Source organism: Methylobacterium sp. GXF4, from assembly GCF_000272495.1.
GTDB lineage: Bacteria > Pseudomonadota > Alphaproteobacteria > Rhizobiales > Beijerinckiaceae > Methylobacterium > Methylobacterium brachiatum.
Genome location: NZ_AKFK01000103.1, coordinates 1 through 52,008, shown reverse-complemented (window position 1 = coordinate 52,008; position 52,008 = coordinate 1). Strand labels below are relative to the sequence as shown.

Sequence of the window (52,008 nt, the reverse complement as noted above, 5' to 3'; positions counted from 1 at the left end):
CTTTCCCTACACGACGCTCTTCCGATCTGGTTATGATGCGCCAAGCCGGCTTTTCACAAGCGAAGTTCGAAGCGACACTGAAAGATCAGAGCCTTTACGAGGCAATCAACACCGCGAAAGACCGAGCTTACAAAACTTTCAAAGTCGACTCGACGCCATTTTTTTTCATCAACGGCGCCCCACTGCCGGGTGCTCTTTCGTTTGCTGATTTGGAAAAGATCATCAAACCAATTATCGGCTCCTGAGACGAGCGCATGCCGAGTGATAAATGATCGAATGCTTGATTGAGATATTCACTGTCAGCCCTCGTAAAAGGGACTAGCAGGAATTTGGGTGAATGGTCCCGCCCTCCGTTCGGCCGGGCTGATCCCGCAGGCGGCGCTCCATCCGATCGCCGCGACCGCCGACGTGCTCACCATCGTCTCGATGGCGGCGCTCGGGTTGGGCGTCGATGTGCGCAGCGTCGCGGGTGCCGGCGCCCGGGTGACGCTGGCGGTGGTCGCCTCGCTCGTCGCGCTGACCGCGGTCAGCCTCGGCCTGATCCGCATCCTCGGCATCGCCTGACCCGAGTTATCGAAAATACAGAACGAAACGTGCTGAACAAACCGTTTTTCAGAACGGCAAGGGAAGTCCATCTTGAACCCAAGGCGGTCGATCGAAGGAGCCGGGACCGCCGATCCGGAGGAGGGGGCCATGACCGAGCCGGCCATCATCGAGACCGCCGAGCAGGCCCGCGAGGGCGAGACCAGCGGGCACATGCGCTGGGTCTTCCTGTGGAGCCTCGCCCTGTCCATCGCGGCCATCGCCATCGCCGGCCTCGCCATCGTCGGCTGACCGCCGACGCCCCGATCCCGATCCAGCAGGAGGATACAACATGACGTTCAAGACCGGACGGCGCGGAGCGCTGCAGATTCTCGGCCTCGGCCTCGCCGCGGGAGCGGCGGGCGGCACGGCCCTCACGCCGGCGGCGGCCCGGGCCGCGAGCCCCGACAAGCCCCCCCTGGTCGAGGCCGGGGCGGGCGACCTGCGCGCCTTGATGGAGCGCCTCGCCAAGGCGCCGCGGCGGCGCGACTTCAAGACCGTGCCGATGATTCTCACCAAGACCGAGGAGTGGGACCACGAGGCGCTCACGGAGGTGATGGCCTACAGACCCAAACCGAAGCAGGTCTGGGACAACACCGACATCGCCAGCCCCTGGCTCAACCTGATGCGCAACGCGCTGAACGCGCAGGTCTGGTCGTTCCGCCACCCGGACTTCCTCGCGGTCTCGGCGACCCACGGCACGGCCCACCTCGCGCTCTACGACCAGGAGACCTGGGACAAATACAAGCTCGCCGACCTCGCCGGGCCGAAGTTCAAGTCGAACACCCTGATCGTCGAGGGCAAGGCGGCCTCGGCCGACCCGAAGAACTTCGAGGATCCGGCCGGCGTGTTCTCGCCCGAGGACAACGCGATCCCGGTTCTGATGCGGCGCGGCGTGGTGTTCACCTCCTGTCACAACGCGATCTGGGAGGAGGCCGGCGGCCTGATCGCCAAGGGCGTCAACCCGGACAAGCTCAGCCACGAGGCGCTCGCGGCCGAGCTGACCAACCATCTCATCCCCGGCGTGATCCTCACGCCCGGCGCCGTCGGCACGCTGCCCGAGCTGCAGCAGGCCGGTTTTCACTACGCGAAGTGAGGAGGGCTCGATGCACCATTTCCACAAAGCGATGCTCGCCGGCTGCGCCGTCGCCCTCGCGCTGTCCTCCGCCGCGCGGGCCGAGGACGCGAAGGGCCCACCCGGCCCGTTCCCACCTTGGCAGCACGGCGACAACAACGACGCCACGCCCCGCGGTCTGCCGTTCACCGTGCCCGAGGTCGACGTGCTCGCCGACTTCCACGGCAGCCTGGACGATCCGAAGCTCGTGCTGTTCGTGGGCGGCAACTACTTCTTCGCGATGGCGCCGCTGGTGAAGGCGTTCGAGGCGAGCCACCCGGAGTACAAGGGTCGGATCTTCTGGGAGACGATCCCGCCGGGCCTGCTCGTCAAGCAGATCGAGGCGGGCGGTACCGTCACGGTCGGCAACATGACCTTCACGGTCAAGCCCGACGCCTATTTCGCCGGGCTCAAGAAGGTCGAGGCGCTGATCCACGAGGGTAAGCTCGTCGGGCCGGCGGTGCCCTACGTGACCAACACGCTGACCATCATGGTGCCCAAGGACAACCCGGCGGGCGTGAAGGGTCTGTCTGATCTCGGCAAACCGGGCATCCGGCTCGCGATGCCCAACCCCGAGTTCGAGGGCATCGCGCGGCAGATCAAGATGTCGCTGGCCAAGGCGGGCGGGAAGGATCTGGAGACAGCGGTCTACGACACCAAGGTCAAGGACGGCTCGACGATCCTCACGCATATCCACCATCGCCAGACGCCGCTGTTCCTGATGCAGGGCCGGGCACAGGCCGGCGTGACGTGGCAGTCCGAGGCGCTGTTCCAGCAGCAGGTCGGCAATCCCATCGGCCACGTCGACATCCCGGACGCGGACAACGCCACGGCCGTCTACGCCGGCGCCGAGGTGAAGGGAGCGGCCCATCCCGAAGCGGCCAAGGCGTGGCTCGCCTTCATCCGGTCTCCCGACGCCCTGCAGATTTTCGAGCGGTACGGCTTCAAGCCGTACCTCGGCGGTTGAGGAGGCGGCGATGGGAGGCAGGATCATGACCCTGCACCAGCTTCGCGTCTTCGTGGCGGTGGCCGAGCGGGAGCACCTGACGCAGGCCGCGGCGGCGCTGCACGCGGCACCCTCCGCCGTCAGCGCCTCGATCGCCGCGTTGGAGACCGAGTACGGGCTGTCGCTGTTCGACCGAGCCGGGCGCGGCCTGCGCCTGACGCCGCACGGCACGGTGATGCTGGAGGAAGCCCGCGGGGTTCTGACGCGGGCCGACGCCGCTCGGGCGCGACTCGCGACGCTGCGGGCCGGGTCGGGCACAGGGGAGGCGTCGCCGTGAGCGGCACGCCGCGCCCGAGCCGACCCGGCGGATCGGCGGCCGTGCGGTCAACCACAGGTGTACGGCCAGCCCAGACACTACCGGTGTCACGCGGCGATCACGTTCAGACAGGACCGACAGCTTATGATCGGCACACCGTGCTCGTTCCACCGTGTGCGACGGACCTTATGGTTGTCGCTCGCGACCTCGGCGCTCGCTGTCCCGGCACCGACGATGGCGGCACCGGCCTGCTCCCCGGGTTATCGGACGGTGGGGGCGGCCTGCCGGTCGATCCACGCCAGAGCCGACCTGGATCGCCGGACGGAAACCCACGGTCCTACGGGCCCTCAGGGGGAGTGCCCGCCGGGCCTGAAGCAGGTGGCCGGGACATGCCTTCAAGCGTGTCCGGGGGGCTACGAGGACCGCGGGGCGACTTGTCTTTATCGCAACCAGTCGAACTGACGCGCGATGGGTCGTCGCCACCGCTGGCGGCGGGTTGCAGCGTTCGGATCAAACGAATGGACCGCAACACGGCGAAAGCTCACACACACGTGATGACAGGCTGCTCGAATACGTCTGCGTGGTGGGGCTTCGTGGGCATTCGCGGCTGGATGTCTCGCGCAGGCCTCGCCCTGACGCTCGCGCTCCTCGCCCCTGCGCCAGTCTTCGCGGGGGACGATCCGGCTACCGGCGCGACCGTCGCGATGCAGCCCGGTTCTTCCGGACGGCCGGCCTGCGCCGCCTGCCACGGCGCCGACGGCGCCGGACAGGCGGACGTGGGCATCCCACGGCTGGCCGGACTCCACGCCTCCTACATCGCCGACCAACTCGGCCACTTCGCCACGGGGGTACGCGCCAACGCGATCATGGCCCCCTACGCCGCCTCGCTCTCGGCCGATGAGCGCCGGGCCGTCGCTGAGTATTTTGCGGCCCTGCCCATCCCCGCACCGGTCGATCCGATCCCGGAGCCGGTCGCCAAGCTCGATCGCGGCATGGCCCTGTTCCAGCGCGGGGACGCGCGCACAGGCCTGATCGCTTGTACCCAGTGCCACGGCCCGAACGGCGTCGGCGTCGGCAGCTTCACGCCGCGGCTGGCCGGCCAGTCCGGCCCCTACATCGCCGAGCAACTCCATCGCTGGCGCGCTGGCGACATCCGCGATCCGCGCGGCGCATACATGCGGGCGATCGCCGCGCGCCTGTCCCCGGCCGACATCGAGGCGGTGGCCGCCTACGCAGCCGGCCTGAAAACGGGCGAGACGATCGAAAACACGGCGGGAGGGAAGCCATGAGGTTCATGCAAGCGGCCGCGACCGCCTGCGCCGTCTCGGCCCTGGCCGTGGCGGGGCTGGCCGCGGAGACGGCGTGGTTCCCGCGTGCGGCCGGGGCAACGGAGACGCCGGCGCCCTTCACGCCGCCGGCCGAGGACGCGATTCCCGCCGGCAAGTTCGGCGACGAAGTCCGGCTGGGCGAGCAGATCTTCCGCGAGCCGGGGGAACACGCGGCCGCCTATGTCGGCAACGACCTGCGCTGCTCGAACTGCCACCTCGACGCCGGGCGGCTGGCCGGCTCGGCGCCGATGTGGGCGGCCTACGTCTCCTATCCCGCCTACCGGTCCAAGAACGGTCATGTGAACTCGTTCCAGGAGCGCCTGCAGGGTTGCTTCCGTTACAGCATGAACGGGAAAGTGCCCCCGCTCGGCGACCCGGTGCTCGTCGCCCTGGAAAGCTACTCCTTCTTCCTCGCCAAAGGCCTGCCGACCGGCGAGAAGCCCGAAGGCCGCGGTTTCCCCGCGCTCCCTAAGCCCGCGCTGGCGCCGGACTACGCCCGCGGCGCGCAGGTCTATGCCGAGAACTGCGCCGCCTGCCACGGAGCCGACGGGCTCGGCCAGTCGGCCGACGGCAAGGTTGTGTTCCCGCCGCTCTGGGGTCCGCGCTCGTTCAACTGGGGCGCCGGCATGGGCTCGATCAAGAACGCCGCCGAGTTCATCCACGCCAACATGCCGCTGGGCATGGGCGGGACGTTGACGCCGCAGCAATCCTGGGACGTGGCGACCTACATCGACAGCCAGGTCCGCCCGCAGGATCCGCGCTTCACCGGCGACGTGGCCGAGACGCGTGCCAAGTTCCACGACAACCCGAACTCCATGTACGGCCGCACGGTCGACGGCGCCGTGCTCGGCGATCCGAAGGTGACGCCCCCGGCTGGCACCGTCCCGGCCTCCAAGGCGGAGCACAAGTGATGAGCGGAGAGGGTATTCCTCCGTCGCCCGCGGAGGAGTCCGCCCCGACCGAACCCGTGCGGCCGGTCGGCACCTGGGTTGTGGCGGCCTTCCTGGTCGCCTCGATCGTCGTCGTCTGGTGCCTGGCGGCGCTGGTCTTCCATACCCGGAGCTGAGAACCCGCGATGAGCGAGACCGGCGCGTCGTCCGCCTTCGAGGACGCTTTTCACAAAGCCGCGGAGCGCCACGAGCGCGCTTGGGTTTTCCTGGCCGTCACGATGCTGACCCTGCTGCTCGCCGGCACGATGTTCCTCGTCGTCTACGCCTACGGAATCGTCGTGCGTACCGACGGCTTCCGCCGCGATCCGGCCGCGCTCGATACCCCCGAGGGCAGCATCGTGAAGACCGGTCCGAACGCCTACACCGTCACCGTGGTCGCCCACCTCTGGCGCTGGAGCCCGAGCCCGCTGCGCATCCCCAAGGGCGCGACCGTCACCTTCCGCGTGACCAGCGCCGACGTGCTGCACGGGTTCGCCATCCAGGGTACCACCGTCAACGTCACGGCGGTGCCGGGCATCACCGGCAGCGTCACCTACACCTTCAACCGGCCCGGCACCTTCAACATCGTCTGCAACGAGTATTGCGGGCTGGAGCATCAGGGCATGCTCGGGCGCATCGTCGTCACGGGAGATCCGGCATGACCGCCACCGCGATCCCCGGCACGCTGCCGGCTTCCGTCGCCGCACCCGCTGACGTCTTGGCGCCGCAGCGGCGCACGATGCTGGCCTTCCTGGTCTGGGGCTTCTCGGCCCTGATGATCGGGGCGATGATCGGCCCGCTCCAGGCGCTCAACTACGGCGGCATCAACGCCTACCCGGCCCTCACGCCGATCCTGAAGTCCTACTACCAGGGCCTGACCATCCACGGCGTGCTCAACGCCTACATCTTCACGTTCTTCGTGACCTGCGGCCTGCTGGTCTATCTGCCGGCGCGCGAACTCGGGCTCGCGCCGAGCATGGCGCTGTGGCGCGGCTGCTTCGCGACGATGGCGCTCGGCACGCTGATGCTGCTGCTCGCCATGTTCGACAACTCGTCGAGCGTGCTGTGGACGTTCTATCCGCCGCTCAAGGGCAGCGCGTGGTTCTACCTCGGCATGACGCTGGTCGTCCTCGGCAGCCTGATGCCGCTGCCGATCCTCCTAGACCTACGTGCCCGCTGGAAGGCGCGCCGGCCCGGCGAGGTCACGCCGCTCGTCACCTACATGAGCCTGACGACCATGCTGATGTGGGCGCTGGCCGGGGGCGGCGCGCTGATCGAGCTCGTCGTCCAGCTCAACCCGTGGGCGCTGGGGCTGACCGATACGGTCGACCCGATCGTGGCCCGCACCCTGTTCTGGTGGACCGGACACCCGATCGTCTACTTTTGGCTGATGCCCGCCTACGTGAGCTGGTACGGGCTGCTCTCGAAGCAGATCGGCGGCAAGCTCGTGTCCGACCCGATGGCGCGGCTGACCTTCGCGCTGCTGCTCGTGTTCTCCCTGCCAGTCGGCAGCCACCATCAGTTCACCGATCCCGGCTTCTCGCCGGTCTGGCGCGGCATCCTCACCGCGCTCACCCTGTCGGTGGCGCTGCCGAGCTTGGTCACCGCCTTCACCATCGGGCTCAGCCTCGAATACGCCGGGCGACTGCGCGGCGGCCGGGGCTGGCTCGGCTGGTTCACCGCTCTGCCCTGGCGCGACCCCAGTGTCGCCGCGCAGGTGCTGGCGATGCTCACCTTCATCTTCGGCGGGGCCGGCGGCATCGTGAACGGCAGCTGGGAGCTCAACAACATCGTCCACAACACCACGTGGGTGCCGGGCCACTTCCACATCACGGTCGGGACCGCCTCGGCGCTGACCTTCATGGGCGTGGCATTCTGGATGCTGCCGCATCTCACCGGCCGCGCGCTCCTCAGCCGGCGGCTGGCGCTCGCGGCCGCGTGGCTGTGGTTTACCGGGATGTCGGTGTTCGCCCTCGGCATGCACTGGGCGGGCCTCTTCGGCGTGCCGCGCCGGGCCTGGGTGTCGATGCTGCCGCGCTCGGTCTACGACCGGGTCTACGGCGACGCCCATCTCGCCCTGATCCTCGTGGCGGTGGGCGGCTGCATCCTGTGGCTCGCGACGATCGCCTTCTACACGGTCTTCCTCGGCAGCCTCGGCACGCGCCGCCTCGACCGGCGCCCGGCGATCCCCTTCGCCCAGGCCTTCGGCGGCCGCGAGAGCTACGCCCTCGACGGCGGCGAGCCGGTCGGCATCGTCGCCCATCAGGAAGCCTCGAAGCTCGCCCGCGCCCTGGAGCATCTCGGGCTCATCACCGCCTTCACCGCGCTCGCCACCGCCGCGGCCTATGTGCCGATCTTCTGGCCATTCCTCCGGAACGTCACCGCCGCCCGCGGGTGGGTCGTCTGGTGAGAGGTGCCGGCATCACGCGACGGGCCGTCCTGAGCGCGCTGCCGCCTGTCGCGCTCATCACGCTGTCGCCCGTCGCGCTGCGGTGGGGACGCTCCGGCGGTGCGCTCATCGGTACGCCGGTCCCCGCCGGTCCGACGCCGCCGCTCGCCTTATCGAAGACCGATGGCCGGCCGTTCGACCTCGCCGCCGAGCACGGTCGCCTGGTCCTGGTCTATTTCGGCTACACGCGCTGCCCGGACGTGTGCCCGACGACGCTGGCCGACGTGGCGGCCGCGCTCGCCCACCTGAGCGCCGGAGAGGCCGCAAGGGTGCGTGTAGCCTTCGTGAGCCTCGACCCCGCGGCGGATCCAGCCCCGGCGTTGCAAGGCTACCTCGGAAGCTTCGGTCCCAGCCCGCCCTTCGTCGGCTTGACCGGCTCGCCCACGGCGGTCGCGCGGGCCGCCGCTGCATGGGGCGTCACGTGGCGGAAGGCGGAAGGTGGCTTCTTCGACCATAGCTCATTCGTGACGGTGGTCGATCCGGGCGGAATTCGCCGCCTCCGCTACGGATACGCGCAAACCCAGGATCCGATCGCGCTCGCTCACGATCTCAGCGTCCTTCTACACGATGCCTGAGCGAGCGCTTCCTTCCCTCCGCCGCGCGGCCGGTGCCACGGGCATCGTCGTGACGGTGGTGGCCAGCCTCGGTCTACGCGACCCGCTGGCCTCGATGGCGAGCTACACCGCCGCTCTGATGGCGCTCAACCAGATCGCTCCCCCACTCCTTCTCCTCGCCCTCGACCGCCCGGGACCGCGCGCGGCGAGATTCCTCGCCGCGACGCTGGATCCAATCCTGGCGTTTACGGCCTTCTGCACCCTGAGCGTCGCGGTCAGCCTGCCCGGCATCTTCGAACCGACGCTGGCCAACGCGCTGTACGCGGCCCCGCTCGGGCTGCTCGAACTCGGGACCGGCCTCATGATGTGGGCGCAGGCGATGCCGGCGACGCGTCAGGTCCACTCGGCCTGGCGGGTGGCTCTGCTCCTCTGGATCGCGAGCGTCCCGATGACCGCGGTCGCCGTCGTGTGGATGCTCAGCCCCGACGTCCTCTACACGCCCTATCTCGACGTCATCTGTCGATGGAACGTGCCGCCGCTCGTCGACCAGAAATGGGCGGGGTTCGTGATGTTCGCAGCCGGCATGCCGATGCAACTCGCGGCCGTCTGGCTTTTGCTGGGCCTGTCAGGGGCGCAACGCGATGCCGCCTGAGCCCGCATCCGAGTCACTCCCCACCTTGCGTGGCATCGACTGGCTCGCCGCCCTGCTGGCCGGCATCGCCGGCGCGACGGATGCCACCGGCATCCTCGCCTTCGGCCGCTACACGGCGCACATGTCGGGCACGACCTCGCAGACCGTCGCGCACGCCCTCTCGAACATGGGCCCGGTGGCACTCGGCATCCTCGCGATCCTGTGCTTCGTCGCCGGCGCCGCGCTGTGCGGCTTCGTGGCCGAGGCGTTCGCCGCGCGGGCGGCCCGGCGGACTCTGGCGGGCCTGCTCGCGGTCGAAGGGCTGCTGCTCGCCCTGGCCGCGACGCTGCTGACCGCCGCACCGGAACCGATCCTCGCTCTGGCGCCGATGGCCTTCGCGATGGGCCTCCAGAACGCGACGAGCTCACGCCTGCTCGGACCGACGATCCGCACCACCCACGTCACCGGGACGCTGACCGACCTCGGCGACGCGCTCGGCGCCTTGGCACGGCGCGGCCTCGGGCGGCGCGCGGCGCTCACGGACGTGGCGGTGCGCAAGGGCCTGCTGTTCTGCGCCTTCGCGGGCGGCGGGGCGTTGGGCGGAGGCGGATACGTCTGGGTCGGCTTGTACAGCCTCTTCGCCTCTGCGGCCCTTCTCGGCCTCGCTGCTGTCGCCCTCGCGCGGTCCGGCCGCGCAGGGATGGCGACGCGGCCCTGACCGATCCTGCTTCGTCAGGCCGATCCCGCCGAAGCGGGATTACTGGCGCTCTCGATCGCCTCGCGGATCATCCGGCGGGCGGCCGCCGGGCCGTCCCAGCCCAGGATCCGCGCCCACTTGCCGGGCTCCAGGTCCTTGTAGTGCTCGAAGAAGTGCTGGATCTGCTGGCGCGTGATCTCCGGCAGGTCGGTGTGGTCGCGCACGGCATCGTAGCGGCGGGTCAGGCGCGCGGCCGGCACGGCGACGATCTTCTCGTCCGTCCCGTGCTCGTCCTGCATCAGCAGGACGCCGACCGGCCGCGCGCGCAGCACTGCGCCCGGCACGATGGCGCGCGTATTGGCCACGAGCACCTCGCAGGGGTCGCCGTCTGGTACCTCACCAGCTGCCAGGGTGGGAGCTGCCATCATGGCGAACAGCGACAGGGCCACGGTGAACGTCCGGTGTCTCATGGGCATCTTCCTTCCGATGTTCGTGGTGCGGTGGCGGATCAGGCGGCGGCTTTCGGCTTGGCCATCCATTCCCGGCCCTTGAGCATCCCGCTCCAGTAGATGGGCGGAAGCATGCGTTCCTTGAGGAACCAAGCCATAGCACTCGGTTTCGTGCCGTCGATGAACCAAGACGGAAAGCTTGGGAGGAGCTTGCCGCCGTAGCCGAACTCGGCGAGCAGGATCTTGCCCCGCTCGACCGTCAACGGACATGAGCCGTAGCCGTCATAGACGGCCTCGGGCTCCTTCACGAAGCCCATCTCATGCAGGAGGTTGTGCGCCACGATGGGTGCCTGCTTGCGCGCGGCCGCGGCGGTCTTGGCGTTGGGGGCGCTGCAAGCGTCCCCCAGGGCGTAGACATCAGGGAAGCGCGCGTGACGGAGGGTGGCGTGATCGACCTCGATCCACCCGGCGGCGTCGGCCAAGGGCGAAGCCCGCACGAAGTCCGGGGCCTGCTGCGGCGGCACGACATGCAGCATATCGAAGTCCGTCTCGACCTCGGAGGTCGCGCCGTCCACGCCGGTCCGGGTGAACCAGGCCCGACGGCCGGGCCCATCAATTCGCGTGAGGTTGTGCCTCAGGTGCAGGCCGGCCCGGTAGCGTTCGATGTATTCCATCAGGGGCGGCACGTACTCCTTGACCCCGAACAGAGTGGGCGTGGCTGTGAAGAAATCGATCGTTACGTCGCCCAGCAGGCTGGCCCGCTGCCAATGGTCGGCCGAGAGGTACATCGCCTTCTGGGGGGCACCGGCGCACTTGATCGGCATCGGCGGCTGCGTGAACACGGCACGCCCCTTCCGCAGGCCCTGCACGAGTTCCCAAGTGTAGGGCGCGAGGTCGTAGCGGTAGTTCGACGTGACGCCATTCCGCCCAAGCGTACCCGCGAGCCCGTTGATCCCATCCCAATTCAACTTCAGGCCCGGGGCCGCGACGAGCCGGTCGTAGCGGACGACGCGGCCGTCCTCCAGGACGACCGCCTTACGGTCAGGCTCGAAGGCCGCCACGCCGGCCTTGATCCAATGCACTCCCTCGGGAATCAGCGACCCCATCGTGCGGGCGGTCTCGTCGGCCGTGAACACGCCGCATCCGACCAGGGTCCAACCAGGCTGGTAGTAGTGCACGTCCGCCGGGTCGATGATCGCGACCGTGAGGTCGGGCTTGCGCACCTTCAGGCTCGCGGCGACAGCGATGCCGGCCGCCCCGGCCCCTACGATGACCACGGTATAGCTCGTCCCGCCATCGTCGCTCGGCGAGCGCCTCCCGGCCGCGATGCGCCGGGCGGAGCCGGCCATGTCATACCCAGCGGCCTTCGTCGCCGCGAGGATGTCCGGAAGCGGACGACCACGCCGGCCTTCGGCGAGCGACCACAACGTCGCCGAACGGGTGCCGGTCCGGCAGTAGGCCAACACGGGCTTCGGCGAGGTGCGCATCGCCTCGGTGAAGGCGGCGACATCGTTCTCGGTGATGCCGCCTGACACGGCAGGCAGGTAGGTCATTTCCAGCCCAGCCTTGCGAGCCTGAGTGGCGACCTCCTCATAGGCCGGCTGGTCGGCGGCCTCGCCGTCAGGACGGTTGCAGATGATCGAGCGGAAGCCGGCCTCGACGATGGCACCGACCTCGCTCGGCGCAAGCTGCCCCGAGACGGAGAGGTCCTGCGTGATCCGTTTCGCGTCCATGGATACCTCCGGGCGGGCAGTGATCGATCCGATCAATATATATTAATATATATCGACTTCTAAGTCACAAGACGAACATATATTGACAGGGCGCGCAAGGGCCTGCACTGTCATGTCATCGATGGATCTGTGCCGTGGATACGTCATTTCATGAATTTAGAAAGCGACATCGTCCGACCTGACGTGGTCAATGCCGCGGGCCCGCCCGTCCTGTGTGACGTGGCGCCTCCCTTCCGCGCGAGGACGACGATGGGCGAGCGCTCGCTCGACATGTACCGAGGGCGCTGGCTGGTGTTCTTTTCGCATCCGGCCGACTTCACGCCGGTCTGCACCAGCGAGTTCGTGGCCTTCGCGAAGGCATCGGACCGCTTCCGGGAGCTCGGGTGCGACCTGCTCGCCCTGTCGGTCGACAGCCTGTCCTCCCACCTCGCTTGGAAGCACAGCATCGAGCATCGCTTCGGCGTGCGCGTGCCGTTCCCCATCGTGGAGGACCCGGCGATGGGCATCGCCAGGGCCTACGGCATGCTCCCGGCGAACGCGACGTCGAGCGCCACGGTGCGGACGACCTTCGTGATCGATACGCAGGGCGTCGTCCGGGCGACGGTGTCCTACCCGATGACCGTGGGCCGCAGCGTCGACGAGGTCCTGCGCCTGGTGGCGGCCCTCCAGGCGACCGACGCGGCCGACGTCTCGACCCCCGAGGGCTGGATGCCGGGCGACCCCGTCATCGTCGCACCGCCCCTCACCTTCGACGAGATCACGGCCCAGCCCGAGACCGGGGCGTCGGACTGGTACTACCGACTGGGGAGCGCATGACCATGGCCGGCCCCGATCCCAGACCCGTCGTGCAGGGCTTCCACGAGGCCACCAGCGGCAGCGTCCAGTACGTCGTGTCGTGCCCGGTGACGCGCCGCTGCGCCATCATCGATCCTGTGCTGGACTTCGACGAGAAGGCGGGGACCACCTCGACGCGATCGGCCGATGCGATCCTCGCCTATGTCCATGGCGAGGGATTGCGGGTCGAGTGGATCGTCGACACCCACCCCCATGCCGACCACCTCTCGGCGGCACGGTACCTGAAGGAGGCCACCGACGCCCCGACGGCGACGGGCGAGCACGTCGTCGACGTCCAGGCGCTGTGGAAGGGCATCTACAATCTGCCCGCCGATTTCCCCACGGACGGCTCGCAGTGGGACAGGATTTTCGCCGACGGAGAGACCTTCCAGATCGGCGAACTCGACGCCCGCGTGATGCATTCGCCGGGACATACGCTCGCCTCCATCACGGTCGTGGTCGGAGACGCCGCCTTCGTCCACGACACGCTGTTCATGCCGGACTCCGGGACGGCGCGCTGCGACTTCCCCGGCGGCGACGCCGCGAGGCTCTGGCGCTCGATCCAACGCATCCTCGCGCTTCCGGACGGGACCCGTGTCTTCACCGGCCACGACTACGGCCAAGGTGGCCGGGAGCCACGTTGGGAGAGTACGGTCGCGGAGCAGCGGGCGACCAACACGCACATGGTCGCCGCGGGCACGGAGGACGAGTTCGTGGCCGTCCGGAAGGCCCGCGACGCGACCCTCCCGATGCCGAAGCTGATCCTGCACGCCCTGCAGGTGAACATTCGCGGCGGTCGGCTCCCCGAGCCGGAGGCGAACGGCAAGCGCTACCTCAAGATCCCCCTCGACGCCTTCGGGAGGACCGCCCCTTGACGGAGGAGCTCACGCTTCGGATCGGCGACGCGCTCAAGGTCCTGGCGAACCCCAACCGGCTGCGCATCGCCTTCCTCCTGCTGGAGGGCGAACGCTCGGTCACCGACATCGAGCGCGAACTCGGCATTCGGCAGCCGACCCTGTCGCAACAACTCGGCGAGTTCCGAGAGGCCGGGTTCGTCTCGACCAGGCGGGAGCACAAGTCCGTCTTCTATCGCGTCACGGAACCGAGGGTCGTGGCGGTGCTGAACGAGCTTCGCCGGATCTACTCGGCCGCGCCGGACAGCCTGCCCGCGATGCGGGCGGCACCTGCCGGACGCCCCCGCCCTCAGCAGGCCGCGATGTTCGGGCTGGTCGGAAGTCGGGCGTGAGCGCCTTCCTGTCGCCGCTCGTGGGTGGCCTCCTCATCGGCGCGTCCGCCGTCGTCCTGCTCCTGGGCAATGGGAGGATCGCAGGCATCAGCGGCATCGCTGGCGGTCTGCTTGGACCATCCAGACGCGACACCCTTTGGCGCGGTGCCTTCCTCGTCGGCCTGCTTCTCGGCCCGATCCTTTATCGGATGCAGGCCGGGCATTGGCCCGAAGTCCGGATGGAGGCGTCCTGGCCGATGTTGATCGCGGCCGGCCTCCTCGTCGGCTACGGCACCCGCCTCGGGTCGGGCTGCACAAGCGGGCACGGGGTGTGCGGAATAGCCCGGCTATCGCCGCGCTCGATTACGGCGGTGGCCGTCTTCATGGTCGTGGCCGCAGTGACGGTGTTCATTGTCCGTCATGGGATCGGCACATGACCGGCGCCCTTCGTCTGGCGGTCGCCCTCTTAGCCGGCCTCCTCTTCGGCCTCGGTCTCGCCATCTCAGGCATGATGGACCCGGCCAAGGTTCTCGGGTTCCTCGACGTGGCGGGGCCATGGGACCCGAGCCTCGCCTTCGTCCTCGGCGGTGCGGTCGGCGTCTCCGCCCTCGGCTACGTGATGGCGGCCTGGATGGGGAAACCGGCGACGGCCCCGCGGTTCGACATCCCGACGACACGCACCGTCGACGCCCGGCTGGTCGGCGGCGCAACGCTGTTCGGGATCGGATGGGGCCTAGTGGGCCTGTGTCCCGGTCCGGCACTGGCGGCGCTTACCCTCGGCCTGCCTTCGATCGGCGTGTTCGTCGTCGCGATGCTCGCGGGCATGGTTCTGTTTCGTCTCACGCCGGGCATGACGCCACGAACCGGCGAGGTCCGACGGTGAGCGCGCTTCCCGCCCTGCTGTCTGGGGGTGGCGTCGGCTTTACGCTCGGGCTGATCGGCGGCGGCGGGTCGATCCTGGCGACGCCCCTTCTGCTCTACGTCGTCGGGATGTCCCAACCTCACCTGGCCATCGGGACCGGGGCGCTGGCGGTGTCGGCGAACGCCTTCATGACCCTCGGTGGCCATGCCAAGGCCGGCAACGTCCGATGGGGCTGCGCGGCGGGTTTTGCGCTTGTCGGGGTGCTCGGGGCCCTCGTCGGATCGACCCTTGGCAAGGCGTTCGACGGAGAGAGGTTGCTGTTCCTGTTCGCCGTGCTGATGGTCGTGGTCGGCGGCCTGATGCTGCGTCCGGCAAGTGACGGTGGCCCTGCCGACGAGCATGCGCCGGTGTCGGTGCCGAAGGTCGTGGCCTCGGCCCTGGCCGTCGGGATGCTGTCGGGGTTTTTCGGCATCGGCGGCGGCTTCCTGATCGTGCCGGGGCTCCTGTTCGCCACCGGCATGCCGATGATCAACGCGGTCGGCTCGTCGCTCCTCGCCGTGGGGGCCTTCGGATTGGCCACGGCGGCGTCCTACGCGCTGTCGGGCCTGGTGGACTGGGTCGTGGCCGCGGAGTTCATCGCGGGGGGCCTCATCGGAGGCTTCATCGGCATGCGGCTGGCCTGCCGGCTGGCCAACCAAAAGAGGCTCCTGAATCGGATCTTTGCCGGGGTCATCTTCGCGGTAGCGGGGTACATGCTCTACCGGAACGCCAGCGCGTGGGGACTCTAGCCCAGCTAAGCATGAGCGGCTTTGCCTTGCCTAGCTGACGCCCACCCGAACGCGGTGCCGAGCGGCACGCAGCCTCCGTGGTTTCAACCATAGACCTCCGCGAAGATCTGGCCGGTATCTCGAAGGTAAGACTTCCGATCTCCTAGCTTTTACTGACTCTACGTTTATATGATGCGGATTTTTAAGTCAGATATCGATAGATGTTCGCCATAACTGCGAATAATAGCAGATTAACTATGCTGGCAATCCTAGTTACAGAGTTGGCAGCGAGTGCCAAAGCACCTCTTAAGAGGTTACCGATACTGGCTGCGTCGTGGCATGTAGCGACCAGCGGAGCGTTGAAGGGAAGCACACTGTGCCCAGTACCAGCCCGTAGATGCTCCTCGATCGACGAGAATAATGATCTATAAAATCGATTAAAAATATAAGAATATTCTATTGGAAGACACGCTGTAGAGAAGATATCCCTTGCACATCGTGGTGCGGGTGCTCAGTGCGCCGCGCCCGCAAGGCGGAGAACACCCTTGAACCACCACGCCCTGTCACGTCGTGTAGTCCTCGCCGGTCTCGGCTTCGGCAGCCTCGGTGCCGCCGCGCCTGCCTGGGCCACTGGCTCAGTCAGGCTACCGCTGCCCGGCGGCCCCGACGCGCGCGACCTCACCACGGGGTTTCCCGGTAAGGGGTCGATGATCCTGCAGCGCACCCGCCCACCCTTGTTGGAGACGCCGTTCGAGGTGTTCGACCAGGGTGTATTCACCCCCAACGACCGCTTCTACGTGCGTTGGCACTGGGCCTCGATCCCCACCGAAGTCGATGCCCCGAGCTTCCGCCTCAAGATCCACGGCCATGTCGAGAAGGAACTCTCCCTCTCGCTCGACGAGATCGCCCGCCTGCCGCAGTTCGAGATCGCCGCGGTCAACCAATGCTCGGGCAACTCGCGCGGTCTGTTCGAGCCGCGTGTCTCCGGCGCGCAATGGGCTAACGGCGCCATGGGTAACGCGCTCTGGACCGGCGTGCGGCTCAAGGACGTGCTCGACCGGGCCGGCGTGAAGGCTGGCGCCGTGCAGGTGCGTTTCAATGGCCTCGACGAGCCTGTGGTCGCCGACGCGCCCGACTTTAAGAAGTCTCTGGATCTCGATCACGCCCGCGATGGCGAGGTGATGATTGCCTACGCGATGAACGGCGAGCAGCTGCCACTGCTCAACGGCTTCCCGCTCCGGCTCGTCGTGCCAGGCTGGTACTCGACCTACTGGGTCAAGATGCTGTCCGACATCGAGGTGCTCGATCATGCTGACGAGCAGTTCTGGACGAAGACCGCCTACCGTATCCCCGCCACTCCTGGCGCGAATGTCCGGCCCGGAGAGACCGGCTACGCCACCGTGCCGATCAACCGGATGGTGCCGCGTTCCCTGCTGACCAACGTCAAGGCTGACGCCTTGGTGAAGGCCGAGGCTCCGCTCAATCTGCGGGGCATCGCTTTTGGGGGCGATTGTGGGGTGAGGACCGTCGAGGTCTCCTCTGATGGCGGGCAGAGCTGGCTTGCCGCTGCTCTCGGCAAAGACGAGGGCAGCTACAGCTTCCGTCGCTTCGAGGCGAGCCTTCCTGCCCTAATCGCTGGCCGGCACGAACTGAAGGTCCGCTGCACCAATACGAAGGGCGTGGCCCAGCCACTGGAGCCGACCTGGAATCCGAATGGCTTCATGCGCAGCGTGGCCGAAACCACGCCCGTCGTGGCATCCTGAGGCGAGGAGCAGAGCATGTCCCCGATGATCCTGCCCCGCCTCGCGCTCGCCGCGCTGTTCGCCGTCTCGCTCGTCGGAGGAGCCGCCCTGGCTGGCGAGGCGATGCGGTTCAAGTCTGTCTCGGTCCAGCTGCCGCAGAGCGACCGGACCTTCCCGGGCGGCCACGAGGCAGAGGCAATCAACAACAACTGTCTGGCCTGCCACTCGGCCGCGATGGTGCTGACTCAACCCAAGCGCTCCAGGACTGAATGGAGTGAGACGGTTAACAAGATGATCCACACCTACAAAGCACCGATCGACGATACGGACGTGCCCGCTATCGTCGATTACCTCGCCAGCATGAAACCACAGCCTTAGCAGTCAGGCCGTTCTCGCAGGAGCGGCCTTGATCAGGTCGAGGAGCGCGTCGGCGGCCCGGCTGCGGTAGCGCTCCTTGTGACGCAGCATCCGGTACGCCCGCTTCGGCAGGTCGAACGGTACATGACAGAGCGTCTCGGCCTTGAGGCTTGCCGCAGCCACACAGGCCGAGAGCACGGTCGCGCCACCGCCCGCCTCGACCGCGGACCGCACCGCCTCGTTCGAGGGCAGTTCAAGCATCACCGTCAGACGTGTCGGGTTGAAACCGCGCTGGGCCAGTGTCTCCTCGAAGGCCGAGCGCGTGCCAGAGCCCGGCTCGCGCAACACCCAGCTGCCCTCCGCAAGCTCGTCCAGCGACAGCTCACTGCGCCTTGCCCAGGGGTGGTCAGGGGCGACGAGGAGCATGAGCTGATCCTCGGCCACCGTCGTGCTGGTCAGCGCCGGATCGTCGAGCGCGCCTTCGACGAAGCCCAGTTCGGCCCCACCCTCGCGCACAGCGGCCGCGGCCTGAGTGGTGTTGCCGACCGTCAGATTGAGGGTAATCTCCGGATAGGCACGGCGAAAGGCGACCAGGTAGCGGGGCAGCCAGTCACTCGCGATCGTCTGGCTGGCCTGGATGCTCAGCGTGCCCCGTCGAAGTCCGCTGAGTTCAGCCAGCACCAGCTCGGCACACTCTGAGCGGGCGAGCACGGCCCGCGCCTCCCCGAGGAAAAGGCGACCTGCTTCGGTGAGCTCGATGCCGCGCCCAACCCGGTGGAAGAGCTTGACGGCGTGCCGCCCCTCGATGGCGCTGACAGCCGAGCTGACGGCGGATTGAACCAGATTGAGCGCTTCAGCGGCACGCGTGACATGCTCGCGTTCGGCGACCGCCACGAAAATCCGGAGTTGGTCGAGGGTCATGTAGCCACCTCGGGTGGGATCCTGGCTCGCGTCCTCGACTTGAGCACTGAGACGTTCGGCTTAGCAGAACCGAAGGTCCACATCGCTGAACCGAGCGGCCTAGAGATAATCGAATTTTCAGATCAGAGTCAGCGTAAAAATGCGTTGGATCGAACCATTTCCGGGTGAGATCCTTGGTCCGAACCACGAGGCTCCTATGACAAACCGCAGTCCCAGTTTGATTGCTCAGGTCAACGGCTATCCGCCTGGACTGACGCTGTGGGTAGCGGTTGCTGCCGCGGCGACCTAGTTCCGGGGGTAGAAGAGCGGATGTTCGACCGGGCTTAACTCGAAGCTCTGGTTCGCACCAACCTGATCAACACCCACGTGCGCATCGTCTGGACGCCCGCGACCGGCGCTTCTTTCCTGGCATTGCGCTCGGGGCGCCCGCAGCATGCCGCTTTTCTTCCGGGGCGGTATGATTGCGAAGCTACACAGGACAGGCCCTGATCATGACTAGGATCCAGGCGAACGATCAAGCTGCCGAATGGACGGCACGATTGACGAAGGGCTGCGCGATCTCGGCGATACCCAAGCCGACATATGCGCAACTGGAGGAGTTGCGTCATGACCTCTACACGGTCACGGACCGTCTTCTGGTGCTGGATGTACCCGCGGAAAGCTGGCCGGATTCACTCAATCTGACGATCGAGGATTGGGAAGCGCGGCAAAGCCTAACCTGTCACCGGGTGGTCGCTGTTCAGGTCAACTCCGGATATTTTAAGATGTCGCCAAAATGTTCTTAGATAGATAATAGTAAGTTCGATTTATAGTTGCATCTGACGCGCGCACTCACGGCCCGGAACGACAAATACTTAGGTCAATCTGCCTTCAATCCATCACCTTCTGAACGGGCAATGTCGCTTGCAAGACGTAGCCGCTGGCGGGGCTCAAGCTGGAGGATTGAACTGGGTGCGTCGGGATAAAGGTTTGGTGGATTGGGTGGGACGAACATCTCGATGCCCGATGGCGGCGCATGAGCGGCCTGGATGCCTCCTGCTCGCTGACGCGGATCCGGTCAGCCGAGAGCAACGAGGGCGGGAGTTGGCCGAACTGGACTACCACGTCTGGGTGGCCTCATCTCTCGGTGAGGCATCCGCGATCATCGCGGCTGAACAGCCACACTTCGCCATCATCGATTACAAGCTGTCGGACGGCAGCGGAGTCAGCCTGATCCCGAGGCTCGTCACAGCAGATCCCGCTGCCCGCATCGTCGTCCTATCGTTCTATGCCACCTTCCAAGGTGCAGTTACCGCCTTACGCATGGGCGCGACCGATTTCCTGGCTCGGCCAGCGGCAACCGCCGAGATCGATGCGATCCTGCGCAAACTACCGGACGGATGTAGGCTCAGCGGTGCGCCGGACAGCTCGCTGGAAGCTGTCACCCGACGCCACGCTCAGGAAATCTTGCGCGTCATGGCCGATGACATCTGCGCCACAGCGCGTGTGCTGGGCATCGACACCCGTACGCTACGAAAACTGCTCGTGCGTGCCTAGCCGTCGATACTTCAAAACGTGACCGGGCCTTTGATCTGTAAGGTTCGCCGGCTCTTCGGCTGGATACCGATAGGGCTGGTACCGATGGCGAAGTCTGGACAAAGGAGCGGCGGCTGCAATATCCCTCCGCCTCGGCAGTTCGGATGTCATCGCCGACGACGTCGCACGATGGCCCACCCTGCTTGTCCTGGCCACGCCAAGCGACGCGAAGGCCTGCTCTTCCAGCCATACGCGTCAGGCCAGTACCACAGGAGAGGATGCTTGCGCGATGTGCACAGCACCGGATCGTTCTACCGTGACCTGGACCGGCAATAGAGCCGCTTCCTCGGCTGTGTCCGTCACGACCAGAAGACTCTCAGGCGCGAGCGGGCCCGACGTGAGCGCCTCGATCACGCCTGCACAGTCCTCAAGGTGCCGCAGCGTGCCGTCCAGAACGAGGAGATCTGGCTGGCGCAGGACGGCACGGGCAAGCTCGATCGACGCTTGCTGCCGCACCGTGAGGAGCCGGCCACGGTTTCCGACGCCGTAGTCGAGCCCGCGGACCCGCACGTCGCCTTCAAGCCCGAAGTGCCGCACGGCGGCTCGGACGTGCTCTTGGATGTCGACTTCGGCGTTCATCTGCGTCGTGTCGATGCGTCCGAACAGGAGATTGTCCAGCATCGAGCTGCGCATATTGATGCGGCCCGGATCGAACGGCGCGATATCGGGCTTGCCTCCCGAATGCAGCCGCGTCTGGAGCGGTCCGCGTGCACCCACGATCCGCCGGCACAACGGTCTGTCCAGCAGCCCGAGCCGGTGGGACGGCTCGATATAGGACAGTGCGAGGGTGAGGAAGACGTCGTCGCCGGGCCTATCGGGAAGCGCGCGATCTCCGAGAACGGCGAGACGTCGCTCGATCTCGGGTAGAGCCTCTTGGTCGATCACTGGGAGGCAACGGAACAGGGCATGTCCCGGCGGAAGGCCCCGGGAGATCTCGACGAGCGTGCGAGCGACCGCTACGCCAAGACGGTCGAGGTCTCTGAGCAGGCCATGTTCCGCCAGCACAGCGCGGAAGCGCGGCTCCGACGCGAGGCGTTGGCCAACGAGGGCTGGATCTGTAGGCACGCCGAACAGGAGGTTCTCCGCAACTGTCGCGCGCTGGTTGTATTCCTCCAGGTCGAACGGCAGGACGAGATCAGTCTTGCCGGTGGCGACGAGCCGGCGGTGCAGGTGCCGGCGCGCCGCAATCATGCGCTCGCCCAAAGGCGTACCCTCGCAGCGCGAGGTCGCGGTCAGGCCGAACCGGTAGAGATCCTCATCCATGCCGAGTCGGGAAAGCAGATCCAGCATCCGCAGGTCGAGCGCGCGGGTGTCAGACGCACCGAGCGCGGCAAGGTCGACCCATTGCGTGTCCACTGGGTCTGGGGAGTTGCCCGCGCGATGCGCCTCGAACAGGGGCCGAGTGTCCTCCAGGTCCGACTGTGGGGCTGTGCGCAGTCCATAGACGAGGTTGTCACGGATGGTGCCGGGGAACAGGACCGGATCGCGGCCGGCGTAACCGATGCGCCGCGCTCGTGCGGCACGCCCGGCCGTTACAAGGTTGAGGGCGCCGATGGAGACCGCCCCGGCCACAGGTGATTGCAGCCCGGCAAGTGCGCGTGCGAACTGGTGCGCGAGGCCGGTCCCGGGCGAGTGAAGCCCGACTTGCGCCGGCAGGGCGATGTGCAGGTCCGCGATCGTCACCGACCGACCCTCCTTCGGGTCACGCAGGACGAGCCCATCCGACGTCACGGCGCGGGTTTGGTCCTGCGGCAGATCCGATCGAGTCGCATCGGCCAGCCGCAGGCGCTGTGCACCAAAATGTGCGGCGATCGCCTCGTACTTCACCTCAACGTCCAGGCGCTGCTGGTCCCAGTCGATCAGTCCCTTCAGGGGAGGAGGCAAATCGCGGTAAGCTGCCAAAACCGCGACCAGCTGGCCGATGCTGAGCTCGCCCTTAAGGGCGAGCAGGCCGCCGACGGCATAGAACAGGAACGGTGTCACCTGTGCGAGCAGGTTGTTGAGGTACTTGATCGCAAACTTGCGCCGATAGATCTGCAGGCGCAGGTCATAGAGCCCATGGAGCCGGCCGCTGATCTCGGCTCTCTCCCAGCGGACGCTGTCATTGACCGTCACGGCATCGAGCCCGTCCAGCACCTCCGCGACACGGCCGGCGAGGTTGCGAGACTCGATCTGACGCTGACGACTGAGGCGTAGGATCGCGTGCCTGAGCCGAGGAATGACGGCTATCTGCACGCCGGCTATCGCGCCGGCGGCCAGTCCGAGCCACACGTTCTGCATCAGAATGAAGGCCAGCGCAGTCGCGGCGTGCGTGCCGAGTTGGGCGGGCACCACGATCGCGTCGCCGATGAAGGAGCCGATCGGCTCGACCTCGTCGCGGATGATGGTCGCGGTCTCAGAGGATTTCACCTCGCGCTGGGTTTCAGGGGTAAAGCGCAACATCAGCGAGAACAGCTGGAAGCGTAGGCGGCGCAGCATCCGCTCACCCAAAACCCCCTTCTGCAGGTTGATCCGGAACTTGAAGGCACCGTTGATCAGGACGAGGATGAGGAACAGCCCGGACAACCAGAGCAACAGTCCCTGGCGGTCGGCGTGGAAGCCATTGAAAATCTCGGTCCAACCGCCACCGAGGAAGGCAGGCCACGCGATCTCGAAATTCAGGAACGGCGCGGTCGCCTCGCCGTGGGCGAACGCCTTGCCGATGATCGCGTCGTTGACGATGCGCTTGGGCAGGTCGAGGGAGGCGAAGTAGAACGGCACCGAGGCCAGGACGACCATGCAGATGGCAAGTTGGTCGCGCTTCGAGTGGCGCCAGATGTACGGGAACAGCCGCGGCTCCAGGCCTGGTGTCGGGGCGTCCCTGTCTCGGTCGGGGGACCACTCACCACCCGGCGGACGAGCATTCGTCTTCTCCTGTGCCACCGTAGCACCGCCGCGGCAATGCGGACGATCCTGTTCGGTGACCGGGGGCAAAAACGCGTCTTGGATCAAGGGGGGCTCCACTCTGGCGTTCTCCACCATCGTCGAGCTTGAAAGTTCGATCCAACGGAACCTCTCGATGTTTCCGTTCTGTAAAAACGATCGGTCTTCTGGGAGGCGCTTCCTCGTCGATGTCGCCCGTGAAAGTCGCCGTGCGGGGCGCTCTGAAGCATGGCACGATTACTGAACTGTCAAGTCTTAGCTGTAAGAACCGCCGTGGCCTTGCTGTCGAGCATAAGGAGGCTTCGCCGGGATGCACTCTGTATAAGACCCTGCGGCTAATGTCTCGCTGTGCTCGGCGGATCGACGAAGAACATTGTATTGACCGCGCGCACGGCGACAGCGGCACGGTTCAACTCGGGTTCCACGGCAGTGCAGAAGCCATCGGCCTTGGCGATCCTGCGTTGGTTCGACGAACGGAGCGCAGCTTCGCGAAGCCGCATCCCCTTGGCTTGGAGGCGTTCAATTTCGGCCGATACCGCGGTACTCCATGCCGCGACCTCCGCAGGCGTGCTGAGTGTCGCGGCAGCATCCGTAAGGCGCGCGAGGTGATGGGCGGGATTGGTGGAGGGCATCGTTAATCGGCCTGAGATCTACAAGTGCGTGCTCCCGGAAATCAAGACGCCAGCCTTTACGCTCCGGGGACACCGCACGCCAGCCAATGCCGGGCAAAGCACGAACAAATTCCACTCGCGAGAGATCCTTGCCGAGCGTACGACAGGGCCGCATCCCGGAATATATGCTCGAGCCAAACCGTGTGCCGGAACCATGTCCGCATCTCGACAAACAAGGAGCGGGTCGGGCGGAATTTGAAACAATGTCATTTCTTTCAGGAAAACTCGTAAGCGTTTCTATTCTTGAACAAACATCATCCTCGCACGGGTCTGACCGACTCACCGATGACATTCGGGGGCCCATATTCGTTTTGTCGATTTAAAAAGGCTCTCAGCGGATCATCTCGACGACAACATCGGCGGCCTCGGCGATCGTCGTCCAACGCCGTTCGGCGGTAAGGGCAGGCCGATCTTCCTGCTTGGCAAGGGCCAGACAATATCGGTCCCCGAGTGACAGACCACCCTCGACAGTGAGAGGGCGCAGCATGCCGGCCTCGTACGACAGCGCGGCATCGACGGTGACCCACCGGATCGGCAAGGGGCGTAACAACGCGTCGATCTCCGCGCGCGCCGCGCCGAGCTTGGCGTAGTGGCTGACGACTTCGGCCAGATTGACGGTCGTCATGACCGAGCCGTCGAGCGCGGCTTTCACCCGATCCGCTCCCGGCTCCCCTAGCAAGAGCGCGAGTAGTGCGGACGCGTCGAGGACGACGCCCGTCATTCGGCTTCAGCCTCACGAGCGCGATCCGCGAGGAAATCCGCCACGGTCGCGCCTGCCGTGTCACCGACCAGTCTACGGCTCAAGGCCTGCGCCCGGGCGACGACCTGATCGAGGGTCCGGAGCACGATGGCGTCGCCCATATCCTCGACGATGACCTCACCGCCACGAACAAGACCATGCCGCTTGCGTAAATCGGCCGGCAAGCTCACGCGCCCGTCAGGCATCACCCTCGCTTTCATGGGACGTCTCCATCGTGTGCCATGGGCATAAGCATACGCCATAAGCCTCGATCCATGCCAGGACGAACTTTGAATGTCAGTTACGCAAGAAGCTGGCTCCCCTGAGCTGCATCGTGGTTCCCCCTTTGTGTCCGCAAGGGGATCGGTCAGCGGACGCTCGGGTGATCCACGCACAAAGGCTCGATATGCCTGCGCGGGCCGCGTCTCAATCGATTGGTACGATAAAAATTGCGGTGAGGGGACCTTATACGTTACAGCCCCACGCATGACGCACGTGCTGATCGGCTACGCTCGCTGCTCGACCGACAAGCAGGACCTCGCCGCCCAGCGCCACGCGCTGGTCCAGCTCGGGGTGGCGGCCGATCGCATCTACACCGACAAGGGCTTCACCGGGACGAACCGGGCCCGCCCGGGTCTCGACCAGGCGCTGGCTGCGGTCCGGAGTGGCGACACCCTGGTAGTGCCCAAGCTCGACCGGCTCGCCCGTTCCGTGCCAGACGCGCGCGCGATCGGCGACGCGCTCGCGGCACGGGGCGTGAAGCTGCAGCTCGGCGCCAGCGTGCACGATCCGCTCGATCCGATGGGCAAGCTGTTCTTCAACATCCTGGCCACCTTCGCCGAGTTCGAGGCCGACCTGATCCGGCTGCGCACGCGCGAGGGCATGGCGATGGCCCGCGCCAAGGGGAAGCTGCGGGGCAAGAAGCCCAAGCTCTCAGATCGCCAGCAGAAGGAGCTGCGCCGGATGTACGACACAGGCGACTACGCGATCAGCGACTTGGCCGAGCTGTTTTCGATCTCACGGCCAACCGTTTACCGTACCCTGGAGCGCCAATCTACCATGCCTGCTGTCGTGGCGACCTAAGTAGACGCGGCACGGCGCCCGGGACTAGGTTCACGTATCACCGGTTTCTCTCAATCCAGACCGATAGAGATCGCCAAGGATTAATGCAAAATAACACCAGATGACTTCCCGATGGGTCCCGATTACATTTATGCGCTCGCAAATATCTTAACCATTGCAGGCATAGAGCTCTCTAAATATTGAATAATATGCAAGGCGAGAGGCGACGCGCATCTAAAGATTATATATTGATTAATATTTGGATCTCTTCAAAGATTATGTGAACTGAGTAAATCATATCAATTTTACCGATTTGCCCGCCGTTTCAGAAACACGATCCTTTTATTGCGACTGTCATCGTTCATGCAGATAGGGTGCAAGGATCGTTATGCCTCCCATGGACAAAGGCGCACTGCTGAGAGCGCTGTTCAAGGACTTACTTATCGTCAACACGGAGATCCACCCCGACGTGCGGCAGGCCGAGGTCCGCTGGGCGTCAGAACTTGGTCTCGTGCGCCAGAACTATAACGTGGTGTCGGCACGTCCCGGCCAGGATCTGAGCGGCTTTGGGGCCATCTGGACAGAGGCCGACGAAATGCTCTTTCGGACGCGGGGCGTGGTTGTGCTCAAGCCGCAGGTGCAGGGTCATGCCTGAACAGACAATGCCAGCAAAGACCGGGCGCGACATCATCCTCATCGACGACGCACGCCATCCTCAGTGGGTCGCTGCGGCGAACGCTTTCGCCCGGCGGATGGGCTCGACGACCTATATCATACTCCAGGTCCACCAGCCCGACACGCGCTGGTTCGAGAGCAACCGGCTCGCGATGCCGCAACCTGAGCAACTGGAGTCTTTCGCAAGAGACGGGATAGTGCTGCTGCCCACATGGCATCAGGTTCAGATGTTGGCCTACAATCCGAATTCTTTCGCCAGCATCGCAGTCACGACATGTATCAACGAGGCGGTGTCACGCTACGCGGGTCGTCAGGTCCGCCTCGCGAAGTTGGGAGGATCCGAGACGGATCTCATCGAGCAGCGCCTGTTGGCCACACGCGTGCTCCACGCATTCGACGCCCTTGATGCTGATGGTCTTGCTGCACTGTGCGAAGCGGCCTTTCTGAACGATCCGGAGGTCGCATCGATGCACCTAAGATTTGATGATCTCAGGACTCATCATCGTCCCTTGTGGCTAGAAAAACTCAATGCTGCTTGGCTGAAAGAAAAAATAAATCTCGAAAAATTAGCATCTCTAAATTATAGATAATCTATTCTAAGCGTTTTGCTTTGCAATGATATGCCGTTATCGATCCCAAAGGGCAAGATGTGCTTGTAACGATGCTGTCTACTTTTCTCGTGACTGACCCGCAATGCGCATAATCTTCTCAGCCTTTCTCGCGACCGTGCTCCTGGCCTACCCAGTCGCGGGTTTGATCCAGAACGGGCTCGACCCAGCGTATTGGCCCGCAGAGGTGACGCGCCCCGGGGCCTGGTTCGAGGCCCTATTCTCCGTGCGTGCCGGTGACGCGCTCGCGATGCCGTACCTCATGCTGATCGGTCGTGCGCCCGAATTCGCCAACAACGGCTGGTCGCTAGCCCCACTCCTCGCCTTCTTCCCCCTCTTGATCCTGTTCGGAGCCGAGCTGCTGCGGCGCGCCAAACCCAAACAGAAGCGGGACACCTCCGACTTGTTCGGCTCGGCCCGCTTCGCCACTGCAACCGAGCGCGGTCGGCTCCGCAACGGGCTCGAACTCGGCCGTGATCCGGAGACCGGCCGTGCCGTCCGCATCGCCGTGCAAGGCACGCTTGTCACCATCGCGCCGCCGCGCAAGGGCAAGACGTCGGGCTTGCTCATCCCCAATCTCGCTTTTCCCGAGCCGCAGGGTTGGGGTGGCCCCGCTGTCGTGTTCGATCCGAAGGGCGAGGTCTACCGCTCCGTGGCCGCACGACGCCGCTCGCTCGGGCGCCGCGTCGTCTGCCTCGATCCCATGGGCTTGGCCGGCGGCACCGACCACTGGAACCCGCTCCAGGGCCGCGACCCGGACGACGTCCTCTACCTCCAGAGTACCGCGCTGGCGCTCCTGCCCGAGGCCTCCGGTGACGGCGAGGCCTCCGCCTACTTCCGCAACCGGGCCGTCGATCTGATCACCGGTGCGCTGTTGGTCGCCCTGCGTCAGCCGCAGGCGTGCACGGTCGTGGAGGTTCAGGACTTGCTAACCGACGAGGCCCGCTTCCGCGGCCTCCTGCAGCAGTACGTCACGCACTGGCCCGAGCCCGCGGCCTACGCGGCGATCGAGATCCTAGAGGCCGATCCCAAGACCAAGGACCCGATCAAATCCACCGCCCTGCAGGCCTTCCAGTGGCTCGCCGACCGGCGCCTGCGCGACCTCGTCGGCGACTCGACCTTCCAGCTGTCCGAGCTGTCCACCGGCGCCGTCGACTTGTTCGTGGCGGTGCCGACCGAGTACAAGACTGTGCTCGCCCCGTTGCTGCGCTGGCTGTTGTCCGACCTGTTCGCCTCGGTGCGTCGCCACCGTCCGGCTGAGCGGTTGATGATCTTCGTCGACGAGGCCGCGGTACTCGGCCGGTTCGATGCGCTTCTCACCGCGGCGGGCGAGCTGCCGGGCTACGGCGCCAGCCTTTGGACGATGTGGCAGGACCGCGCCCAACTCGTCGGGCTCTACGGCGAGGCCGGAGCGGACGTGCTGCTTAACACCGCGGAGGTTGTCACCGTCTTCGACGTCCCGGCCGTCGATCCGGATGAGGCCGAGCGCTGGTCGCGGTCGATCGGCGACTACACCGCCTTCGTCGAGACCCGGACGGCCCCGACCGGCGATGCCAAGGGCACGCCGTCCACGGCCCGTGCGTCGCAGGGCGCGCGCCTGATGACCAAGGAGGCGCTGATCGCGATGCCGGGCGACGAACTCCTGGTGTTTCCCAACAGCGGCGGCCACGCGCGCCATCCGTTGCGCCTGAAGAAGACGGTCGCGCACACCGATCCGCGCTTCCGCAAGCTGATCACCTCCGTACCGCCGGTCGGCCGGACGCGGTGAACCGCATCGGATCGAGAGATCCGGACCTCAGCGTGATGGTCCGGAGCGGGTCCGCAGCCAATCCGAAGGCACGCGGGTCGTGGCATAGCCGTCGCTCGGGTGCCAGTCGCGCAGCTCAGCCACGCCGTCGGCGTCCCGCATCAACGCATAGGCGCGCCCCGCCACGAGGCGGTCCCCGCCGGATCGCCCGTCCGGCATGACCCAGGCGGCGGTCACATCCCGGTCGCCCCGCACCTCGACCCAGGAGATCGGCGTGCGGCGGTAGGCCAGGACCAGCCCGAGCAAGAGGCAGAGCGCGAGCAAGGCGTCACGGGTGAGCCGGTGCATGTGGAACGGCAGGCGCCCGCGCCAGACCGCGATGCGGCTCGCGTGGCGCGGCGCGGACCGGACGCTAGGCTCCGCCTCGTCGGAGCGGTCGCGGATCGAGAGCAGGAGCTCGCGCCGATGTTCGGGCAGGAGCTGTGCTGCGCCCTCCTCCAAGGCCGCGAACCGCTCGTGGATCGGGCGCGTCTTCAGCCGGGTGAGCGCGGCGCGGCTGTCCCGCTCGAACCCGGCCGCGGCCTCACGCGCGGCGCGGTCGGCCCGCGCGAGGCGGGCTTTCACGTCCTCAGGCGTTGCGGGCACGCTTGGCTCCCCCTGCCGGCGTCCCGGCCCGACCTGAGACCGGCGCCTCCTCGACCAGCCACAGGGCCGCCGGCTTGACCGCCTCCATCACGGCGAGGCGGAACGCGGTGAGATCGCGCAGGATCCGCCCGGCCTTGGCCTGCGAGGTCTGCTTGACCAGGCCCGCCCGGTCGAGCCGTCCGACGCCGCGCAGCTGACCGGCCGCCAACACCCCGCGCGTCTCATCCTCCAGCTCGAAGGCGCGCAGGTGCGTGACCCCCGCGTCGCCGACCACGCGCTCCAGGATCGTCGGGTCGATCGCGCCGCGCACGCCGTTGGCCACGACGAACCGGGCACCGGTCCAGTCCCGCGCGGCCTGCAGCAGCTTGCCCGCATCCGCGAGCGAGCCGGCCTCGGCGGCCACCACCACCACGAGCCCGAGTTCGATCCCGGCCTTGCCCAGCTCCGGCGCCTCGTCCCTCAGCACCCCGAGCAGGCTCGCCGAGGTGTTGGCGCCGATGTCGACGAGGGTGGGGGCCGCGACCGCGTAGAGCGCGTTGATCACCTCGTCGAGCTCGGACCGCGCGGCCTTGCCGCCGCTGGCCTCGATCGCCTCGCGCGTGGCGCGCATCTCGAAGTAGCGCACGCCGCCGGGTTCGTTGGCGGCCGTCGCGGTCTTGAACTCGGTCAGGCGATGCACCGACTCGATCTCCAGGATCGGCGCGTCCGGCACGGCCTCCGCCAGGCCGCGGGTCACGGTCGACTTGCCGACGCCGCCGGTTTCCTGGGCGACGAGGAGGACGCGAGGCATGGGTGTCAGTCCTTCTTGAACAGGTGGCTGTGCTTCTCGGCCTGCAGGTGCTGGATCTCCGCCTCGGTGAGCGGCGCATCCGCGGCCGATGGGGTTGGCCTCTCGCGATCCGGACGGAGCTCCGGTGCGAGCCGTGACGCCCGGGGGGTCGAGCCGGTCGGGGGCGGTACGGGATGCGATGAGGTCGGCCGATCTGGCCGGGCCGCCCGCGCCTCCGCCCTGGCTGCGCGGGCGGCGGCCTGCCGCCGAACGCTGGAGATGATGCCGGTGAGATTGCGCCCGGTGATCGGCTGGCCGTCGGCGGTGGTGAACCCCTGCGCCGTGAGGCCGGCCGCGACCGCATCCCAGGTCAATCCGCCGGCCTGGAGGGCGACCAGGGCGTCGAGGTGGCCGCGCACGATGTCCATCAAGCCCGTGGCGGCCCGACCGCCCGGAGCACCGGCGGTGCGGCGGCTGCCGGGGGTCGCGGCGGCGTCCCGGGCGAGGCGGCGTAGGTCGAGGCGGGGGCGCTGGGCCATGGCAATGCCCTAGCAGAGCGGGGATTGCCAGGGCGTGCAGCCGATCGCTCGAATGCCGAGGGCGACGGCAAGCTCACGTTAGGATCCGGCCGAGGACGGCAGACTACGGCTGCAAACGGCAACCATACGGTAACGGTACGGTAACGTGTACGGCAAGGAGAAGGCTATCACACCACACGCACTGAAGTGACCCGGCGTTAACCGAGCGGGTTCACAAGCCTCGCCGATCGAGCCCGAGGGTGTCAGGCTGCCCAGCCCGAACCACCCCTATCAGGTGCGCCAATGGCCGACGAGGTCTCCTTCACCATTATCCTGGCGGCCCCCCTCGCCTCCCGCCTGACTGCCGCCGCGGCCGAGCATGGCTGGCCCAGCGAAAGCCTCGCGGCCGAGTGCGTGGCCCAACGCCTGGAGGTGGCGATCCGCCACCGCGTTCTGATCGAGCGCGCCGAACGGATCGACGCCGCCCTGCTCGATATGGCCCAGGCCGTGGGCGAACTCGGTGCGCCCTCCGGCGCCATCGACCTCACCAAGGTCTGTCGTTTTCGAGCCAAAGACGGTACCGGGGCCCCGGCGGCGTGACCGCCTCGCTGCACCGGCTCGGGGCCGGCTCGGCGGCCGGGCTGTATTACACCAACGACGGCCAGCGTGAGGCGCGCCCGGACCGACGCGACGACTATTATGCCAAGGATGGCGATGGCATGTGGTGGAGTTCTGGTGGGACGGTCGTGCGCCACGGCGCGCCGATCGCCGCCAGCTCGTTCCGCGACCTGTGTGCCGGATATCATCCCGGCACCGGCAAGCCGCTAGTGCGTGGCGCTGGCCCGGGCCACTGGGCCGGTCAGGACCTCACCCTAACCCCCGGGAAATCCGTTTCCGTGCTGTGGATGGCGGGCACGCCCGAGCAGCGCGCCGCGATCGAGGCGGCGCACCGCGCCGCGGTCGAGCGGGCGCTCACCTTTGTCGCGGCGGAGGTATTGGTCACCGTCCGGACCGGTGCGGGGGGCGTCGAACGACACCGGCCGAGCGATCTGATCGTCGGCCGCTTCGATCATTACACGACGCGTGAAGGTGATCCAAACATTCATACGCATTGTGTATTTATCAATGTTGCCGGTGCGCCGAAACATTCCGGATCCGGTCGATACAAATCTCAGACGCACCTGACCATCGAGGTCGAGCAACTCTACGCCTACCAGATCGCCGTCGGTGCCGCCTATCGTGCCGCCCTGGCGGAGAACCTGCGGGAGCGGTTCGGCCTGCGCTACCGCGAGGCCGGGCGCGGGCAATGGGAGGTCGCCGGGCCGCCTGAGGCGCTGCTGGCGGCCTTCTCCAAGCGCTCGGAGCAGATCCTCGACTATGCCGGCGCCGGGGCCACATCCGCCCAGCGCGAGGTCGCCGCGCTCGCCACCCGCCGGGGCAAGCACGAGCTGCCGACCGGTGCGGAGCTGGAGGCGCGCTGGCGCGAAGAACTCGCCGCCTGCGCGCTCGATCCGTGGGACGCCGCGCGCCATCCCGAGGACACGCGCGCGGCCGCGCGCGATGCGGAACGCGAACCCCCGTTCGACCCGCCCGAGATCCCCGGCGACGGCCCGGTCGCGCGCGCCGCCTCGGCCCTGTTCCGGCACGAGAGCGTCGTGACGCGCAAGGATCTGCTCCAGCGCGCCCTGGAACTCGCGGGGGTGCAGGGGCTCGGGGTCGAGGTGGTGGAGGCGGAACTCGCCGACTTGGAGCGGGACGGCACGCTGCTGCCGCTGGCGGCCGCCGAGATGGTGCCGGGGGCGAGCGCGTGCTGGACCAGCCCGGGCATCGCAACCTGCGAGGCAGCGATGCTGCGCGCCGCCGATCGCCCGTTGGACCGGCGCTGGATCGCCCCCGAGGCGGTGACGACGGCTCTGGCCCGGGACGGCCGCCTCAGCGCGGAACAGGCCGAAGCCGTGCGCCATGCCGCCGGCCCGGATGGGGTATCGCTGCTCCAGGCCGGTGCGGGCACCGGGAAAACGACGACGGCCGCGGTCCTGGTCGCGGCCGCGCACGACTCCGGGATGCGCGTGATCGGCCTGGCGCCCTCCTGGGTCGCGGCCGACGAACTCGGACGCTCGACCGGGATCCCCACACAGGCGATCGCCCGCTGGCGCCACGACCGCGCCCGGGCGACCCGCTCGGATGCCGAGTCCCAAACCAACCCCGCGGCGCTCGACCGCGATACCCTGGTCCTGGTCGACGAGGCCGGCATGGTGTCGAGCCGCGACCTGGAGGCGGTGCTGAGCGCGGCGCAGGCGGCCGGTGCGAAGGTCGTGCTGATCGGCGATCGACGGCAACTCGCCTCGGTCGGGGGCGCGAGTGCGCTGCGGGCGGTGGCCGAGGTGGTTGGGCGCTCCGCGGTGCTCGGCGAGGTCCGCCGTCAGACGGTGGCGTGGCAGCGCGCCGCCTCGGTGGTGATGGCGCGCGGCGATGCCGAGGCAGGTCTGCGCGCCTACGCGGCGGAGGGACAGGTCGAGCTGGTCGCGGGGGCCGAGGCGGCGCAGGCGCGCGTGATCGCGACTTGGACCGAGCAGCGCGTGAGCTACGGCGACGACGTGCTGATCGTCACCCGGCGCAACGCCGACGCGGCGACGCTGAACGCCCGGGCGCGGGCTGCGCTGCGGGCCGAGGGCCGGCTCGGGCCGGACCTGATCGCTCCGCCGGCGCGCGACCGCGAGGATCGGCTAGTGCCACTCGCGCTCGCGCTCGGCGATACTCTCCGGTTCGGCGAGAGCCTGCCGCACCTCGGCCTGCGCAACGGTACCCGCGCCCGGATCGAGGCGCTGGTCACGGACTCGGATGGCGGTGCGCGCCTGCATCTGGCGCTGGAGGACGGGCGGGTGATCGAGGCGGCGTGGGACGAGCTCCGGCGCGTCCCCCGGTTCGGCCGTCGGCCGGCCCATCCCAAGGTCGTCCACGCCTACGCCGGCACATCTTACGCGGCGCAGGGCCGGACCTGTTCCGCGGCGGTGGTGTACCTCGGGGCCGGCACCGACGCGCGCGAGGTCTATGTCGGCCTGACCCGGCACCGGCACGCGGCGCGGGTGGTGGTCGAGCGTGACCGGCTCGACGCCCTGTGTCGGCAACGCCAAGCGGATCCACGCATGCCGGCCAACGACACGATGGTCCTGGAGCGACTGTTCCGGGAAGCGCGTGGCTACCGCGAGAAGGCCAACGTGGTCGACTACGCCGCCGACCGGGTGGCGTTCGTGCGCGACGGGGTGCTCGGGCTGCCCGAGCGTGTCGCCCCGGGGATCGACGTCGGCCGGGCGGTACGCGCGGCCCGGGCGCTGCGCGAGGCGGCAGCGTGGCTCGGGGTCGGCCATATGATCGTGCCGGCCTTTCGCCTGATCGACGCCTTTGGGCGCCGGCTCGGCCGCGCGCCGGCCCCGGCGGTTCGACGCCTAGTGGCGCAGCTCGCGCGCCATCTCGGTCGCCCCGATCCGGAACGCGGTCGCGAGCCCGGGATCGAGCGGTGATCGTCAGCCCGCGGGCATGACCGATCGCCTCACGGGCGTGCTGATCTCAGCCGCCTGGGATCACCCGTAGGGCCCGCGGAACAGGTCACCCAGCGCTTTGCGTCGGAACAGAGTGGTCCAGCGGCGGCGACGGTGCTCGGGCCGATCGTGGATCATGTGGCAGCGCTGACAGAACGCGGCGAGATTGGCGTTCGCGTTGTTGGCGGTGTCGTGGTCGCGGTGGGCCGCGGCCAGCACCACCCGGGTCCGACGCACGCTCCCGAGGATGTCGACCGCCCCGGGCGCGACGCGCACCCGCCGCCCTCGCCCGTCACGCCAGGCGGCGACCGCCTCGTCCCACCAGCGGCCATCGCCGAGGTGGACCACGGTTCGCCCGTGCGGTCGCCTACAACCCTCGCAAGCGCCCCGGGCACGCCCGAACCGGATCGCGGCCGAGAGCTGCGGCCAGTCGATCGGGTAGAAGAAGCGGTGCTCGCGCCGGATCGGCATGGTGCGGTTCGACGCTCGGATCGGATGCGTGAGCGTAGAGCGAAATGGATCGTCCTCCCAGGGCCTGCGCGGGGATGGCGTTCGGTCAGTAGAAAGCTGATGGGCTTCTGGTCGAAGAAGCCCAAGCCTCCTCCCGAGGAGAGAGGGGCGTTCGTCAGACCGTACGAGCTCAGACCCTCAGCGCATGGCTCGGCCCGTGCCACGACCCACGCGGATTCGCGTTCGGTCTGATCGGTCGAGGTCACTCGCTGCCCGTCGGCAGCATTTTGACGGGTCCGTTTCCCCCGATTCTGACAGGATTAGAACTTCAGTACTCGTGCGCTTCGCGGATTTGCACCCTCCCCCACTGCTCAGCGTGGCCCGGTGAACCTCAGCACCCGAGAGTTCTCTGCCCGGCTTACGCGCCAGCCGCATCCAGGCCTGCCACTCGGGTGAGACGATGCGCACGACGTTGGTGTCGTTCCTGAAGCCCGTCACCCGCCGCTCCTCGACGGTGACTAGCCCGAGCTTCTTAGCCTCGCGCAGGGCGTTGCGGACGGTGGTCTCGGCCACGCCCGCGATCGCCGCGAGCTGCCCCACGGCCAGTCGGCAATCGCCTCGTTTTGAGGTTTCCGTGGCGACCAGGGCCAGCACCGCCTGCTCGGCCACGGTGAACTGCGCCGCGAGCCCCGGCGGAAGCCGCCCCGAGGCGGCCCAGCGGCGGCGGCGCTTCAGAGAGGAGTCCGTGCGAGGGCGCGAGCCGATATCTCTCTTGGGAGGTTTTGCTCTGTCCTGGGTCGGGGATGAGATTGCAGCGTCGGTGCTGGGTCGCGAGCTCGCCGGTAGCCTGCGAGCCGCAGGCGCGTCCGTGCGCGCCTCGATCAGCCCAGACAGCGCTTCGGCCTCAGCTTCCGTGACCTTCCCCTCCCCGAAGGCGCGCCACAGCAGCGCCGTCACTTGCGGCAGGGTGATTCGGCTCGACGCCTCAATGGCGCGGCGGATCTCGTCTACAAACACGTCTCTCGGCCCTCATCGGGCCGCAACAGGTCGTTCCGGGCCACCGCAGGGGCGTCCGGTCCACAGGGCAAAGCCTCATCGTCGCGAGAATTGGCGTTCCCGCTTGACGCCCGGGGGCGTCTCATGGCTTGTGGGGAGTGCGTTGTGGCCCCACAGGCCCTTTTCGATTTCGACGGCCCTCCAGTTTGGCGACTGGGGGGCCGTTGGCTTTTCAGAGGTCGACTTGCGGCGGCGTGGTCTCCTGATGCTCCCGACGACTCGCACAGAGAGCGCGTCAGCCGGACATGGCATGTCGGCTGGGTCGCACGGCTAAGTCAATGTTGCCGGTTCACTCACTGCGCTTGATACGCATTCCATGCAACCACATTTCCACACAAGCTAGCTTGTGTTTTTTCATTCATGTTGACGTTCCGGCAGTTTGGATGGTGTAGATGTAGGATTGTCGGTAGCTGTGCCGGACAACCTGTGTGGGGTCACACTGATGAAGGTGGTTGCGTTGCTAGCCTGGAAGGGTGGGGTCGGCAAAAGCACCCTAACGATCAACCTTGCCGCCGCAGCGATTGAGGACGGTCATAAGGTCGGCATTATCGATCTCGACCCGCAGTCGTCGTTGTCTGAGTGGTCAGACCGGCGGGAAGCCGAGCAGCCGTTCGTATCTGACGCCAAGCCCCGCGCGGTGGCGCAGATTGTTGAGGCCGGGCGCGGGCTCGGCCTAGATCTAATGTTGATCGACACCCCGCCCAACGCGACAGATGAGGTGGAAGCCGCCCTGGCGGTAGCAGATGCTGTCGTGATACCGACCGGCGTCGCCCTGTTCGATCTGAAGGCCGTCACCCGCACGGTGCGTGCTGCCACACAGGCCAACAAGCCAACTTGCGTGGTGCTCAACAGGGTCGGAAATCGCAGTGACCGCGAGGCGGCCCGGATCCGCCGCGAGCTGAATCACATCGGTATGCCGATTTTGCGATCTGTAATCCACGATCTGAAGGTGTTCCCGCGGTCAGCCGACGCCGGCCAGACCGCGATTGAGGTCGAGCCGGAAGGGAAGGGGGCCCTCGACGTACGAGCTGTGTGGAAGCATGTTTCAAAACAAGCTAGCCTGCGTGCTAAGACACGGACACGCAAGAATGCGAGTGAGATTGTGTGATGGCTAAGCCGAACCCCCTGTCGATGGCTGCGCAGGTGGCCGAGTCGTTGAAAGCCCCAGAAAAGGCAAAGGCTGTACCGCCGGTCGTACCGGCAGTAGCGGAGCCGGTTCCGGCCAAGACTACGCGCGAGGGAAAGCGGTTCCTCGGCTACTATGTTGAGCCGCAGCGACACGATGAAATCAAGCAGGCTGCGTTAGATGAAGGCATTCAAATCCAGGAGCTTCTCCGCCAAGCTGTAGATGCCTGGATGGAGGCAAATGGCACTGAAGCCGTAGCGACTGTAGAACGGCGACGCGCACGGCGGGCCGGGAAGCAGTAAGAGAAAAGAATAGTCGACCTTTCTCCCACCCGTCACGATAACCCGACCGCTTGAATAGAACCGTTTTTGAGCGGCTTTTCGGCCACCCGCTAAGCCATTGCGAAATTTAAGGCTGGATCGCGCGAAAACGTGCGCTTATAATTTAAGCATGAAAACCGGCTATGCCCGTGTCTCCACCGACGAGCAGACTCTAGCCTTGCAGCATGACGCGTTGCAGGCGAACGGGTGCGATGTCGTCTATGACGACCAGGGCGTTTCCGGCACCGCCATGAAGCGGCCCGGCCTCGCCGCCGCCCTGGCAGCGGCCAAGGCCGGTGACATGCTGACCGTCTGGCGGATCGACCGCCTCGGCCGCACCACGGCCGGGCTTGCCCTGCTTCTGGACGAGCTGCACGGGCGCGGCGTCGAGTTTCACTCGATCATGGACGGGATGGATACCCGCACGGCCGCAGGCAAGGCGCTGTATGGCATCATGAGCGTCCTGGCCCAGCTAGAGCGCGACCTGATTTCCGAACGCACCAAGGCTGGGCTGAAAGCCGCCAAGCGGCGCGGCAAGCGGGCAGGGCGTCCGCCTTCCTTCACACTGGAGAAGCGAGAGCTTGCCGTCCGTCTGATTGAGGATGGCAAGGGCAGGGCGGAGATTGCCCGCTTGGTCGGCGTCGCGCCTGCGACGCTACGTCGGCACATCAACGCCACTGGCGCGAGGCTATAGCCAGCCATGGAGAGAGCCGAGAACATCAACCCGAGTATCCTGGCATGGGCGCGGCAGTCGGCTGGCCTGTCCCTTGAGGACGCGGCCAGCAAGATCGGCATCCAGCCGAGCGCGGTCAGCTCCGCCGCCGAGAAGTTGCAGGCCCTTGAAAGCGGCGAGCGGTTTCCGACCCGCAACCAGCTCGCCAAGATCGCGAGTGTCTATCGCCGCCCGGTTGTGACCTTCTATCTCAAACAGCCCCCGGCCCAGGCTTCGCGGGGCGAGGACTTCCGCACCCTGCCTTTCGACGTGCCGCCGCGCGAGAGCGCCAAGCTGGACGCGCTGCTCCGGGACATCCGGGCGCGGCAGGAGATGGTCAAAAGCATCCTCGAAGATGAGGACGAGGCCGCACCGCTTGATTTCGTCGGCTCCGCCACCGTCCAGCAGGGCGTTCAGGCTGTCATCGACAGCATCGCCGCAAAGCTGGAAATCCGGCTTGATACGCTGAGCCGCCGCAACGGCTCGGCCGACGACCTGTTCAAGGATCTTCGTAGCCGGTCCGAACACATCGGCGTGTTTGTCCTCCTAGTCGGGGACCTAGGATCGCATCACCACACGATCAGCGAGCGCGTGTTCCGAGGCTTCGCCATTGCGGATCGCGTTGCGCCGTTCGTGGTCATCAACGATCAGGACGCCAAAGCCGCTCGTGCCTTCACGCTCCTGCATGAGCTGGCGCATATCTGGTTGGGCCAAACCGGCGTCAGCGGCATGGTCGGAGAAGGCGAGGCCAAGACGCCCCAAGGTGCCATCGAGCTGTTCTGCAACGATGTCGCCGGGCGGTTCCTGCTGCCCGACCAGGCGTTCGCCGCCGGACCGGACTTCACCCCGGCCGATCTGCCGCGCGCCATGGCTGCCATCGCCAGAATGGCAGAGGCTTGGCGCGTCAGTGAGCCTATGGTTGCCTATCGCATGCACCGCATGAAGTGGATCAGCGGTCCGGCCTATCGCGACCTTGCCAGCCAGTACGCCGCTCGCTGGCAAGGCCAGAAGGCGCGTGCCAAGGACGACGCCAAGGAGTCCGAAGGCGGCCCCAGCTACTACACCGTCAAGCAGTTCAAGCTAGGTGCTGCGCTTGTCGGGCTGGTGCAGCGGTCCGTCCGCGATAACCTCCTGTCACACACTAAGGCCGCGAAAGTCTTGGGTGTCAGTCCAGGCGTCGTCGAGCCACTTATCAAACGATACGAATATGCCAGGGGTGCCATGGTGCCCGGCATCGGGAGGGACTGATTGCTCTACCTCCTTGATGCGAACGTGTTGATCCGAGCGGATGAAGAATATTACGGCTTCGACCTCGTACCGCAGTTCTGGGATTGGCTGCTTGGCCAATGCCAGGCGGGGCATGTCAAAATGCCACTCGAAATCTGGCAGGAAGTCTGTGGCTCGCGGACCCAGCTCGGCCAGTGGATCAACGACAAGGACGTAAAGGCCGCACTGATCCTGGATGAGGAAGCCGACCCCGCGATACTGAACGACGTTCTTGATAGCGGCTATGGCCCGAACCTCACCGACACCGAAATTGAGAAGATCGGTCAGGATATGTTTTTGGTCGCCTACGGCCTTGCCGCGCCCAATCGCACGATCGTGACAAAGGAAGTTTCTGCTCCCTCTAAGAAGCGGGCCAACCGCAAGGTGCCGGATGTCTGCAACTCGTTCGGCCAGGTTTGGATCAAAGACTTCGACCTCTATCGCACCCTCGGCTTTAAGGCGTAATTCGCACCGGCAATCTGCACCGAAGAAGCCCAACGACTTCAACGTGTGCGGCATGGTGCGGAAGTCTTGAGTTTAGCATCGGCCCTGTTGCGCGCTCTGCCGAACAGCGAAACAATGGCATAAGATAGCTCGGTCGATTAGTCGTTCTTTCGCCAGATCTCTTCGGCGAGCAGCGTCGCGAACGATACCCAGGCCACCAGTGGAATGCCAAGCTGGCCTGCGGTCTTATCGACCTGACCGGCCGTTGCCACGTAACCGACTGCGCTTGCGCCTAGGGCGGCCGATGTGACGGTGGCCCATCCCGTCGATCGCTGACCAAAGAAGACTTCGCTCCAGCCGGCGATACCGATTTGGTTCGCGGCCCAGAACGCCAAAGCCGTCGTCCGCTCAGGCGATCCCTCAGCGCGAAGCAGTCGATAACCGCCATAGGCGAGCGACGCCTGGATGCCCGTCCAGGCAACCGGGTAGACCGGCGACGGCGGTGTGTAGTCTGGCTTTGAAAGGTGTCGATACCAGCGCCTTGTCCGGGGGTGGTCAGGCGTCGGGCTAGCGCGCCGCCCGATGAGTAGGGCTGCCGTGACAGCGCCGACCGCCAGGGCCGCAGCCTGGAGTGGCGATAGGCCTCCCGTTCGAGCGTGTGATGCCATGCGGGTACTCCTCAACGGGTGTCGATCATCCATGTGGGACGAGCGCGGGCATCCACCCAGGGCATCGACTGGGCAGTGACGAGTTTTTGTTCGGAAAGGTCGGCGGCTCGCTATCAACCAGTTCCGCCGAACAAATCGCCTATCGCCTTACGGGCACGAAGGGTCACCCGCCTGCACCGCTGATGCTCCGGCCGATCGTGGTTCATGTGACACCGTTGGCAGAACGCCACGAGGTTGGCGTCTGTGTTGTCGGCTGTATCGTGGTTGCGATGTGCCGTCGCCAGCACTACGCGCGTCACCTTCACCAGTCCCGGCTCCATGCTCTCGGGAAGGGATAAGGCGCGACGCACGAAGCGACCTCGATCATCACGCCACCGCTCTGCTTCGGCATCCCACCATCTGCCGTCGCCTAGGTGCTGCACATCCTCCATGTGCGGCCGGCCGCATCCCTCGCACCGACCCTCTGCCCGCACGAAGCGGATCATGGCCGAGAGTTGCTTCCAGTCGATCGGGTAGAAGTAGCGATGCTCGCGACGGATCGGCATCAGTGACCCGCGTCCTGCATCAGGCCAGCCTTCACCCGCTTGGCGATCCGGGCAAGGGTCGAGCGGCTGCATCCGGTGGCGGCCTGGATCTGGCTCCAGGGCGAACCGGCTTTCAGCATGGCCGCGATGCCCTCATTCCGCTTCGTATCCTCCTGGCGGCCTCTGTATAGGCCCGCAGCCTTTGCCCGGGCCTGCCCTTGCGCCTGGCGACGGCGCCGATCGTCGTAATCCTTGCGGGCGACCGCCGCGAGGACATCGAGTAGCATGCCATTGATTGCCTGAAAGACCCGACCCGTGAACTCGTCGGCCGGCGTCGCCAGGCTCCAAGAGGTCGGCAGGTCGAGCGCCACGATCCGCACGCGCTTGGCGTCGATCTCCGCCCGGAGCTTCGTCCAATCGTCTGAGGTTAGGCGGGACAGGCGGTCGACCTGCTCGATCAGCAGCACGTCCCCCGGTCGGCAGTCCTTCAGAAGGCGGAAAAGTTCCGGCCGGGCCAGCGTCGCCCCGCTCTCGTTCTCGACATAGGCCGCCGCGATCGCCAGGCCGCGCTCATGCGCGAAGGCGTCGAGCTGCGCCCGCGCCCGGGTCGCGTCCTGTTCGGAGGTGGAAGCGCGCAAATAGGCGCGGACGAACATGAAACCCGCCAACCGGTTCGATTAGAATAGGTATCATGATAGTGGTTCGATTTGAATGGTCAAGCTGATTATATGAGACTGCTAATCGTCCAGTTCGATTGAGGCATACCCAAATCGAACCATGAGGATCGACTGCCTCGGGTGGGCAGCAGCTATGTTCGGTTGGGTTGGTCGCTATGATTCCGAGCAGCAGCGCGCAGGTTGTCCGCTCTCACGGGCCTCTTGGATCGGCGGACAGGGTACGTCGCCGAAGGAACAGAAGACGCAGCAGTCGCCTGCATTCGGGCGCAGGAGCGCACCGCATCCGGTGCACTCGTAGAAGAACTGGCATGCGTCGGTCGGCATCGTTTCCGTCGCCTGATGGCCGCAGCGGGGGCATGTGAGAGTGGACTGAAGCTGCATCCGCTTCACCGCATGGCCCTGAGCACCGCGGGCTCAAGGTAGGGTTCCCATACAAGCGCCAAGGCAACCAGCGCCGTCCCCATCCCGAGCAAGACAGCCGTGCGCCGTGATGGTCCGGTGCTGGCATATGGACCAGCCATGGCGCAGGCCGTTGCCCGGCGGCGGAAGAACAGCGCCCAGCCCACAAGGAGGGCCAGAGCGGCCCCGCCGAGCAGGAGCGGCCGTATGCTCGCCAACATCGTCAACCCGCCGAACACAGCCCCCGTCGCGCCGAGACCGGCGAGCGCCATCGGCAGGGCGCAGCAGGATGATGCCGCAAGCGCCCCCAGCCCGGCGACCGTGCCCAGCCCGGCAAACCAGCTCCCCGCAGGAACCGGCAGGCTGTCCCGCGGACGTGGGGCGGATCTCGCAGAGGCCGCTATGGATGGTGTGTCGGTCATGATCGTGCCACTCTGCATCCCGTAGCCACTACGGGATCAAGAGGAAAATGGTCACGGGTCCGCGCGGCCTCTCCATCGGGCAGCTTGCGGCGGCAGCCGGGGTCAATCTGGAGACGGTCCGCTACTACGAGCGCATCGGGCTCATGCCACCGCCTGCCCGCACCGGAGGCGGTCACCGGGCCTACGATTCGGCCCACGTCCAGCGCTTGGCGTTCATCCGTCACGCTCGCGCGTTGGGTTTCGGGATCGAGGATATCCGGGCCTTGCTGACGTTGGCCGCGCCCGGTCACCGATCCTGTGCCGAGGTCCGGGACATTGCCAGTGCGCACCTATCCGAGGTCCGCACCAAACTCGCCCATCTCGCACGGCTTGAGAGCATCCTGAGCAACACGATCGACCAGTGCAGCGGTACGCCGACGCCTGCCTGCCCGGTCCTCGATATGCTCGATGCTCCGATGTGATAGCCCAACCCTTTTGAAGGTCCGAATTAGGTTAGAGCAGCCGAGAATAGCGGTCCGTTAAAGGCGCATCCATAACGAACCGATGGTGCGAGTTGCGATCCGCATACCCTAATCGAGCCGTTTTGAGCGCACCCTTCTGCGCGATCGGGACTGTGTTCTGTCAAAGGCTTGTCGGGCAGGCTGCAACCGCGCGAAACCGTACCATTTTGCGCGATCAATATGTTGTGCTGGTCGCATAACGGATGCAGCGGACCGTAAGAGCCAGGACTAGAAGCGTTATGCGGCCTCAACCGGTAGCCCAGCAGCCTTCCACTCCGGAAAACCGTCCTCCAGCCGGTGCACCGTGAAGCCGCGCGCGCGGAGGACCGCGACCGTCTCGAACGACAGAACGCAGTACGGCCCCCGGCAGTAGGCAACCACCTCACGATCCGGCGGCAGCTCGTTTAATCGCTGCTCCAGTTCCGGCCAGGGGATGTTGAGCGCGCGCGGCAAATGCCCCAACCGGAACTCGCTTTCCGGGCGCACATCCAGCACCGTTACCAGCTCGCTTTCCAGGCGCTCGGTCAACTCGGACCGGGAGACCGGCTCCATCGCATCGCGGGCGCGGAAGTAGGCGGTCATCACCCGCTCGACCTCCGCCATATTGCGCTCGCCAACCTGGCTGAGAGCTTTCAGCAACGCGATCACCTCACCTTCCCCAGCCAGGCGGTAGAGCACACGCTTGCCGTCGCGGCGCGTCGCGACCAGGGAGGCCCGCCGCAGGATTTGCAGGTGCCGAGAGGCGTTGGCGAACGTCAGCGAGGCCCTTGCGGCCAACTCCTCCACGCTGCGCTCGCCCTGGCCCAGGTGCTCTAGGAGTTCCAATCGGTTCGCGTGACCGAGCGCCTGCGCGATTTCGGCCAGGCTGGCGAAGATCGCCTGTTTCGGTCCCACACTTGACACGACACCTCTCAACGTCAGAACATTCAGCAGAACGATTGAATGAGTTTGAGCCTCTCAAGGGAGGAGGACAAGTCTATGAGGAAGCAACGCATTTTGCGAGCCGGATGGTAGCCGCCATGGACGCGGAGGACCGTCGCACTCATTGGCAACGCACCTACACCGCCAAGGGCGAGCGCGAGGTGAGCTGGTTTCAGGACAGCCCCCAGCCGTCTCTCGACCTTATCACGCAGGCTGCTGCCTCTCCGGAAGCCGCCATCGTGGACCTGGGCGGGGGGGCGTCATGCCTCGCGGACGCCCTCTTGGAGCGCGGCTTTCAAAACATCACCGTAGTTGACCTGTCCGAAGCAGCCCTGACCGCTGCAAAGGCGCGAATGGGCGAGGCGGCCGGGCGTATCTGCTGGATCGCCGCCGACGTGACCACTTGGGAGCCACCGCAGACCTATGACGTGTGGCACGACCGGGCGACGTTCCATTTTCTAGTCGAGGAGGTCGACCGGGTGGCGTACCTGTCCCGCCTGCGGCGCTTTCTCAAACCCGGAGGGCACGCCGTTATGGCGACTTTCGTGCCGGACGGACCGGAGCGGTGCAGCGGCCTGCCGGTAGCGCGCTACGACGCCGACAGCCTCGCCCGAACCCTGGGCCCCGCGTTCGTGCCCGTAAGCGCTCAGCAGCACACCCACACCACCCCTTGGGGTGCGCTGCAGCAGTTCCAGTTCAGCGTGTTCCGGCACGTCTCCGCATGAATGGCATGAGCAATCACAACCTCCGCGCCCTCCCGCCGATCCTGCGCGACAAGCACCCCAAGGCCGCGTCCGCATTCACGCCGCAAAACCTCCTACGCGAGGCGCGCCGCCAGAAAGACCTTCCCGATACCCCCGTACCCGAGGTCTGCATCCTCGACCCGGACGGCGATATGGTCCGCTACCTGCGCGCCACCGGCCGCGCCCGGCCCGTTGATGGGTGGGCCTGCTATCATAGCGAGATGGACTGCTTCGAGCAGGGCGGGCGCGAGTACGGCATCATCGGCTGTGCCGTTGGCGCGTCCTATGCTGTTCTGGTGGCGGAGCAGATGTTCGCCTCAGGCTGCCGCCTGCTCGTCAGCATCACCTCGTCCGGGCAGATCACCGCCTTGCGGCCCCCGCCGTATTTCATCCTGATCGAGCGGGCGTTGCGCGACGAGGGCACCAGCTACCACTACTTGCCGGCCGATGATTACGCCGAAGCCGATCCGACCCTGATGGCGGCGATCAGTCCAGCCTTGGCAAACGTAGGGGAGCCGGTCGAGCGCGGGGCGACCTGGACCACCGATGCGCCCTACCGCGAGACCGCCGAGGCGATCACCGCTGCGCGAGCGGCGGGCATCCTGGCGGTCGAAATGGAGGCGGCAGCGCTCTACGCCTTCGCCCAGGCGCGTGCGAAGGCCGTGCTGTGCTTCGCGCACGTCACCAACCAGATGGGCCAGGCCGGGGATTTCGAGAAAGGCGAGGCTAACGGAGCCACCGCTTCCCTCGCCCTGGTTCATGCCGTCGCGGACGCTTGGCTGTACGCCGAGCGATAGCGCGCCGGTTCCTCACATCCGGAGGCTACCATGAGCAGTATCCAGCCCCACAACGAGAAGCCGGCCGGCGTCTGGAACTCCGGCGGCGGACGTTATGACGAGATCAGCCGGGGCATCGCCGACAGCATCGAGCATTGCGTGCTGCGTCTCGACCCCAAGCCCGGTGAAAAGATCCTTGACCTGGCGACCGGCACCGGCTGGACCTCGCGCCTGGTCGCCAAGCGCGGGGCTCAGGTGATCGGCGCGGACATCAGCGCCGACCTGATCGCGTTTGCGACCCAGCGTGCCACAGAGGAAGGGCTATCCATCACCTATCAGACCGGCGACGCTGAGAAGCTGCCTTTTGCGGACGGCGAGTTCGATGCGGTGATTTCCACCTGTGGTGTGATGTTCGCCAGCCGCCCGGAGGCCGCAGCAGCTGAGCTGGCACGGGTCTGCCGCAAGGGCGGGCGCATCGCGCTTACCACCTGGCTCTCGGACAGCAACCTGTTCAAGATGTTCATGGTGATGAAGCCCTACATGTCACCGCCGCCCACTCCGGCCCCGCCCTCGCCATTCGAGTGGGGCCGCACGGAGCGGATCGAGAAGCTGTTAGGCAGGGATTTCGACCTCGCTTTCGAAAAGGGCGTGTCGTTCTACCGGGAACCGAACGCCGAGGCGGCGTGGGAGACGTTCTCCAACGGCTACGGCCCGACCAAGGCCCTCGCCGTCAGCCTGGACGAGAGTCGCCGCGCGGAACTGCGCCGAGATTTCATCGCCTTCCATGAGGGGTTCTCAACTCCGCTTGGAATTTGCGTGCCCCGTGAATATTGGGTCACGCGCGGCATCCGGCGCTAAGGAGAACCAGGTGCCTTGACTTGCTCCGCAAGAGTGGAGAGCTCTTTTCCTGGAGGAGGAGGAGGGTTCCGATGGCAGACCGGAAGCAAACCTTTACCCCTGAGTTTCGTGCTGAGGCGGTGCGATTGGCGCAGACGAGCGTGCGGTCCTGCGCGGCGAGCGTACCGACGTCTTCCAGGTCCGACAAAGCTCGCTCGACGCCTATCTGCCTTGGCTCGATGCCCAGTGGGAGGCTGGCAGCCGCAACGCGACGGAGCTTTGGCGCAGGGCGAAAGAACAGGGCTTCCGAGGATCGCTGCGCGTGGTTGGGAAATGGGCGACGCGGCGTCGACGCGCCGAGCAGGCCAAGATCGAACGGCTGCAGCGCGTGCCGTCGGCACGAACCCTGGCGCGATGGCTGACGACGGGTCGCGACCGCTTGACCAGGGCGGAGACGCTGACCGTGGCCCCCGTCGAGGGCAGTGTGCCGGCGCTGGTGGAGGCGCGCGAGATGGTGAGCGCTTTCCAGACGATGGTCCGACCGATGGCACCGGATAGGCTCGAAGGGTGGCTCACGCGTGCTGGCACAGGCCTCGTCGCATCGTTCGCCCGCGGCGTGGGTCAGGACAAACCTGCGGTTCTGGCGGCGATCACGTTGCCATGGTCAAACGGCCAGACTGAAGGGCAGATCACCAAACTCAAGCTGGTGAAGCGTCAGATGTACGGCCGCGGCAAGATTGACCTGCTGCAAGCTCGCCTGATCGGCCTCACGCCTCCATGATCAGCGAGATTGCGTCAGAGCCCTTATTCCACGCCTAATCACATTGTTGTCGACATAAATGCGAGAGGGACGGTTCGAATGACAGTGCTAAGCGTGTATTTTATAAATTTAATTTTGTTCATGTTAGATCGCGTTGTGTGGCGATGTAAGGAACCTATGCGTCGTCAAGTGTTTGGTCTAACAGTGTAATATGCTTAAAATGATCTATAAAATAGATTGATCGGATCGTTCGCAAGAATGGTACGGTGCATACCGTTGCCTGGTGCTAGTGGACCTTGCGGCATGTACTTGGCTGCGGAGTCATCCTTTGTCCGATCCCGACCTGCTAGCCATAAGCTCTGGCCTGAAGCCTCTATCACGGCTCCAGCATCCGCACGACGTGATCCGGCAGTTCACGCCGAACTGGTTCACGGTGGTGATGGGCACGGGAGTTGTGGCGCTCGCGCTCGATCGGTTGTCGGCCATGCATGCGGTGCTTGCCGCCGTTTCGTTCGGCCTCTGGGTCGCGGCGGGTGCCATCTTTGCGGCCTGCTGTCTACTCTACGCGGCGCGCTGGATCTTCTTCTTCAAGGAGGCAAGCCGGATCTTCGGCGACTCGACTGTGTCGATGTTCTTCGGCGCTATTCCAATGTCGTTGGCAACGTTGCTCAACGGCCTCCTGAACTTCGGGCCGAACTGTCTCGGTCTCGCGCCGGCGGACATCGTGCTGCCACTGTGGTGGCTTGACGTTGCGCTCTCGGTGATCTGCGCGGTGGCGATCCCCTACCTGATGTTCACGCGTCAAGAGCATCGCATCGACCAGATGACAGCCGTGTGGCTGCTACCGGTCGTCGCCGCGGAGGTCGTCGCGGTCACCGGCGGATTGCTCGCGCCAGTGCTGTCCGATCCTAGCCAACAGCTCGCGGTAATCGTCACGAGCTTCGTGCTTTGGGGCGTCTCGGTGCCGCTCGCTTTGAGCATTTTGGCGATCCTAGTGCTGCGCATGGCGCTGCACAACCTACCGCCACGCGAGATGGCCGCATCCAGCTGGCTGTCGCTCGGCCCGCTCGGAACGGGTGCGCTCGGCCTGCTGGTGCTTGGACAAACTGGAGGAAATATCCTCGCCGGCCACGGCCTTCCCGCTGCGCCCGACACGCTACGGCTCGTCGGCCTGATCGGCGCATTGATCCTGTGGGGCTACGGCGCATGGTGGCTGCAGCTCTCACTTGCGGTGACTGTGCAGTATGTCCGTGCCGGCGTGCCGTTCAATCTAGGCTGGTGGGGCTACATCTTCCCGCTCGGCGTCTACAGCCTCGCAACTTTGCAGCTCGGCGACACGGTAGGCGTGAGCGGCTTCGCATGGCTCGGTGCACTCCTTGTCATGCTGCTCGGTCTGATCTGGGTCGTCGTGGCCGCTCTGACCCTGCGCGGCGCCTACCGGGGCGAGCTCTTCGTCGCGCCCTGCCTCGCCGCAAAGTCGCCTCACTGAGCGGCGCGCGCGTCGCCGTCAGACGTTAATGATCCAAACCCAGGCCGCACCGACACCCGCGATCGTCAGAATCATCGTCGCGAGCAGCACCCAGCGCATGCGATTGGACGTCTCGCCTTGCCGTGCCTGATCGACGGTCTCGACGATGCGCTTCTCGGTCATTCAATGGCCCCGCTGCGTAACGCTCTCTGTTTAATGTCCGGGGCGCCGGTGGGTTGCGCCGACCTTCGACTAACGGCACTTACTTCCATGAAAGCGCGCTCGAGGCGAGCGAACGCGGTTTGATCTGCAGCCAGATTTGCCGGGCTTGGATGCGGTGCCATAAAGACGATCGGCACGCGTTCTTGCACCCGATCGGCCAGGGTGCTTGCTTCAGCTCCCAGAAGGACCACCGCCTCCAGTCGAGGCAATAGTTCGAGCAGATCGGGAAGAACTGCACGAGCCGCCGCCCTATCGTGTGCGGAAGGCACGCCGAGGGTCCGCCCCCTGCGCAGGAGGATCCATGGTACCGCGTTCCAGAGCACGCTTTCACGGCGCGGAATTCCTGCGGCCGCAAAAAGCCGTCTTAAAGTTCTCGCTGTGCCCGTCGGATTGTCTCGCGAGGTAAATCGAATCGGTGCCAAGCTCGGCCCCGGGGTTGCAAGGAGAAACAGCAGCCGGGCGTCGACCCCACCGTCGAACGGATCGAAGTGTGGGACCTCTCCGTGCGACGCGCGCAAAGTTTCTGCATAAGCTTCTAACCGCGTGATATGTGCCGAGCCGAGCGCTGCGATGCGCTCAGCGATCGCGGAGGAGCTGTCCAGTAGTCGCTCGGTCATGCACTTGGATACCGATGTGATTACGCAAGCATGAGAAGGACCCTTTACGGCGTTCCGGCGAAGGCACGAAGAAAGAGGGCAACGCTCGCAACGCCGCCGGGCGAGAGCAGCATGAACCAGCAGAACCGGATGGCCAAGCCTGGGGTCTGTTCGAGCTTATACCGATGTTGCATCGTGTTCCACTAATCCTCCCTCGGCATCGTGGTTCTCCCGCACTTTGCATGGAACGGTCGCGGTGAGGGGGATGGCACGGGCTGATTCACTAGGGGGATGATCCTGTCCTCTTCCCTGCCGGGCTGCACCATCGAGTGCGTCATCCGGAACGACGGTCGTCTTGTTGTCTTCGCCCAGGCGCGACGTGTGCATGGGCGTTGCTCAACCTGTGGCACGACCAGCTCTGCCGTTCACAGCCGCTATGAACGCTGCCCGGCCGATCTACCGAGCGTCGGTCAGCCCATGACGCTGCGTCTGCGCATCCGACGCTTCTACTGCCATTATCGTGCCTGCCGCCGTCGCACCTTCGCTGAGTCACTCCCGCAGCTGATGCCGCCGCGAGCATGCCGGACGCGCCGCCTTGCACAGGCCCAGACTCGCATCGGGCTTACCGCCGAGGGCGAGCCCGTGGACTACAAGCGGGGTCAACTCCAACATGGCGCGAAGCCATACCTCACGGAGGACCACTTCCCAGGGGGCAGGCCACGCGAGGGGGCGGCCAGCGGAAGAAAAAAACGCTTGCGAGGCACTGCACAATTTGAGGCCTACATCGTAGCAATAATTGCTCGCTACAATTATTGTAAGCCAAAAGATTACTATTTGGATTGATCCGACCATTGACATGTCAGAAATAATTCGCTGGGTTCTCGGTGCCATTTCTTATCTTACCTCCATCGGAACCGTTGCCGGATTGAGGCGAACTCGAACACGAAAGAGTATCCATCGAATCAAACGAACAGAATAATCTCATTAATGAGTTGGACTGATTGCTCGTCGGGATGTGAGGTAGGCCGCAGACGAAAGGCCAAAATTCATGTCCGCCGCCCCATCACTCGTCTCGTCGAAAGTTCACAACTCCTCTGTCGGACAGCAATTCGTGGGATGGATCCGCCGTGTGGGACCTGGCCTGCTGCTCTGTCTCGTCGTCACGGGCATCGCGATCGGGCTCGAGTATGTCGAGACCGATCTGCTTGGCCGGGCTTGGCTCGAGGCTTTGGTGCTGGCTATCCTCCTCGGTACGGCTATCCGCACCATTTGGACGCCCTCGTCACGTTGGCGATACGGCATCGCCTTCTCGGCCAAGACGCTCCTCGAAATCGCCGTCGTGCTCCTCGGCGCGTCCTTGAGCGTTGGCACCATCGTCGCGGCCGGCCCGGCCCTACTAATCGGCATCGCTGCCGTTGTGGCGATAGCGATTGCAGTCAGCTACGGCCTCGGTAGAGCTTTCGGCCTTCCGCGTCGCATGGCGGTGCTGGTGGCCTGTGGTAACTCGATCTGCGGCAACTCAGCCATCGCCGCCGTCGCCCCTGTAGTTGGTGCGGACAGCGAAGATGTGGCGGCCTCGATCGCCTTTACCGCCGTGCTCGGCGTACTCGTGGTGCTTGGCCTGCCCATCCTCGTTCCACTCCTGCACTTAACGAACATGCAGTACGGCGTGCTCGCCGGCCTGACAGTCTATGCGGTGCCGCAGGTGCTGGCCGCCACTGCTTCTGTGGCTGCGCTCAGCGTGCAGATCGGCACGCTCGTCAAGCTTGTGCGTGTGCTGATGCTCGGCCCCGTAGTTCTCATGCTGTCCATGCTGGCAAGCCGGCTGCGCGAGGAGACCGATGAACCTGCCCCCGATGTCACGGCGGGCGACCGGCCGGCGCCGGGCCGCGTCGCGATCCACCGTTTGGTTCCCTGGTTCATCCTCGCCTTCCTAGGCATGGCAGGCCTACGCTCTCTTGGCCTGATCCCGCAGGTCATGCTCGTCCCGATCGCCACAGTGGCCACCATGCTTACCATCGTCTCGATGGCGGCGCTGGGCCTCGGTGTCGACGTGAGGGTCGTGGCCCAGGCCGGTGGGCGGGTCACAGCTGCAGTCACGCTCTCCCTGTTGGCTTTGGCCGCGATCAGCCTCTGCCTGATCCATCTGATAGGTATCACGTGAGCCAGACCGTTAGATCCGATGCCCGTAGTGCCCGGGGGCAATCGCATCCTCGAACCGCTTCAGGTATCCCTTTCCCTCACCGCCGCCGCGGTGGCCATCACAGGCGGCAGTCTGTTGTTCGAGCACGGCCTGGGCTACCTGCCCAGCTAGCTATGCCTGATCGAGCGCCAGCTCTACTAGACGGCAATGCTCGTGGCAGCTGGAGCAACGATCCTGCCCCGCATACGCCTCTAGCTGCCGAGCGCGGCACTACTCGTGTTCCTGCTAAAGACATGTCTCGGTATCTACCACGCACGCGCGGAACAGGGGCATGGCCCGATGCCGCCGATTGCATTGGATCTGGCGACCCTGTCGCAAGGCCAGTAGACGTACTCCTACAATATCGATCGAATGCCAATCGTCAGCTTCACCGAGGCAGCGTGGCTTTTTCTCGACTTTTCAATGGCTGGCTGAAACGCTGTGCTTTTACTAGGCTTTTAGCATAACTCGCCTCGTATGATCTGCGCATGACAGCCGATAGCGCTATTAAAATCTGTGACAACAACCATCGCTATTCTAGAAAGATGATTATGATGAAAATCTTTGGGGATTCTATGATGATGTCTCGACGGGATGCCATGCGGATCGGCGGTTTTGCCCTGAGTGCGACGGTGACGCTGCCTCAGCTGGCAGGCCTCGCTCAAGCTGCGACCCCCTCCATACCATTGGCAGACCTGATGCGACCGGGGCCGCTTAACGACCTATGGCTCGGTCCTGAAACTGCAAAGTGCACCATCATCGAGTATGCCTCGCTGACGTGTTCCCACTGCGCCCAATTCCATACCGAGACCTGGCCGAAGCTCAAGGAGGAGTACGTCGACAAAGGCCTCGTGCGTTTCACCTTACGCGACTTTCCGCTTGATCCACTTGCAACTGCAGGCTCCATGCTGGCACGAGCCGATAATGGAGTCAGATACTATCCAGTTAGCAATCTGCTCTTTGAGCATCAGCGTGACTGGGCCTTTGTAGACAAGCCACTCGACGCGTTACAGGTTATGATGCGCCAAGCCGG

The 52,008-nt window shown here is 65.9% G+C and carries 58 protein-coding genes and 3 pseudogenes; 43 read left to right on the top strand and 18 right to left on the bottom strand.

What is annotated here, in order from left to right; genetic code table 11:
• Window positions 1-345: 345 nt before the first annotated feature.
• From WYO_RS27675 to WYO_RS29175, 13 genes and pseudogenes are all read left to right on the top strand, one after another.
• Window positions 346-564, top strand: a pseudogene (locus tag WYO_RS27675) (hypothetical protein); the annotation flags it as partial.
• Window positions 565-693: 129 nt separating this feature from the next.
• Window positions 694-834, top strand: a complete 141-nt coding sequence (locus WYO_RS31855; RefSeq protein ID WP_007569004.1) for a hypothetical protein — start codon at window positions 694-696, stop codon at window positions 832-834.
• Between the two features lie 40 nt (window positions 835-874).
• The gene (locus tag WYO_RS27670; RefSeq protein WP_007569003.1) at window positions 875-1,678 is read left to right on the top strand and encodes a hypothetical protein; all 804 of its coding nucleotides are present in this window, start codon (window positions 875-877) and stop codon (window positions 1,676-1,678) included.
• 10 nt (window positions 1,679-1,688) lie between these two features.
• Window positions 1,689-2,663, top strand: coding sequence for a substrate-binding domain-containing protein (locus WYO_RS27665; RefSeq protein ID WP_007569002.1), 975 nt, complete (start codon window positions 1,689-1,691; stop codon window positions 2,661-2,663).
• 10 nt (window positions 2,664-2,673) lie between these two features.
• Window positions 2,674-2,979, top strand: coding sequence for a LysR family transcriptional regulator (locus tag WYO_RS27660; RefSeq protein ID WP_007569001.1), 306 nt, complete (start codon window positions 2,674-2,676; stop codon window positions 2,977-2,979).
• A 497-nt stretch (window positions 2,980-3,476) separates the two neighbouring features.
• Complete coding sequence (locus WYO_RS27655; RefSeq protein ID WP_007569000.1) at window positions 3,477-4,247, top strand: c-type cytochrome; 771 nt, start codon at window positions 3,477-3,479, stop codon at window positions 4,245-4,247.
• Window positions 4,244-5,197: a c-type cytochrome gene (locus WYO_RS27650; protein ID WP_007568999.1), complete on the top strand. Its 954-nt coding sequence runs from the start codon at window positions 4,244-4,246 to the stop codon at window positions 5,195-5,197. Before WYO_RS27655 ends, WYO_RS27650 begins: the two co-directional genes overlap by 4 nt.
• On the top strand, window positions 5,197-5,352 hold the full coding sequence (locus WYO_RS31850) for a hypothetical protein (protein WP_007568998.1): 156 nt from the start codon (window positions 5,197-5,199) through the stop codon (window positions 5,350-5,352). The genes WYO_RS27650 and WYO_RS31850 overlap by 1 nt, the downstream gene beginning before the upstream one ends.
• Window positions 5,353-5,361: 9 nt before the next feature.
• Window positions 5,362-5,877 (top strand): cytochrome c oxidase subunit II, encoded by a 516-nt coding sequence (locus WYO_RS27645; protein WP_007568996.1) that lies wholly within the window; start codon window positions 5,362-5,364, stop codon window positions 5,875-5,877.
• The gene (locus WYO_RS27640) at window positions 5,874-7,625 is read left to right on the top strand and encodes a cbb3-type cytochrome c oxidase subunit I (RefSeq protein WP_007568994.1); all 1,752 of its coding nucleotides are present in this window, start codon (window positions 5,874-5,876) and stop codon (window positions 7,623-7,625) included. Before WYO_RS27645 ends, WYO_RS27640 begins: the two co-directional genes overlap by 4 nt.
• The gene (locus WYO_RS30520; RefSeq protein WP_007568992.1) at window positions 7,622-8,239 is read left to right on the top strand and encodes an SCO family protein; all 618 of its coding nucleotides are present in this window, start codon (window positions 7,622-7,624) and stop codon (window positions 8,237-8,239) included. The genes WYO_RS27640 and WYO_RS30520 overlap by 4 nt, the downstream gene beginning before the upstream one ends.
• Window positions 8,232-8,870 (top strand): cytochrome c oxidase assembly protein, encoded by a 639-nt coding sequence (locus WYO_RS27630; RefSeq protein ID WP_007568989.1) that lies wholly within the window; start codon window positions 8,232-8,234, stop codon window positions 8,868-8,870. Before WYO_RS30520 ends, WYO_RS27630 begins: the two co-directional genes overlap by 8 nt.
• A gap of 25 nt (window positions 8,871-8,895) precedes the next feature.
• Complete coding sequence (locus WYO_RS29175) at window positions 8,896-9,567, top strand: YoaK family protein (protein WP_052311458.1); 672 nt, start codon at window positions 8,896-8,898, stop codon at window positions 9,565-9,567.
• A 14-nt stretch (window positions 9,568-9,581) separates the two neighbouring features.
• Here WYO_RS29175 and WYO_RS27620 read toward each other — a convergent pair whose 3' ends face one another.
• Window positions 9,582-10,016: an inorganic diphosphatase gene (locus WYO_RS27620; protein ID WP_007568985.1), complete on the bottom strand. Its 435-nt coding sequence runs from the start codon at window positions 10,014-10,016 to the stop codon at window positions 9,582-9,584.
• Between the two features lie 38 nt (window positions 10,017-10,054).
• The gene (locus WYO_RS27615) at window positions 10,055-11,728 is read right to left on the bottom strand and encodes a bifunctional protein tyrosine phosphatase family protein/NAD(P)/FAD-dependent oxidoreductase (protein WP_007568984.1); all 1,674 of its coding nucleotides are present in this window, start codon (window positions 11,726-11,728) and stop codon (window positions 10,055-10,057) included.
• 150 nt (window positions 11,729-11,878) lie between these two features.
• Between WYO_RS27615 and WYO_RS27610 the strand changes: the two genes are divergently transcribed.
• The 8 genes from WYO_RS27610 (at window position 11,879) to WYO_RS27575 (ending at window position 17,536) form a co-directional block, all read left to right on the top strand.
• The gene (locus tag WYO_RS27610; RefSeq protein WP_043075144.1) at window positions 11,879-12,544 is read left to right on the top strand and encodes a peroxiredoxin; all 666 of its coding nucleotides are present in this window, start codon (window positions 11,879-11,881) and stop codon (window positions 12,542-12,544) included.
• The gene (locus WYO_RS27605; protein ID WP_085985826.1) at window positions 12,541-13,437 is read left to right on the top strand and encodes an MBL fold metallo-hydrolase; all 897 of its coding nucleotides are present in this window, start codon (window positions 12,541-12,543) and stop codon (window positions 13,435-13,437) included. Before WYO_RS27610 ends, WYO_RS27605 begins: the two co-directional genes overlap by 4 nt.
• Entirely contained in the window at window positions 13,434-13,808 is a 375-nt protein-coding gene (locus WYO_RS27600; RefSeq protein ID WP_007568978.1) for a metalloregulator ArsR/SmtB family transcription factor, read from the top strand. Before WYO_RS27605 ends, WYO_RS27600 begins: the two co-directional genes overlap by 4 nt.
• Window positions 13,805-14,224 carry a YeeE/YedE family protein gene (locus WYO_RS27595; RefSeq protein WP_007568976.1) on the top strand — a complete coding sequence of 140 codons (420 nt, stop codon included), beginning with the start codon at window positions 13,805-13,807 and terminating at the stop codon, window positions 14,222-14,224. Before WYO_RS27600 ends, WYO_RS27595 begins: the two co-directional genes overlap by 4 nt.
• Window positions 14,221-14,670, top strand: coding sequence for a YeeE/YedE family protein (locus WYO_RS27590; RefSeq protein ID WP_007568975.1), 450 nt, complete (start codon window positions 14,221-14,223; stop codon window positions 14,668-14,670). Before WYO_RS27595 ends, WYO_RS27590 begins: the two co-directional genes overlap by 4 nt.
• A complete protein-coding gene (locus WYO_RS27585; RefSeq protein ID WP_007568973.1) occupies window positions 14,667-15,437 on the top strand; it encodes a sulfite exporter TauE/SafE family protein in 771 nt (256 codons plus the stop codon). The genes WYO_RS27590 and WYO_RS27585 overlap by 4 nt, the downstream gene beginning before the upstream one ends.
• Window positions 15,438-15,961: 524 nt before the next feature.
• Window positions 15,962-17,179, top strand: a complete 1,218-nt coding sequence (locus tag WYO_RS27580; RefSeq protein ID WP_007568971.1) for a molybdopterin-dependent oxidoreductase — start codon at window positions 15,962-15,964, stop codon at window positions 17,177-17,179.
• Window positions 17,180-17,194: 15 nt separating this feature from the next.
• Window positions 17,195-17,536, top strand: coding sequence for a hypothetical protein (locus WYO_RS27575; protein ID WP_007568969.1), 342 nt, complete (start codon window positions 17,195-17,197; stop codon window positions 17,534-17,536).
• A 3-nt stretch (window positions 17,537-17,539) separates the two neighbouring features.
• Here WYO_RS27575 and WYO_RS27570 read toward each other — a convergent pair whose 3' ends face one another.
• A complete protein-coding gene (locus WYO_RS27570; RefSeq protein WP_007568968.1) occupies window positions 17,540-18,436 on the bottom strand; it encodes a LysR substrate-binding domain-containing protein in 897 nt (298 codons plus the stop codon).
• Window positions 18,437-18,927: 491 nt separating this feature from the next.
• Between WYO_RS27570 and WYO_RS31260 the strand changes: the two genes are divergently transcribed.
• Together WYO_RS31260 and WYO_RS27565 are read left to right on the top strand one after the other, a co-directional pair.
• On the top strand, window positions 18,928-19,221 hold the full coding sequence (locus tag WYO_RS31260) for a hypothetical protein (protein WP_128755109.1): 294 nt from the start codon (window positions 18,928-18,930) through the stop codon (window positions 19,219-19,221).
• 220 nt (window positions 19,222-19,441) lie between these two features.
• Entirely contained in the window at window positions 19,442-19,972 is a 531-nt protein-coding gene (locus tag WYO_RS27565) for a response regulator (RefSeq protein WP_039904502.1), read from the top strand.
• Window positions 19,973-20,206: 234 nt separating this feature from the next.
• Here WYO_RS27565 and WYO_RS27560 read toward each other — a convergent pair whose 3' ends face one another.
• From WYO_RS27560 to WYO_RS27550, 4 genes are all read right to left on the bottom strand, one after another.
• Window positions 20,207-23,002, bottom strand: a complete 2,796-nt coding sequence (locus WYO_RS27560; RefSeq protein WP_244424336.1) for an ABC transporter ATP-binding protein — start codon at window positions 23,000-23,002, stop codon at window positions 20,207-20,209.
• A 266-nt stretch (window positions 23,003-23,268) separates the two neighbouring features.
• A complete protein-coding gene (locus tag WYO_RS31255; protein WP_128755108.1) occupies window positions 23,269-23,565 on the bottom strand; it encodes a hypothetical protein in 297 nt (98 codons plus the stop codon).
• Window positions 23,566-23,935: 370 nt separating this feature from the next.
• Window positions 23,936-24,325, bottom strand: a complete 390-nt coding sequence (locus WYO_RS27555; protein WP_007568961.1) for a type II toxin-antitoxin system VapC family toxin — start codon at window positions 24,323-24,325, stop codon at window positions 23,936-23,938.
• A complete protein-coding gene (locus tag WYO_RS27550) occupies window positions 24,322-24,564 on the bottom strand; it encodes an AbrB/MazE/SpoVT family DNA-binding domain-containing protein (RefSeq protein ID WP_007568960.1) in 243 nt (80 codons plus the stop codon). Before WYO_RS27550 ends, WYO_RS27555 begins: the two co-directional genes overlap by 4 nt.
• A gap of 265 nt (window positions 24,565-24,829) precedes the next feature.
• On the opposite strand from WYO_RS27550, the gene WYO_RS27545 reads away from it, so the two are divergent.
• The 4 genes from WYO_RS27545 (at window position 24,830) to WYO_RS27535 (ending at window position 28,456) form a co-directional block, all read left to right on the top strand.
• Entirely contained in the window at window positions 24,830-25,426 is a 597-nt protein-coding gene (locus WYO_RS27545; protein WP_007568958.1) for a recombinase family protein, read from the top strand.
• A 376-nt stretch (window positions 25,427-25,802) separates the two neighbouring features.
• Window positions 25,803-26,060: a hypothetical protein gene (locus WYO_RS27540; RefSeq protein WP_039904500.1), complete on the top strand. Its 258-nt coding sequence runs from the start codon at window positions 25,803-25,805 to the stop codon at window positions 26,058-26,060.
• Window positions 26,053-26,670: a hypothetical protein gene (locus WYO_RS31250; RefSeq protein ID WP_007568954.1), complete on the top strand. Its 618-nt coding sequence runs from the start codon at window positions 26,053-26,055 to the stop codon at window positions 26,668-26,670. The genes WYO_RS27540 and WYO_RS31250 overlap by 8 nt, the downstream gene beginning before the upstream one ends.
• A gap of 280 nt (window positions 26,671-26,950) precedes the next feature.
• Window positions 26,951-28,456 carry a type IV secretory system conjugative DNA transfer family protein gene (locus WYO_RS27535; RefSeq protein ID WP_244424334.1) on the top strand — a complete coding sequence of 502 codons (1,506 nt, stop codon included), beginning with the start codon at window positions 26,951-26,953 and terminating at the stop codon, window positions 28,454-28,456.
• Window positions 28,457-28,483: 27 nt separating this feature from the next.
• Here WYO_RS27535 and WYO_RS27530 read toward each other — a convergent pair whose 3' ends face one another.
• From WYO_RS27530 to WYO_RS27520, 3 genes are read right to left on the bottom strand one after another with little or no spacing between them, the layout of a single operon-like run.
• Window positions 28,484-29,080, bottom strand: coding sequence for a hypothetical protein (locus WYO_RS27530; protein WP_007568949.1), 597 nt, complete (start codon window positions 29,078-29,080; stop codon window positions 28,484-28,486).
• Window positions 29,064-29,870, bottom strand: coding sequence for a hypothetical protein (locus WYO_RS27525; RefSeq protein ID WP_007568947.1), 807 nt, complete (start codon window positions 29,868-29,870; stop codon window positions 29,064-29,066). The genes WYO_RS27530 and WYO_RS27525 overlap by 17 nt, the downstream gene beginning before the upstream one ends.
• Before the next feature lie 5 nt (window positions 29,871-29,875).
• On the bottom strand, window positions 29,876-30,388 hold the full coding sequence (locus tag WYO_RS27520; RefSeq protein WP_007568946.1) for a hypothetical protein: 513 nt from the start codon (window positions 30,386-30,388) through the stop codon (window positions 29,876-29,878).
• Window positions 30,389-30,670: 282 nt separating this feature from the next.
• On the opposite strand from WYO_RS27520, the gene WYO_RS27515 reads away from it, so the two are divergent.
• Window positions 30,671-30,967: a hypothetical protein gene (locus WYO_RS27515; RefSeq protein WP_007568944.1), complete on the top strand. Its 297-nt coding sequence runs from the start codon at window positions 30,671-30,673 to the stop codon at window positions 30,965-30,967.
• Window positions 30,964-33,888, top strand: a complete 2,925-nt coding sequence (mobF, locus tag WYO_RS27510; protein WP_007568942.1) for a MobF family relaxase — start codon at window positions 30,964-30,966, stop codon at window positions 33,886-33,888. The genes WYO_RS27515 and mobF overlap by 4 nt, the downstream gene beginning before the upstream one ends.
• Window positions 33,889-33,948: 60 nt before the next feature.
• Here mobF and WYO_RS27505 read toward each other — a convergent pair whose 3' ends face one another.
• Window positions 33,949-34,377 (bottom strand): hypothetical protein, encoded by a 429-nt coding sequence (locus WYO_RS27505; protein WP_007568940.1) that lies wholly within the window; start codon window positions 34,375-34,377, stop codon window positions 33,949-33,951.
• Window positions 34,378-34,554: 177 nt separating this feature from the next.
• A complete protein-coding gene (locus WYO_RS30350) occupies window positions 34,555-35,373 on the bottom strand; it encodes a GntR family transcriptional regulator (RefSeq protein ID WP_007568938.1) in 819 nt (272 codons plus the stop codon).
• Between the two features lie 451 nt (window positions 35,374-35,824).
• On the opposite strand from WYO_RS30350, the gene WYO_RS27500 reads away from it, so the two are divergent.
• The 5 genes from WYO_RS27500 (at window position 35,825) to WYO_RS27485 (ending at window position 39,301) form a co-directional block, all read left to right on the top strand.
• Window positions 35,825-36,520, top strand: coding sequence for a ParA family protein (locus tag WYO_RS27500; RefSeq protein WP_007568936.1), 696 nt, complete (start codon window positions 35,825-35,827; stop codon window positions 36,518-36,520).
• Window positions 36,520-36,840, top strand: coding sequence for a ribbon-helix-helix domain-containing protein (locus WYO_RS30345; RefSeq protein ID WP_078947311.1), 321 nt, complete (start codon window positions 36,520-36,522; stop codon window positions 36,838-36,840). Before WYO_RS27500 ends, WYO_RS30345 begins: the two co-directional genes overlap by 1 nt.
• A 148-nt stretch (window positions 36,841-36,988) precedes the next feature.
• Window positions 36,989-37,552: a recombinase family protein gene (locus tag WYO_RS27495; RefSeq protein ID WP_007568934.1), complete on the top strand. Its 564-nt coding sequence runs from the start codon at window positions 36,989-36,991 to the stop codon at window positions 37,550-37,552.
• Between the two features lie 6 nt (window positions 37,553-37,558).
• Complete coding sequence (locus tag WYO_RS27490) at window positions 37,559-38,818, top strand: XRE family transcriptional regulator (RefSeq protein ID WP_007568932.1); 1,260 nt, start codon at window positions 37,559-37,561, stop codon at window positions 38,816-38,818.
• Complete coding sequence (locus tag WYO_RS27485; RefSeq protein WP_007568929.1) at window positions 38,819-39,301, top strand: DUF4411 family protein; 483 nt, start codon at window positions 38,819-38,821, stop codon at window positions 39,299-39,301.
• A 137-nt stretch (window positions 39,302-39,438) separates the two neighbouring features.
• Here the strand turns inward: WYO_RS27485 and WYO_RS30340 are convergent, their stop codons facing one another.
• The 4 genes from WYO_RS30340 to WYO_RS32285 all read right to left on the bottom strand — a co-directional run bounded on the left by WYO_RS30340 (window position 39,439) and on the right by WYO_RS32285 (window position 41,530).
• Window positions 39,439-39,948, bottom strand: a complete 510-nt coding sequence (locus tag WYO_RS30340) for a TspO/MBR family protein (protein ID WP_165486585.1) — start codon at window positions 39,946-39,948, stop codon at window positions 39,439-39,441.
• A gap of 113 nt (window positions 39,949-40,061) precedes the next feature.
• Window positions 40,062-40,493: a hypothetical protein gene (locus WYO_RS30335; protein WP_007568927.1), complete on the bottom strand. Its 432-nt coding sequence runs from the start codon at window positions 40,491-40,493 to the stop codon at window positions 40,062-40,064.
• Window positions 40,493-41,128, bottom strand: a complete 636-nt coding sequence (locus WYO_RS27480; RefSeq protein WP_007568925.1) for a recombinase family protein — start codon at window positions 41,126-41,128, stop codon at window positions 40,493-40,495. Before WYO_RS27480 ends, WYO_RS30335 begins: the two co-directional genes overlap by 1 nt.
• A gap of 174 nt (window positions 41,129-41,302) precedes the next feature.
• Window positions 41,303-41,530 carry a GDCCVxC domain-containing (seleno)protein gene (locus tag WYO_RS32285; protein ID WP_081497060.1) on the bottom strand — a complete coding sequence of 76 codons (228 nt, stop codon included), beginning with the start codon at window positions 41,528-41,530 and terminating at the stop codon, window positions 41,303-41,305.
• A 487-nt stretch (window positions 41,531-42,017) separates the two neighbouring features.
• Here WYO_RS32285 and WYO_RS27470 point away from each other — a divergent pair, with 487 nt between their 5' ends.
• Window positions 42,018-42,431, top strand: coding sequence for a helix-turn-helix domain-containing protein (locus WYO_RS27470; RefSeq protein WP_007568921.1), 414 nt, complete (start codon window positions 42,018-42,020; stop codon window positions 42,429-42,431).
• Window positions 42,432-42,707: 276 nt separating this feature from the next.
• Here WYO_RS27470 and WYO_RS27465 read toward each other — a convergent pair whose 3' ends face one another.
• A complete protein-coding gene (locus WYO_RS27465; RefSeq protein ID WP_007568919.1) occupies window positions 42,708-43,373 on the bottom strand; it encodes a metalloregulator ArsR/SmtB family transcription factor in 666 nt (221 codons plus the stop codon).
• Window positions 43,374-43,489: 116 nt separating this feature from the next.
• Between WYO_RS27465 and WYO_RS27460 the strand changes: the two genes are divergently transcribed.
• From WYO_RS27460 to WYO_RS27440, 5 genes and pseudogenes are all read left to right on the top strand, one after another.
• Entirely contained in the window at window positions 43,490-44,116 is a 627-nt protein-coding gene (locus WYO_RS27460; protein ID WP_007568917.1) for a class I SAM-dependent methyltransferase, read from the top strand.
• Window positions 44,117-44,121: 5 nt separating this feature from the next.
• Window positions 44,122-44,931: a nucleoside phosphorylase gene (locus WYO_RS27455; protein WP_039904490.1), complete on the top strand. Its 810-nt coding sequence runs from the start codon at window positions 44,122-44,124 to the stop codon at window positions 44,929-44,931.
• Window positions 44,932-44,961: 30 nt separating this feature from the next.
• Window positions 44,962-45,768 (top strand): class I SAM-dependent methyltransferase, encoded by an 807-nt coding sequence (locus WYO_RS27450; protein ID WP_007568914.1) that lies wholly within the window; start codon window positions 44,962-44,964, stop codon window positions 45,766-45,768.
• 139 nt (window positions 45,769-45,907) lie between these two features.
• Window positions 45,908-46,528 (top strand): annotated as a pseudogene (locus tag WYO_RS27445) (transposase); the annotation flags it as partial.
• A gap of 307 nt (window positions 46,529-46,835) precedes the next feature.
• Complete coding sequence (locus tag WYO_RS27440; protein WP_007568910.1) at window positions 46,836-47,996, top strand: TDT family transporter; 1,161 nt, start codon at window positions 46,836-46,838, stop codon at window positions 47,994-47,996.
• A gap of 18 nt (window positions 47,997-48,014) precedes the next feature.
• Here WYO_RS27440 and WYO_RS31845 read toward each other — a convergent pair whose 3' ends face one another.
• Window positions 48,015-48,158 carry a hypothetical protein gene (locus WYO_RS31845; protein WP_165486584.1) on the bottom strand — a complete coding sequence of 48 codons (144 nt, stop codon included), beginning with the start codon at window positions 48,156-48,158 and terminating at the stop codon, window positions 48,015-48,017.
• Window positions 48,159-49,084: 926 nt separating this feature from the next.
• On the opposite strand from WYO_RS31845, the pseudogene WYO_RS30320 reads away from it, so the two are divergent.
• From WYO_RS30320 to WYO_RS30315, 3 genes and pseudogenes are all read left to right on the top strand, one after another.
• A pseudogene (locus tag WYO_RS30320) lies at window positions 49,085-49,417 on the top strand (transposase family protein); the annotation flags it as partial.
• Window positions 49,418-49,841: 424 nt separating this feature from the next.
• On the top strand, window positions 49,842-50,957 hold the full coding sequence (locus WYO_RS27435; RefSeq protein WP_007568908.1) for a YeiH family protein: 1,116 nt from the start codon (window positions 49,842-49,844) through the stop codon (window positions 50,955-50,957).
• Between the two features lie 596 nt (window positions 50,958-51,553).
• The coding region (locus WYO_RS30315; protein ID WP_081497063.1) for a thioredoxin domain-containing protein at window positions 51,554-52,008 on the top strand (455 nt) is incomplete at its 3' end.

Bases quoted from the DNA above. Each gene is read 5' to 3' on its own strand.
- WYO_RS30340 (WP_165486585.1), bottom strand. From the start codon at position 39,948: ATGGCATCACACGCTCGAACGGGAGGCCTATCGCCACTCCAGGCTGCG.
- WYO_RS27650 (WP_007568999.1), top strand. From the start codon at position 4,244: ATGAGGTTCATGCAAGCGGCCGCGACCGCCTGCGCCGTCTCGGCCCTG.
- WYO_RS27550 (WP_007568960.1), bottom strand. From the start codon at position 24,564: ATGAAAGCGAGGGTGATGCCTGACGGGCGCGTGAGCTTGCCGGCCGAT.
- WYO_RS27525 (WP_007568947.1), bottom strand. From the start codon at position 29,870: ATGCCTCGCGTCCTCCTCGTCGCCCAGGAAACCGGCGGCGTCGGCAAG.
- WYO_RS27590 (WP_007568975.1), top strand. From the start codon at position 14,221: ATGACCGGCGCCCTTCGTCTGGCGGTCGCCCTCTTAGCCGGCCTCCTC.
- WYO_RS27535 (WP_244424334.1), top strand. From the start codon at position 26,951: ATGCTGATCGGTCGTGCGCCCGAATTCGCCAACAACGGCTGGTCGCTA.
- WYO_RS31855 (WP_007569004.1), top strand. From the start codon at position 694: ATGACCGAGCCGGCCATCATCGAGACCGCCGAGCAGGCCCGCGAGGGC.
- WYO_RS27575 (WP_007568969.1), top strand. From the start codon at position 17,195: ATGTCCCCGATGATCCTGCCCCGCCTCGCGCTCGCCGCGCTGTTCGCC.
- WYO_RS31260 (WP_128755109.1), top strand. From the start codon at position 18,928: ATGACTAGGATCCAGGCGAACGATCAAGCTGCCGAATGGACGGCACGA.
- WYO_RS27455 (WP_039904490.1), top strand. From the start codon at position 44,122: ATGAGCAATCACAACCTCCGCGCCCTCCCGCCGATCCTGCGCGACAAG.
- WYO_RS27470 (WP_007568921.1), top strand. From the start codon at position 42,018: ATGGTCACGGGTCCGCGCGGCCTCTCCATCGGGCAGCTTGCGGCGGCA.
- WYO_RS27450 (WP_007568914.1), top strand. From the start codon at position 44,962: ATGAGCAGTATCCAGCCCCACAACGAGAAGCCGGCCGGCGTCTGGAAC.
- WYO_RS27645 (WP_007568996.1), top strand. From the start codon at position 5,362: ATGAGCGAGACCGGCGCGTCGTCCGCCTTCGAGGACGCTTTTCACAAA.
- WYO_RS27605 (WP_085985826.1), top strand. From the start codon at position 12,541: ATGACCATGGCCGGCCCCGATCCCAGACCCGTCGTGCAGGGCTTCCAC.
- WYO_RS27620 (WP_007568985.1), bottom strand. From the start codon at position 10,016: ATGAGACACCGGACGTTCACCGTGGCCCTGTCGCTGTTCGCCATGATG.
- WYO_RS27520 (WP_007568946.1), bottom strand. From the start codon at position 30,388: ATGGCCCAGCGCCCCCGCCTCGACCTACGCCGCCTCGCCCGGGACGCC.
- WYO_RS31850 (WP_007568998.1), top strand. From the start codon at position 5,197: ATGAGCGGAGAGGGTATTCCTCCGTCGCCCGCGGAGGAGTCCGCCCCG.
- WYO_RS27640 (WP_007568994.1), top strand. From the start codon at position 5,874: ATGACCGCCACCGCGATCCCCGGCACGCTGCCGGCTTCCGTCGCCGCA.
- WYO_RS27565 (WP_039904502.1), top strand. From the start codon at position 19,442: ATGGCGGCGCATGAGCGGCCTGGATGCCTCCTGCTCGCTGACGCGGAT.
- WYO_RS30345 (WP_078947311.1), top strand. From the start codon at position 36,520: ATGGCTAAGCCGAACCCCCTGTCGATGGCTGCGCAGGTGGCCGAGTCG.
- WYO_RS27435 (WP_007568908.1), top strand. From the start codon at position 49,842: ATGTCCGCCGCCCCATCACTCGTCTCGTCGAAAGTTCACAACTCCTCT.
- WYO_RS27490 (WP_007568932.1), top strand. From the start codon at position 37,559: ATGGAGAGAGCCGAGAACATCAACCCGAGTATCCTGGCATGGGCGCGG.
- WYO_RS27630 (WP_007568989.1), top strand. From the start codon at position 8,232: ATGCCTGAGCGAGCGCTTCCTTCCCTCCGCCGCGCGGCCGGTGCCACG.
- WYO_RS27495 (WP_007568934.1), top strand. From the start codon at position 36,989: ATGAAAACCGGCTATGCCCGTGTCTCCACCGACGAGCAGACTCTAGCC.
- WYO_RS27480 (WP_007568925.1), bottom strand. From the start codon at position 41,128: ATGTTCGTCCGCGCCTATTTGCGCGCTTCCACCTCCGAACAGGACGCG.
- WYO_RS27670 (WP_007569003.1), top strand. From the start codon at position 875: ATGACGTTCAAGACCGGACGGCGCGGAGCGCTGCAGATTCTCGGCCTC.
- WYO_RS32285 (WP_081497060.1), bottom strand. From the start codon at position 41,530: ATGCAGCTTCAGTCCACTCTCACATGCCCCCGCTGCGGCCATCAGGCG.
- WYO_RS27460 (WP_007568917.1), top strand. From the start codon at position 43,490: ATGGACGCGGAGGACCGTCGCACTCATTGGCAACGCACCTACACCGCC.
- WYO_RS27570 (WP_007568968.1), bottom strand. From the start codon at position 18,436: ATGACCCTCGACCAACTCCGGATTTTCGTGGCGGTCGCCGAACGCGAG.
- WYO_RS27655 (WP_007569000.1), top strand. From the start codon at position 3,477: ATGGACCGCAACACGGCGAAAGCTCACACACACGTGATGACAGGCTGC.
- WYO_RS27615 (WP_007568984.1), bottom strand. From the start codon at position 11,728: ATGGACGCGAAACGGATCACGCAGGACCTCTCCGTCTCGGGGCAGCTT.
- WYO_RS27515 (WP_007568944.1), top strand. From the start codon at position 30,671: ATGGCCGACGAGGTCTCCTTCACCATTATCCTGGCGGCCCCCCTCGCC.
- WYO_RS27545 (WP_007568958.1), top strand. From the start codon at position 24,830: ATGACGCACGTGCTGATCGGCTACGCTCGCTGCTCGACCGACAAGCAG.
- WYO_RS31250 (WP_007568954.1), top strand. From the start codon at position 26,053: ATGCCTGAACAGACAATGCCAGCAAAGACCGGGCGCGACATCATCCTC.
- WYO_RS27610 (WP_043075144.1), top strand. From the start codon at position 11,879: ATGAATTTAGAAAGCGACATCGTCCGACCTGACGTGGTCAATGCCGCG.
- WYO_RS27665 (WP_007569002.1), top strand. From the start codon at position 1,689: ATGCACCATTTCCACAAAGCGATGCTCGCCGGCTGCGCCGTCGCCCTC.
- WYO_RS27555 (WP_007568961.1), bottom strand. From the start codon at position 24,325: ATGACGGGCGTCGTCCTCGACGCGTCCGCACTACTCGCGCTCTTGCTA.
- WYO_RS27540 (WP_039904500.1), top strand. From the start codon at position 25,803: ATGGACAAAGGCGCACTGCTGAGAGCGCTGTTCAAGGACTTACTTATC.
- WYO_RS31845 (WP_165486584.1), bottom strand. From the start codon at position 48,158: ATGACCGAGAAGCGCATCGTCGAGACCGTCGATCAGGCACGGCAAGGC.
- WYO_RS30335 (WP_007568927.1), bottom strand. From the start codon at position 40,493: ATGCCGATCCGTCGCGAGCATCGCTACTTCTACCCGATCGACTGGAAG.
- WYO_RS27505 (WP_007568940.1), bottom strand. From the start codon at position 34,377: ATGCCGATCCGGCGCGAGCACCGCTTCTTCTACCCGATCGACTGGCCG.
- WYO_RS27660 (WP_007569001.1), top strand. From the start codon at position 2,674: ATGGGAGGCAGGATCATGACCCTGCACCAGCTTCGCGTCTTCGTGGCG.
- WYO_RS31255 (WP_128755108.1), bottom strand. From the start codon at position 23,565: ATGCCCTCCACCAATCCCGCCCATCACCTCGCGCGCCTTACGGATGCT.